General features: G+C 69.7%; 50 protein-coding genes and 8 pseudogenes (2 of these 58 only partly in view). 25 read left to right on the top strand and 33 right to left on the bottom strand.

Features of this window, described 5'->3' with window-relative positions:
- On the bottom strand, positions 1–460 hold the 5' portion of the coding sequence (gene pdxH / locus OG700_RS22690; protein ID WP_405616359.1) for a pyridoxamine 5'-phosphate oxidase. 224 nt of this gene lie to the left of the window's left edge; 460 of the gene's 684 nt are visible here — the first part of the coding sequence; its start codon is at positions 458–460; the stop codon falls past the left edge of the window.
- Positions 461–705: 245 nt separating this feature from the next.
- Here pdxH and OG700_RS22685 point away from each other — a divergent pair, with 245 nt between their 5' ends.
- Positions 706–1,806 (top strand): citrate synthase 2, encoded by a 1,101-nt coding sequence (locus tag OG700_RS22685; protein ID WP_405616357.1) that lies wholly within the window; start codon positions 706–708, stop codon positions 1,804–1,806.
- 256 nt (positions 1,807–2,062) lie between these two features.
- On the opposite strand, the gene OG700_RS22680 is transcribed toward OG700_RS22685, so the two are convergent.
- From OG700_RS22680 to OG700_RS22635, 10 genes and pseudogenes are all read right to left on the bottom strand, one after another.
- Positions 2,063–2,413 carry a hypothetical protein gene (locus tag OG700_RS22680; RefSeq protein WP_405616355.1) on the bottom strand — a complete coding sequence of 117 codons (351 nt, stop codon included), beginning with the start codon at positions 2,411–2,413 and terminating at the stop codon, positions 2,063–2,065.
- Between the two features lie 35 nt (positions 2,414–2,448).
- Positions 2,449–3,036 carry a TetR/AcrR family transcriptional regulator gene (locus OG700_RS22675; RefSeq protein ID WP_405616353.1) on the bottom strand — a complete coding sequence of 196 codons (588 nt, stop codon included), beginning with the start codon at positions 3,034–3,036 and terminating at the stop codon, positions 2,449–2,451.
- Positions 3,024–3,758 (bottom strand): enoyl-CoA hydratase family protein, encoded by a 735-nt coding sequence (locus OG700_RS22670; RefSeq protein ID WP_405616351.1) that lies wholly within the window; start codon positions 3,756–3,758, stop codon positions 3,024–3,026. The genes OG700_RS22675 and OG700_RS22670 overlap by 13 nt, the downstream gene beginning before the upstream one ends.
- A 74-nt stretch (positions 3,759–3,832) precedes the next feature.
- A pseudogene (locus tag OG700_RS22665) lies at positions 3,833–4,432 on the bottom strand (alpha/beta fold hydrolase); the annotation flags it as partial.
- A gap of 93 nt (positions 4,433–4,525) precedes the next feature.
- Positions 4,526–4,882, bottom strand: a pseudogene (locus tag OG700_RS22660) (AMP-binding protein); the annotation flags it as partial.
- A 115-nt stretch (positions 4,883–4,997) separates the two neighbouring features.
- Positions 4,998–5,453, bottom strand: a pseudogene (locus tag OG700_RS22655) (maleylpyruvate isomerase N-terminal domain-containing protein); the annotation flags it as partial.
- A gap of 84 nt (positions 5,454–5,537) precedes the next feature.
- Entirely contained in the window at positions 5,538–6,554 is a 1,017-nt protein-coding gene (locus OG700_RS22650) for an EamA family transporter (protein WP_405616349.1), read from the bottom strand.
- Between the two features lie 248 nt (positions 6,555–6,802).
- Positions 6,803–7,252 (bottom strand): hypothetical protein, encoded by a 450-nt coding sequence (locus tag OG700_RS22645; protein ID WP_405622280.1) that lies wholly within the window; start codon positions 7,250–7,252, stop codon positions 6,803–6,805.
- Positions 7,253–7,361: 109 nt separating this feature from the next.
- Positions 7,362–7,622: pseudogene (locus OG700_RS22640) on the bottom strand (protein-L-isoaspartate O-methyltransferase family protein); the annotation flags it as partial.
- Positions 7,623–8,184: 562 nt separating this feature from the next.
- Positions 8,185–11,127: an FAD-binding and (Fe-S)-binding domain-containing protein gene (locus OG700_RS22635; RefSeq protein WP_405616347.1), complete on the bottom strand. Its 2,943-nt coding sequence runs from the start codon at positions 11,125–11,127 to the stop codon at positions 8,185–8,187.
- A gap of 114 nt (positions 11,128–11,241) precedes the next feature.
- Here OG700_RS22635 and serC point away from each other — a divergent pair, with 114 nt between their 5' ends.
- Together serC and OG700_RS22625 are read left to right on the top strand one after the other, a co-directional pair.
- Positions 11,242–12,360, top strand: a complete 1,119-nt coding sequence (serC, locus tag OG700_RS22630; RefSeq protein ID WP_405616345.1) for a phosphoserine transaminase — start codon at positions 11,242–11,244, stop codon at positions 12,358–12,360.
- Positions 12,361–12,575: 215 nt separating this feature from the next.
- Positions 12,576–13,193 (top strand): Uma2 family endonuclease, encoded by a 618-nt coding sequence (locus tag OG700_RS22625; protein ID WP_405616343.1) that lies wholly within the window; start codon positions 12,576–12,578, stop codon positions 13,191–13,193.
- Positions 13,194–13,196: 3 nt separating this feature from the next.
- On the opposite strand, the gene OG700_RS22620 is transcribed toward OG700_RS22625, so the two are convergent.
- Both OG700_RS22620 and OG700_RS22615 read right to left on the bottom strand, forming a co-directional pair.
- A complete protein-coding gene (locus tag OG700_RS22620; RefSeq protein ID WP_405616341.1) occupies positions 13,197–14,024 on the bottom strand; it encodes an ABC transporter permease in 828 nt (275 codons plus the stop codon).
- A complete protein-coding gene (locus OG700_RS22615; protein WP_405616339.1) occupies positions 14,021–15,046 on the bottom strand; it encodes an ATP-binding cassette domain-containing protein in 1,026 nt (341 codons plus the stop codon). Before OG700_RS22615 ends, OG700_RS22620 begins: the two co-directional genes overlap by 4 nt.
- A gap of 82 nt (positions 15,047–15,128) precedes the next feature.
- Here OG700_RS22615 and OG700_RS22610 point away from each other — a divergent pair, with 82 nt between their 5' ends.
- Positions 15,129–15,887, top strand: coding sequence for a TetR/AcrR family transcriptional regulator (locus OG700_RS22610; RefSeq protein ID WP_405616337.1), 759 nt, complete (start codon positions 15,129–15,131; stop codon positions 15,885–15,887).
- 100 nt (positions 15,888–15,987) lie between these two features.
- On the opposite strand, the gene OG700_RS22605 is transcribed toward OG700_RS22610, so the two are convergent.
- The gene (locus tag OG700_RS22605) at positions 15,988–17,046 is read right to left on the bottom strand and encodes a WD40 repeat domain-containing protein (RefSeq protein ID WP_405616335.1); all 1,059 of its coding nucleotides are present in this window, start codon (positions 17,044–17,046) and stop codon (positions 15,988–15,990) included.
- Between the two features lie 65 nt (positions 17,047–17,111).
- Between OG700_RS22605 and OG700_RS22600 the strand changes: the two genes are divergently transcribed.
- Complete coding sequence (locus tag OG700_RS22600) at positions 17,112–17,828, top strand: GDSL-type esterase/lipase family protein (protein WP_405616333.1); 717 nt, start codon at positions 17,112–17,114, stop codon at positions 17,826–17,828.
- On the opposite strand, the gene OG700_RS22595 is transcribed toward OG700_RS22600, so the two are convergent.
- A complete protein-coding gene (locus OG700_RS22595; RefSeq protein ID WP_405621892.1) occupies positions 17,788–18,267 on the bottom strand; it encodes a carboxymuconolactone decarboxylase family protein in 480 nt (159 codons plus the stop codon). The genes OG700_RS22600 and OG700_RS22595 overlap by 41 nt on opposite strands.
- Positions 18,268–18,358: 91 nt before the next feature.
- Here OG700_RS22595 and OG700_RS22590 point away from each other — a divergent pair.
- Positions 18,359–18,932 (top strand): annotated as a pseudogene (locus tag OG700_RS22590) (MarR family winged helix-turn-helix transcriptional regulator).
- A gap of 4 nt (positions 18,933–18,936) precedes the next feature.
- Here OG700_RS22590 and OG700_RS22585 read toward each other — a convergent pair.
- Entirely contained in the window at positions 18,937–19,089 is a 153-nt protein-coding gene (locus tag OG700_RS22585) for a hypothetical protein (RefSeq protein WP_405616331.1), read from the bottom strand.
- A gap of 70 nt (positions 19,090–19,159) precedes the next feature.
- Between OG700_RS22585 and pip the strand changes: the two genes are divergently transcribed.
- Both pip and OG700_RS22575 read left to right on the top strand, forming a co-directional pair.
- Positions 19,160–20,191, top strand: a complete 1,032-nt coding sequence (gene pip / locus OG700_RS22580) for a prolyl aminopeptidase (RefSeq protein WP_405616329.1) — start codon at positions 19,160–19,162, stop codon at positions 20,189–20,191.
- 42 nt (positions 20,192–20,233) lie between these two features.
- Positions 20,234–21,217 carry an aldo/keto reductase gene (locus OG700_RS22575; protein ID WP_405616328.1) on the top strand — a complete coding sequence of 328 codons (984 nt, stop codon included), beginning with the start codon at positions 20,234–20,236 and terminating at the stop codon, positions 21,215–21,217.
- 177 nt (positions 21,218–21,394) lie between these two features.
- Here the strand turns inward: OG700_RS22575 and thpR are convergent, their stop codons facing one another.
- Entirely contained in the window at positions 21,395–21,979 is a 585-nt protein-coding gene (gene thpR, locus OG700_RS22570) for an RNA 2',3'-cyclic phosphodiesterase (protein WP_405616326.1), read from the bottom strand.
- 98 nt (positions 21,980–22,077) lie between these two features.
- On the opposite strand from thpR, the gene OG700_RS22565 reads away from it, so the two are divergent.
- The gene (locus OG700_RS22565) at positions 22,078–22,680 is read left to right on the top strand and encodes a Uma2 family endonuclease (RefSeq protein WP_405616324.1); all 603 of its coding nucleotides are present in this window, start codon (positions 22,078–22,080) and stop codon (positions 22,678–22,680) included.
- Positions 22,681–22,728: 48 nt separating this feature from the next.
- On the opposite strand, the gene OG700_RS22560 is transcribed toward OG700_RS22565, so the two are convergent.
- On the bottom strand, positions 22,729–24,102 hold the full coding sequence (locus OG700_RS22560) for an MFS transporter (RefSeq protein ID WP_405616322.1): 1,374 nt from the start codon (positions 24,100–24,102) through the stop codon (positions 22,729–22,731).
- Positions 24,103–24,206: 104 nt separating this feature from the next.
- A complete protein-coding gene (locus OG700_RS22555) occupies positions 24,207–24,644 on the bottom strand; it encodes a MarR family winged helix-turn-helix transcriptional regulator (protein ID WP_405616320.1) in 438 nt (145 codons plus the stop codon).
- 164 nt (positions 24,645–24,808) lie between these two features.
- Here OG700_RS22555 and OG700_RS22550 point away from each other — a divergent pair, with 164 nt between their 5' ends.
- Positions 24,809–24,991: a ribbon-helix-helix protein, CopG family gene (locus OG700_RS22550; RefSeq protein WP_405616318.1), complete on the top strand. Its 183-nt coding sequence runs from the start codon at positions 24,809–24,811 to the stop codon at positions 24,989–24,991.
- Between the two features lie 63 nt (positions 24,992–25,054).
- On the opposite strand, the gene OG700_RS22545 is transcribed toward OG700_RS22550, so the two are convergent.
- Positions 25,055–26,467 (bottom strand): NCS2 family permease, encoded by a 1,413-nt coding sequence (locus OG700_RS22545; RefSeq protein ID WP_405621890.1) that lies wholly within the window; start codon positions 26,465–26,467, stop codon positions 25,055–25,057.
- Between the two features lie 236 nt (positions 26,468–26,703).
- Between OG700_RS22545 and OG700_RS22540 the strand changes: the two genes are divergently transcribed.
- Positions 26,704–27,003 (top strand): DUF2530 domain-containing protein, encoded by a 300-nt coding sequence (locus tag OG700_RS22540; protein WP_405616317.1) that lies wholly within the window; start codon positions 26,704–26,706, stop codon positions 27,001–27,003.
- A 98-nt stretch (positions 27,004–27,101) separates the two neighbouring features.
- Positions 27,102–29,555, top strand: coding sequence for an HAD-IC family P-type ATPase (locus tag OG700_RS22535; RefSeq protein ID WP_405616315.1), 2,454 nt, complete (start codon positions 27,102–27,104; stop codon positions 29,553–29,555).
- Positions 29,556–29,933: 378 nt separating this feature from the next.
- On the opposite strand, the gene OG700_RS22530 is transcribed toward OG700_RS22535, so the two are convergent.
- Both OG700_RS22530 and OG700_RS22525 read right to left on the bottom strand, forming a co-directional pair.
- Entirely contained in the window at positions 29,934–30,929 is a 996-nt protein-coding gene (locus tag OG700_RS22530) for a hypothetical protein (RefSeq protein WP_405616313.1), read from the bottom strand.
- Between the two features lie 41 nt (positions 30,930–30,970).
- Entirely contained in the window at positions 30,971–33,034 is a 2,064-nt protein-coding gene (locus tag OG700_RS22525) for a hypothetical protein (RefSeq protein WP_405616310.1), read from the bottom strand.
- Positions 33,035–33,530: 496 nt separating this feature from the next.
- Between OG700_RS22525 and OG700_RS22520 the strand changes: the two genes are divergently transcribed.
- Positions 33,531–33,821 (top strand): hypothetical protein, encoded by a 291-nt coding sequence (locus tag OG700_RS22520; protein ID WP_405616308.1) that lies wholly within the window; start codon positions 33,531–33,533, stop codon positions 33,819–33,821.
- Between the two features lie 62 nt (positions 33,822–33,883).
- Positions 33,884–34,138: pseudogene (locus OG700_RS22515) on the top strand (cation-translocating P-type ATPase); the annotation flags it as partial.
- Between the two features lie 16 nt (positions 34,139–34,154).
- Here the strand turns inward: OG700_RS22515 and OG700_RS22510 are convergent.
- A complete protein-coding gene (locus OG700_RS22510) occupies positions 34,155–35,897 on the bottom strand; it encodes an ABC transporter ATP-binding protein (RefSeq protein ID WP_405616306.1) in 1,743 nt (580 codons plus the stop codon).
- Between the two features lie 73 nt (positions 35,898–35,970).
- Between OG700_RS22510 and OG700_RS22505 the strand changes: the two genes are divergently transcribed.
- Complete coding sequence (locus OG700_RS22505; protein WP_405616304.1) at positions 35,971–36,582, top strand: TetR/AcrR family transcriptional regulator; 612 nt, start codon at positions 35,971–35,973, stop codon at positions 36,580–36,582.
- A gap of 115 nt (positions 36,583–36,697) precedes the next feature.
- Here OG700_RS22505 and OG700_RS22500 read toward each other — a convergent pair whose 3' ends face one another.
- Complete coding sequence (locus tag OG700_RS22500; RefSeq protein WP_405616302.1) at positions 36,698–37,552, bottom strand: DUF5707 domain-containing protein; 855 nt, start codon at positions 37,550–37,552, stop codon at positions 36,698–36,700.
- Between the two features lie 143 nt (positions 37,553–37,695).
- Positions 37,696–40,800, bottom strand: coding sequence for a sacsin N-terminal ATP-binding-like domain-containing protein (locus tag OG700_RS22495; RefSeq protein WP_405616300.1), 3,105 nt, complete (start codon positions 40,798–40,800; stop codon positions 37,696–37,698).
- Positions 40,801–41,193: 393 nt separating this feature from the next.
- On the opposite strand from OG700_RS22495, the gene OG700_RS22490 reads away from it, so the two are divergent.
- Both OG700_RS22490 and OG700_RS22485 read left to right on the top strand, forming a co-directional pair.
- A complete protein-coding gene (locus OG700_RS22490) occupies positions 41,194–41,805 on the top strand; it encodes a dihydrofolate reductase family protein (protein ID WP_405616298.1) in 612 nt (203 codons plus the stop codon).
- Positions 41,806–41,894: 89 nt separating this feature from the next.
- Positions 41,895–42,019, top strand: a pseudogene (locus OG700_RS22485) (antibiotic biosynthesis monooxygenase); the annotation flags it as partial.
- A 41-nt stretch (positions 42,020–42,060) separates the two neighbouring features.
- Here the strand turns inward: OG700_RS22485 and OG700_RS22480 are convergent.
- Both OG700_RS22480 and OG700_RS22475 read right to left on the bottom strand, forming a co-directional pair.
- Positions 42,061–42,834, bottom strand: coding sequence for a hypothetical protein (locus tag OG700_RS22480; RefSeq protein ID WP_405616296.1), 774 nt, complete (start codon positions 42,832–42,834; stop codon positions 42,061–42,063).
- A gap of 132 nt (positions 42,835–42,966) precedes the next feature.
- Entirely contained in the window at positions 42,967–43,614 is a 648-nt protein-coding gene (locus OG700_RS22475) for a GntR family transcriptional regulator (RefSeq protein WP_405616294.1), read from the bottom strand.
- Between the two features lie 267 nt (positions 43,615–43,881).
- Between OG700_RS22475 and OG700_RS22470 the strand changes: the two genes are divergently transcribed.
- Complete coding sequence (locus OG700_RS22470) at positions 43,882–44,103, top strand: hypothetical protein (protein WP_405616292.1); 222 nt, start codon at positions 43,882–43,884, stop codon at positions 44,101–44,103.
- Between the two features lie 15 nt (positions 44,104–44,118).
- Here the strand turns inward: OG700_RS22470 and OG700_RS22465 are convergent, their stop codons facing one another.
- The 3 genes from OG700_RS22465 to OG700_RS22455 form a co-directional block, all read right to left on the bottom strand.
- Positions 44,119–44,643 (bottom strand): hypothetical protein, encoded by a 525-nt coding sequence (locus OG700_RS22465; protein ID WP_405616290.1) that lies wholly within the window; start codon positions 44,641–44,643, stop codon positions 44,119–44,121.
- A 255-nt stretch (positions 44,644–44,898) separates the two neighbouring features.
- Positions 44,899–45,779, bottom strand: a protein-coding gene (locus OG700_RS22460; RefSeq protein WP_405621888.1) for an IS5 family transposase whose coding sequence is annotated in 2 segments (ribosomal slippage) — positions 44,899–45,419 and positions 45,419–45,779 — 882 coding nt in all. Because the reading frame shifts where the segments join, the coding sequence is not laid out codon by codon here.
- 146 nt (positions 45,780–45,925) lie between these two features.
- Complete coding sequence (locus OG700_RS22455) at positions 45,926–46,276, bottom strand: helix-turn-helix domain-containing protein (protein ID WP_018961916.1); 351 nt, start codon at positions 46,274–46,276, stop codon at positions 45,926–45,928.
- Positions 46,277–46,324: 48 nt separating this feature from the next.
- Here OG700_RS22455 and OG700_RS22450 point away from each other — a divergent pair, with 48 nt between their 5' ends.
- The 3 genes and pseudogenes from OG700_RS22450 (at position 46,325) to OG700_RS22440 (ending at position 48,209) form a co-directional block, all read left to right on the top strand.
- Positions 46,325–47,215 (top strand): NAD(P)-dependent oxidoreductase, encoded by an 891-nt coding sequence (locus OG700_RS22450; protein WP_405616288.1) that lies wholly within the window; start codon positions 46,325–46,327, stop codon positions 47,213–47,215.
- A gap of 10 nt (positions 47,216–47,225) precedes the next feature.
- A pseudogene (locus tag OG700_RS22445) lies at positions 47,226–47,481 on the top strand (IS256 family transposase); the annotation flags it as partial.
- 374 nt (positions 47,482–47,855) lie between these two features.
- The gene (locus OG700_RS22440) at positions 47,856–48,209 is read left to right on the top strand and encodes a hypothetical protein (RefSeq protein ID WP_405616286.1); all 354 of its coding nucleotides are present in this window, start codon (positions 47,856–47,858) and stop codon (positions 48,207–48,209) included.
- A gap of 128 nt (positions 48,210–48,337) precedes the next feature.
- Here OG700_RS22440 and OG700_RS22435 read toward each other — a convergent pair whose 3' ends face one another.
- The 3 genes from OG700_RS22435 to OG700_RS22425 all read right to left on the bottom strand — a co-directional run bounded on the left by OG700_RS22435 (position 48,338) and on the right by OG700_RS22425 (position 52,696).
- A complete protein-coding gene (locus tag OG700_RS22435) occupies positions 48,338–49,027 on the bottom strand; it encodes a L,D-transpeptidase (RefSeq protein ID WP_405616284.1) in 690 nt (229 codons plus the stop codon).
- 116 nt (positions 49,028–49,143) lie between these two features.
- The gene (locus OG700_RS22430; protein WP_405616283.1) at positions 49,144–51,636 is read right to left on the bottom strand and encodes a SpaA isopeptide-forming pilin-related protein; all 2,493 of its coding nucleotides are present in this window, start codon (positions 51,634–51,636) and stop codon (positions 49,144–49,146) included.
- A 136-nt stretch (positions 51,637–51,772) separates the two neighbouring features.
- A complete protein-coding gene (locus OG700_RS22425; protein ID WP_405616281.1) occupies positions 51,773–52,696 on the bottom strand; it encodes a DUF3027 domain-containing protein in 924 nt (307 codons plus the stop codon).
- Positions 52,697–53,114: 418 nt separating this feature from the next.
- Between OG700_RS22425 and OG700_RS22420 the strand changes: the two genes are divergently transcribed.
- From OG700_RS22420 to OG700_RS22405, 4 genes are all read left to right on the top strand, one after another.
- Complete coding sequence (locus tag OG700_RS22420; protein WP_405616279.1) at positions 53,115–54,464, top strand: MFS transporter; 1,350 nt, start codon at positions 53,115–53,117, stop codon at positions 54,462–54,464.
- A gap of 27 nt (positions 54,465–54,491) precedes the next feature.
- Positions 54,492–55,001, top strand: a complete 510-nt coding sequence (locus OG700_RS22415; RefSeq protein WP_405616277.1) for a DUF2771 domain-containing protein — start codon at positions 54,492–54,494, stop codon at positions 54,999–55,001.
- A gap of 93 nt (positions 55,002–55,094) precedes the next feature.
- Positions 55,095–55,805, top strand: a complete 711-nt coding sequence (locus tag OG700_RS22410; protein ID WP_405616275.1) for a futalosine hydrolase — start codon at positions 55,095–55,097, stop codon at positions 55,803–55,805.
- Positions 55,802–56,461, top strand: the 5' portion of a protein-coding gene (locus OG700_RS22405) for a 1,4-dihydroxy-6-naphthoate synthase (protein WP_405616273.1). The gene runs 198 nt beyond the window's last position; only the first 660 of its 858 coding nucleotides appear in the window; it begins with the start codon at positions 55,802–55,804; the stop codon falls past the right edge of the window. Before OG700_RS22410 ends, OG700_RS22405 begins: the two co-directional genes overlap by 4 nt.

The following is a 56,461-nucleotide window of genomic DNA, read 5'->3' as shown; positions in this document are numbered from 1 at the left end:
CCGGCGTGGACTGGTCGCTCGCCCAGGCGCCGAGCTGGGAGCCGTGCGGGCGGGTGCGGAAGTACGCCGCGGTCTCCTCGCGGCCGACGCGGGACGCCGTACCGGTGACGACGACCTGGCGGGCCAGCGCGTGCCAGGGGAAGAGGACGCCGACGTACCGGTTGGCCTCGATCTCCCGGCCCTTGCGGGACCCGTAGTTGGTGAAGAAGACGAAGCCCCGCTCGTCGTACTCCTTGAGCAGCACGGTGCGCGACGACGGGCGGCCGTCGGGGGTCGCGGTCGAGACCACCATCGCGTTCGGCTCGTGCAGACCGCCGGCCACCGCGTCCTTGAACCAGCTCGCGAACTGGTCCATCGGCCCGGCTGCGAGGTCGGTCTCCAGGAACGGGGACGAGCGGTAGTGCGCGCGCATCACGGCGGGGTCGGGGGTCTCGGCGGGGTCGGGGGTCTCGTCAGGCATCGGAGTATGAGGCACGCGACCCATCCTCCCGCAAGGCCGAGGCCGGGGCATGGTTGATTCGATGTCCGGGCTGGGCAGGACGGTGAGTAACGGATGACCGTTCCGGGCCGCGAGTCGTACGAGAACGACCGTGGATCCGGACCGTCGCCGACAACTTCTGACACCGGACCGCGGGCCGTAGGCCGTAAGCCGTCACCCGGTTCAGCCGTACGCTTCCGTGTCCGTCACACCAGAGGAGCCGCCTGATGTCCGATTTCGTACCCGGACTCGAAGGAGTCGTCGCTTTCGAGACGGAGATCGCCGAACCGGACAAGGAGGGCGGCGCCCTCCGATACCGGGGCGTCGACATCGAGGATCTGGTCGGCCGGGTGTCCTACGGAAACGTGTGGGGCCTGCTGGTCGACGGCGCCTTCAACCCCGGCCTGCCGCCCGCCGAGCCGTTCCCCATCCCCGTCCACTCCGGCGACGTCCGCGTCGACGTGCAGTCGGCGCTCGCGATGCTCGCCCCCGTCTGGGGCCTCAAACCGCTCCTGGACACCGACGAGGTGACGGCGCGCGACGAGCTGGCGCGGGCCGCCGTCATGGCCCTGTCGTACGTGGCGCAGTCGGCGCGCGGCCAGGGGCTGCCGATGGTGCCGCAGAGCGAGATCGACAAGGCGGAGTCGGTGGTCGAGCGCTTCATGATCCGCTGGCGCGGGGAGCCCGACCCCCGGCATGTGAAGGCGGTCGACGCGTACTGGACGTCGGCGGCCGAACACGGCATGAACGCCTCGACGTTCACGGCCCGCGTCATCGCCTCCACCGGCGCGGACGTCGCCGCGGCCCTCTCGGGGGCCGTCGGCGCCATGTCCGGGCCGCTGCACGGCGGCGCCCCGTCGCGGGTCCTCGGCATGATCGAGGAGATCGAGCGCCTCGGCGACGCGACGGCGTATGTGAAACAGGCGCTCGACAAGGGCGAGCGGCTGATGGGCTTCGGCCACCGCGTGTACCGGGCGGAGGACCCGCGCGCCCGCGTACTGCGGCGTACGGCCAAGGAGTTGGACGCGCCGCGCTACGAGGTCGCCGAGGCACTGGAGAAGGCGGCCCTGGCGGAACTGCACGCGCGCCGCCCGGACCGGGTGCTGGCGACGAACGTGGAGTTCTGGGCGGCGATCATGCTGGACTTCGCGGAGGTGCCGGCGCACATGTTCACGTCGATGTTCACCTGCGCCCGCACGGCCGGCTGGTCGGCCCACATCCTGGAGCAGAAGCGGACGGGGCGGCTGGTGCGGCCCTCGGCGCGGTACGTGGGGCCGGGGACGCGGGACCCGCGCGAGATCGAGGGGTACGACGCCATCGCGTCCTGACGGGACCGGTACGTGCCGCTGTCCTTGACCGCCGGACGGGCTCAACCCGGCCCGTCCGGCGACGCCCTCTGGTTCGCCTCCAGGGCGTGGTGCGAAAGTAGCGCCGTCCGCCCGAAGGGCGGGGCCGACGGCGTCTGGTGCGTGCGATCGCAAGGCGGAGGATCGTTCTCGTACTGGGCGTACTTGGATGATTCCGACAACGCGGCGAGTGCGCGTGCCAGGCGTCGTCGGCCAGGCGGGACTTTCGAAACACGCCCTAGTTCTCGTACGCGTCCGTCACGCAGTCCACGTAGCAGCGGTTGCGCTCGAACCGCTCGCGCAGGGCGCCCGCCGCCGATTCACGGGAGACGGCTCCGTGCCCGAAGTGCTCGGCCGCCACGGTCAGCACGTCGTCCACCCGGACGATCGCCGGTTCGTCGGCCGCCGCCGCGTGGCGGGCCGCCGCGATCGCCATGTCGGCGGAGCGGCGCAGATCACGCGGCAGCCGCCGGTACTTGACATCCTGCGCGCGGACCCGCAGATACGGCTTGCGCACCTGCCCCTGCCAGATCGCCCCGGCCGCCATGAGTACGGCACCCACCGCGACGACCACGAACACGCCCTCCACCGCCCGCCCCCCCCTCCACCGGCCCGGCATCCCCGTCAGCCCAGCACCTTGTCCACGATCCTCGCCCATTGCGCGACCACCCTGTTCCGCCGCTGTGTGTCGTCCGTCAGCAGCGTGGCCAGGCCCAGGCCGCGCGCCATGTCCAGCAGGCCCTGGACCGTCTCGCGCACGCCGGGCACGGACTCGTCGGCGCCCAGGAGTTCGACGGTCGTACGGTGCGCCTCGCGGCCGACCCGTGCTTCGAGTTCGGCGACGCGGGGCCGCAGTTGCTCCTCGTCGGACGCGGCGACCCACAGATGCAGCGCGGCCCGGAACAGCGGCCCGGTGTAGAGCGCGACGACCGCCTCGACCACCTCGCGGCGGCGGGTCGGCCCGGCGGGCGCGAGGGCGCGCAGGGCCGTGGAGCGCTCCTCGGCGACATACTCGACGGCCGCCGTGAACAGGTCCTCGCGGGTGGGGAAGTGGTGCTGCGCCGCGCCGCGCGACACCCCGGCGCGTTCGGCGACGGCGGAGACGGTGGAGCCCGCCCAGCCGTGTTCGGCGAGGCAGGAGACGGCGGCCTCCAGCAGCCGCCGCCGGGTGGCGCGGCTGCGGTCCTGCTTGGGCGCGGCTAGCGCACCCACGCCGCGTCCCGCCGTTCGAGGAACGCCGACATGCCCTCGCGGGCCTCGGCCGTGGCGAAGAGGGACGCCGAGCGCTGGACAAGATCCTCCGCGTACCGGTCGAAGGTCTCCAACACCCCTGCGGTGAGCAGCTTCTTGGATTCGGCCAGGCCCTGCGGGGAGCCCCTGCGCAGGGCGTCCAGGAGCGGGGCGAGCGCCGTGTCCACGTCGTCGGCGGCCTGCGTGACGAGCCCGTCCGTGACGGCCTCGGCCGCGTCGAAGGTCTCGCCGGTGAGGTAGTGGCGGGCGGCGGCGCGCGGTGTCATCCGAGGCAGCAGGGGCATCGAGATGACGGCGGGCGCGACACCGATCCGTACCTCCGTGAAGGCGAAGTCCGAGTCGGTGGAGGCGATCACGATGTCGCAGGCCCCGAGCAGCCCGAGACCACCGGCCCGGACATGGCCGGTGACGCGGGCCACGATGGGCTTGGGGTGCTCCACGATCTGCCGCAACAGCCCGACGAAGGTGTACGGGTTCGGCGGCTCCTTCAGATCGGCGCCCGCGCAGAAGGTGGTGCCGGTGTGGCTGAGGACCACGGCGCGTACGGACGGGTCCTTGGCACACCCGGTGAGCGCGTCCGCCAACTCGCCGACGAGCCGCGCCGACAGAGCGTTGCGCTTGGCCGGCGCGTCCATGGTCAAGGTGGTGATGCCGCGCTCGTGCGCGGTCGCGACGAGCGTCACGTGGTCTCCGTCTTTCCTTGCGCGGTCCCTTGTGGTGCGCGAGGTTCAGAGGGTGGCAGCGCGCGCCGCATCAATCAAGCGAGCGCGTCCAGGGCTGCCGCGACCGGGGTGGGATCCAGCGGGCCGACGTGCGACGCCCCGGGGAAATCGCGCACGCGGAAGGTGTTGCCTGGCGTGAACGCGTCGGCCTCCGCGATCATCCGGTCCTGGAGTGCGGTGGCGATCGTGCGGTCCTTGCCGAAGCGCAGGTAGGTGCGGGGAACGCGTCCCCAGTGGGCGGCCCGGCCGACCGCCCGGCCCGCGTGAGCGGTGACGGGCTCGTCGGTCTGCATGCCGGCGAGTATCCGGCGGTAGTCCGCGTCGGGGTGGTCCGCGCAGATCATCTCCTTCAGGAGGGCGAGTTCATGGCTGTCTCCTGTACGGAAGTTGAGTCGTAGGACACCGACCCGGTCCGGGTCCCCCACCGTCGGCTCGACGGGGCTGACGGCGTTCGCGTTCTCGGGCGCCGCCGTGCGGGCGTCCGCCGTGGACAGGGCACGGCTGGGGCAGAACGCCGCCATGTAGCAGATGTGGTGCAGCAGATGCGGGACGGCGTCGGCGACACGGCTGACCGATACGCCGCCCAGGCTGTGCCCGACCAGCACCACCGGGCCGTTGCGTGCCGCCCGCGCAACGCGGACCGCCGGGTGGCACCTGTTCGTTCTCCATTCGTCGCATTCACCATGAGCACGACGCTACAAACGGCCCACTCGGCCGACCAGCGGTCCGACGATCCAGCGGGCCGAGGAGTCGTGGAGCTGTTTCGCGAACTCCTCGGCGGTGGACAGCGGATGGACGGTGGTGACGGACGCGCCGGCGCGCGTGGCGCCGTAGAACACCACCGGATACGCGACGGTGTTGGGGCTGTACAGGGCCAGGACGTCGCCCTTGCGCAGGCCCGCCGCGGTGAGTCCGGCGGCGGTACGGCGGTGGAAGGCGTCCAGTTGGGCGTAGGTGACGGTGGTGTCGTCCGTACCGTCCACGAGGGCGACGGCGTCGCCGAATTCGGCGGCGCGGCCGAGGACGGCCTCGTGGATGGGCCGGTCGACCACTTCGACGTTCGCGTACTCGCTGTGAAAGATCATGACGACAGCCCCTTCGACGCGTCGACGGACAGAATGGCGCGCCTCAGTACGACTTGGGGAGACCCAGGGACTGGTGGGAGACGTAGTTCAGGATCATTTCGCGGCTGACGGGCGCGATCAGCCGCGCGGTCGCCATCGACGGCGCGCTCATCGGCGGCCCGTACCAGGGGAAACGCGCACCGGCGGGTACGGAGCGCAGCGCCCGCCGGAGCCGTTCGCGGCCCTCGCGCCAGCGGGCGAGGAGCAGGCCGGGCGGCAGTACGGCGCCGGCCTCGGCGCCCTCGTCCACGAAGGAGTCGGGGGCGGCGAGCGCCTTCGCGGCCTCGTCGGCGAAGGCCGCCTCGTCGGTCACGGCGAGGAGGGACGCCGTGTCGGTCCAGGTCAGATGGGCGATCTGGTGGGCGACGGTCCAGCCGGCCGCCGGGGTCGCGAGCGACCAGCTCGTATCGTCCAACTCGGCGACGAGCCGGTCGGCTTCCGCACTCTCGTCGCGCAGATCGTCGAGGATCGGCGCGACGGGGTCGGGCGCGGCGGGGTCGGGCGCGGCGGGGTCGGACACGGGCACGGGCATGCGCTCCGATCGGCTCTCGGGACACAGCGTGGTGCGTGCCCCGGAGCATGGCAGCGCCCGGAGAAACAAGCAAGCGTGCTTGCTTTACTCCTTCACGCTCACCTCGACGGCCAGTTTCTTGCGCTTGCCCACCTGCGTCCGCACCGCGCCCATGCTCGCCGCGATGACCAGCGCGATCGCCAGCGCGTCGGTGAAGGAGAGATCCTGGTGCAGCACGAGGAAGCCGGCCATGGCCGCGAGGGCCGGTTCCCCGCTCATCAGGATCGCGAACGTCGACGAGGGCAGCCGCCGCAGGGCGGCCAGTTCCAGCGTGTACGGCAGTACGGACGACATCAGCGCCACCGCGAGTCCGAGCCCGATCGTGGACGGCACCAGCAGCTTCGAACCGGCGTCCATGATGCCCAGCGGCAGCGTGAGCAGCGCGCCGAAGGCCATGGCCAGCGCGAGCCCGTCGGCCTGCGGGAAGCGCTGCCCGGTCCGGGCGCTGAAGACGATGTACGCCGCCCACATCGACCCCGCCGCCAGCGCGAACGCGGCGCCCACCGGGTCGAGCCGGTCGAAGCCGCCACCGCTGAGCAGCAGCACACCGCCGAGCGCGAGCCCGGCCCACAGGAGGTTCCCGAGCTTGCGGGAGGCGATCACGGAGAGGGTGAGCGGCCCCAGAACCTCCAGGGTCACGGCCGCGCCCAGCGGGATGCGGTCGGCGGCCTGGTAGAAGAGGAGGTTCATGGCCGCCAGCACGGCACCGAAGACGAGCACCGTGCCCCAGTCGGCGCGCGAGTGACCACGGACCTTGGGCCGGCAGACGACGAGCAGCACGATCGCGGCGAGCACGAGCCGCATCGTCACCACACCGACGACACCGGTACGCGGCATCAGCAGCACGGCGATGGACGCCCCGAACTGCACGGAGAGCATCCCCCCGACGACAAGCGCGACGGGCCCGAGCGTCCGCCGCGGCGCCTTGCCCTCCCGGAGACCGCCGCCTCCCGGACCGCCCCCATCGACGGCCCCCACGCCCCCCGGGGCCTCCGGGGTCGTGACAACGCCACTCACGGCTGCGGTACGCGGCTCATCCACCGGAAACCTCCTTCGGGCCATCTAGGGCAACACAATGAACTACGGGATCCAACATACTGCACCCAAAAACAAGGCCGCCCACGCGGTCCGCCTCTCACCGTGACATGAACAGCCCCCCAAGGGCGACCAAGATTCCACCCACCGGCCGCGCAACACCTCCCACGAGGCGTCGGCCCCCTCCTCGGCCACCTCGCATGAGGGAAACGTCACCTCACGCCTCCGGCTGGAGGGCCGTCACCCGACCTCGCGAAGAAACCCGGCGCCTTCCGCTACCGACCGACCCCCGCGACCGCCCACCGGTGCCCGGTGTCCGGATCGTCGCTCCACACGTACTGGCTGTCCGGAGTGCGCGTCATACCGAAGTCGTAGAGGTCCGGCCGACCGTGCCGCTCCCAGCGGGCGACGGCCGACTCGATCTCCTTGAGAAGGCGCCGCGGCCCACCCTGAAACGCGGCGCCCGGCCCGTCCCCCGACGCGGTCAGGGTCGCCCACGAGGTGCGGCCGTCGTGCACCCAGGCCACCGCCCCGTCCCGGTCTCCGAGGATGACCTCCACGTCCGGCAGGATCACCCGCAGCGCGAACAGCAGGTGCGGATCGGCCAGTTGGGCCAGGCCCAGGGTGTGGGAGCCCTCGTCGCCGGCGGGGGCGTGGCCGCGTACTTCCTGCCAGCCGAGCCGGGCCGACGTGCCGCGGGCGGGCATGAACAGGGCGAGCCCCACGCATCCACCCGGTGGCGGACCGCCCGTCGGCCGCGACGGTGAGTGCGACATGCCCCATGCGGCCCCACGGGGTGACGATCCGCCCACCGGGCCGGGTCTGGGCCACCCACTCCCACGGGACGGTGTCGACCGCGTACGTCGACTCGACCCTGTCGTACGGGCCTCCCGGCGCGTGCCCGCGCCGCCCGTCCCCGGTGACCACGGTGACCCCCGACCCCTCCGCCGCCAGGCGGGTGCGCGCCGTTGCCGCGAGGCCGGGATCGGTCTCCACACTGGTCACCCGCCCCGGTCCGGCGCGGCGGGCGAGGAGCGCGGCGTTCCAACCGGTGCCGGTACCCAGTTCCAGCACCCGGTGGCCGGGGTCAGGCATCAGGGAGTCGAGCATGTCCACCACGACGGACTGACAGGACAGGCTGGAGGTGGCCCGTCCGTCTCGCACCTGGGTGATGGCGGGGTCGCTGGGGCCGCCGTAGACCTCGGCCGCCCACCGCTCGGGCTCTGCCGCGCGGTTCACGGCGACGTACGCGTCACCGTCCCAGCGCCACAGCGTGTCCGGTGCGAACGAGTGCCGCGGAACGGCGTCCACCGCTTCCCGCACCCACGGCGAGTCCTCCGGCCAGCCGCCCCGCTCCTCCATCGCCTCGGCCAGCGCGACCCGCCGCTGCTCGAACACCAAGCCCTACTTCCGTCGGTTGCCACTGGGCGGCGGAGGCTTGGGCACCTCACTGTCCCCGTTACCGGGCGGCGGTTTGCCCTGCGAAGGATCCGGCTCGGGCTTGCGGTGATCACCCATGGAGAGATCCTTTTTGAAAGTAGTCGATCAACTACAGATTGCTATGATTCCGGCTGGCGGGTCAAGCGATCCAGAACGACCGGCATCCAACTCTGGTGGCACTGGCCCGCAGACCCGGGCGCATTCGGCAGCGCATCCGTCAGCGGCCCAAGTCCCGTCCACCCGAACCATCATGGCCCGTCTCCTCCGCCAGCGCCTCCGCCAAGACCTCCGCCAGATGCCGTGCCCCGCCCCCGGCGAGCTGGTCCAGTTGCGTACGGCACGAGTAGCCGTCCGCCAGGAGTTCCGTGCCCTCGGCCGCCGCCCGGACCGCCGGGAGGAGTTGGTCCTCCGCGCAGGCCACCGAGACGCCGTAGTGGCCCTTCTCGAAGCCGAAGTTGCCCGCCAGGCCACAGCAGCCGCCGCTCAACTCGCCCGTCAGGCCCGCCCGTTCACGCAGGCGGCGGTCCGCCGTGTCGCCGAGGACCGCGTGTTGGTGGCAGTGGGTCTGGCCCGCGACCGGGCGGTCGACGCGTGGGGGGATCCAGTTGGGGGCGCACTCCTCCAGTGCCTGTGCGAACGTCCTTACGGACGCGGCCAGTCGGGCGGCGCGTGGGTCGTCCGCGAGGAGTTCCGGGAGGTCCGTCCTGAGCGCGGCGGCGCAGCTCGGCTCCAGGACGAGTACCGGCAGGTCCATGTCGAGCATCGGTTCCATCCGGTCCAGGGTGCGGCGCATGACGGCGCGCGCCTGGTCGAGCTGGCCGGTGGAGACGTACGTCAGGCCGCAGCAGACCTTGCCGGGCGGCAGGACGGCGCCGACACCGGCCGCGTCCAGGACCCGCACCGCCGCCTTCCCCACGGACGGGGAGAGGTGTTCGGTGAAGGTGTCCGGCCACAGGATCACGAGCCGGCTCGTGCCGAAGATCTCCGTGCCCCGCCGCCGCCTCTCCCGCCGCATCCACCGCGTGAACGTCCGCGGCGCCAGGCGCGGGATCGAGCGTTCGGGGTCGATCCCGCCCATCCGTTTGGCCAGCGCGGCGGCCCCCGGCAGCCGTACCGCCGCGTTCAGCAACCCCGCGAACGGCGCCGCCGCCCGGAGCCAGCGAGGCAGCCGCCCCATCGCGTAGTGCGCGGCGGGCCGCCGCCGGCCCGCGTAGTGGTGGTACAGGAATTCCGCCTTGTACGTGGCCATGTCGACGCCCACCGGGCAGTCGCTGCGGCAGCCCTTGCAGGACAGGCAGAGGTCGAGCGCGTCCTTGACCTCGGTCGAGCGCCAGCCGTCCGTCACGACCTCACCGGCGAGCATCTCGTGCAGCAGCCGGGCGCGCCCGCGTGTGGAGTGTTGTTCGTCGCCGGTCGCGCGGAACGACGGGCACATCACCCCGGCGCCCGAACTCGGCCCTTCCACGCGGCATTTGGCGACGCCGACACAGCGCCGTACGGCCGCCGAGAAGTCCCCGCCGACGACCCCGTCCGCCTCGCCGTCGTGCGGATAGGCGAAGGCGACGTCGATCCGCTCGCGTGGCAGGACCTCGAAGCGCAGGTTCTCGTCGAGCCGGTCGGGCCGGGCGATCGAACCGGGGTTCATACCGCCCGCCGGGTCCCACACGTCCTTGAACTGCCCGAAGAGACCGGTCAGTTCGTCCCCGTACATCGTCGGCAGCAGCTCCGAGCGCGCCAGCCCGTCGCCGTGCTCGCCGGACAGCGAGCCGCCGTGCGCGACGACGAGCGCCGCGACGTCCTCGGAGAAGCGCCGGAAGACGCGCACCCCTTCGGTGCTCAACAGGTCGAAGTCGATACGGACATGGATGCAGCCGTCGCCGAAGTGCCCGTACGGCGTGCCCCGTAGCCCGTGCTGGGCGAGCAGCGCGCGGAAGTCCCGCAGATACGCCCCCAGTCGGGCGGGCGGTACGGCGCAGTCCTCCCAGCCCGGCCACGCCTCGCCGCCGTCCGCGTTGCGGGTCGCGGTGCCCGACGCCTCCTCCCGCACCCGCCACAGCGCGCGGATCCCGGCCGGGTCGGCCACGACCGTACCGTCCAGGGCGTCGGCGGCCCGCAGGATCCGCTCGGCGTGCGCACGCGCCTCGGCGACGGTGGCGCCGCCGGTCTCCACGAAGAGCCAGGCGCCGCCGCGCGGCAGTTCGTGCGGGCCGGGGACGAGGTCGTCGGCCATGCCCTCGACGGTCAGCGGGTGGTACGGCAGCAGCCCGGCCGCCGCCTCGGCCGCCGCGCTCTCGTCCGGGTAGCCGAGGACCGCGAGCACCCGCGCGGGCGGCGAGTCCACCAGCCGTACGACGGCTTCCGTGACCACGCCCAGCGTGCCCTCGCTGCCGCAGAACGCGCGGGCGAGGTCGGTGCCGTTCTCGGGGAGCAGCGCGTCGATCGCGTAACCGGAGATGCGGCGCGGGAGGCCCGTGGGGTAACCGGTGCGCAGGAGGGCGAGGTTGCCCTCGACGAGGGGGCGCAGACCGGCGGGGGCGCCGTCCCACCCCTTGCCGAGGCGCCGAGAGGCGCCCCCGTACGTCGTGACCGACAGCTCGTGGACGTTGTCGGCGGTCGTCCCCCACGCGACCGAGTGCGACCCGCACGAGTTGTTGCCGATCATGCCGCCGAGGGTGCAGCGGCTGTGTGTGGAGGGGTCGGGCCCGAAGGTCAGACCGTGCGGTTTGACGGTGTCGCGCAGCCGGTCGAGGACGACGCCGGGCTGCACGACGGCGGTACGCGCCTCGGGGTCGACCGACACGATCGAGCGAAAATATCGGGTGAGATCGAGGACGACGCCGACGCCGGTGGCGTTCCCGGCGATGGAGGTGCCGCCGCCGCGTGGCACGACGGGTACGCCGTGCGTACGGCAGACGTCGAGGGCCGCGGCGACGTCGGCCGCGTCGCGGGGCGCGACGACGCCCACCGGGACGCGCCGGTAGTTGGAGGCGTCCATGGTGACCAGGGCGCGGGCGGCGGCGCCGAAGTCGACGTCACCTCGGACGGCGCCGGCCAGGTCTCTCGCCAGCGCGCCGGTCGCCGACTCACCGGTCACCGACGCGCCGGTCGCCGACGACGCCTTCGCGGGAGCCCCGCCCTGCCGCTCCTTGTACTCAGCCATTCCCCCAGGATGCCCCGCCGGCCGTGTCCCACCACCTCCCACCGCCTCCCCACCACATCTCACGACGTGAACCGCTCCCCTGACGGCCGGCGGAAAACGTCTAGGCTGCCGCCCGTGGCCGATATTCAGATTCCCGCTGACATCAAGCCCGCCGACGGTCGTTTCGGCGCTGGCCCCTCCAAGGTGCGTACGGAGGCGGTCGACGCCCTGGCCGCCACCGGTACCTCTCTCCTCGGCACGTCCCACCGCCAGGCCCCGGTGAAGAACCTGGTCGGCGCGGTGCGCGACGGTGTGCGTGAGCTGTTCCAGCTCCCCGAGGGCTACGAGGTGATCCTGGGCAACGGCGGCTCCACCGCCTTCTGGGACATCGCGACGCACGGTGTGATCGAGAACAAGTCGCAGCATCTGACGTTCGGCGAGTTCTCGTCGAAGTTCGCGAAGGCGGCGAAGCTCGCCCCGTGGCTGGCCGAGCCGAGCGTCATCTCCTCCCAGCCGGGCACCCACCCGGACCCGGCGGCCGAGGCGGGCGTGGACGTCTACGCGCTCACGCACAACGAGACCTCCACGGGTGTCGCCGCGCCGGTCAAGCGCGTCGCGGGCGCCGACGAGGGCGCGCTCGTCGTGGTCGACGCCACGTCCGGCGCGGGCGGCCTGCCGGTCGACATCGCCGAGACCGACATCTACTACTTCGCCCCGCAGAAGTCCTTCGCCTCCGACGGCGGCCTGTGGATCGGGGTCTTCTCGCCGGCCGCGCTGGAGCGCGCCGCGCGGGTCCACGCCTCGGGCCGGCACATCCCGGAGTTCTTCTCGCTGCCGACCGCGATCGACAACTCGCTGAAGAACCAGACGTACAACACCCCGGCGCTCGCCACGCTCTTCCTGCTGAACGAGCAGCTGACCTGGCTGAACACCCAGGGCGGCCTCGACTGGTCGACCGCCCGCACGGCCACGTCGGCGCGCACGCTGTACGGCTGGGCGGAGTCGTCCAAGTTCGCGACCCCGTTCGTGCTCGACCCTGCGCACCGCTCGCAGGTCATCGGCACGATCGACTTCTCGGACGAGGTCGACGCGGCGGCGGTCGCCAAGGTGCTGCGTGCCAACGGCATCGTGGACACGGAGCCGTACCGCAAGCTGGGCCGCAACCAGCTGCGGGTGGCGATGTTCCCGGCGATCGACCCGGCGGACGTCGAGGCGCTGACGGCGTGCGTCGACTACGTGATCGACAAGCTCTGACGGACGCGTTGACGCACGCGTTGACGCACGCATCGACGCACGCGTAACCCGTCGTACGCCCCGGCCTGGTCGGCACCGACCGGGCCGGGGCGTACGTGTCTCACGGGATCGACCGGCGGCGTCATCACTCCTACGCGTGAAGGATCACGCTCACGACGTACCGGGCTGTCCCGGCATACGATGATGGTCTCGACACCAGCCATCAGGAGGCCCGCATGTCTGCCGCAGCAGCCGAGCACCCCTGTGACAGCCCACCGGAAAGCCAGCTCGAAGCCGCCGACCACCTCATGGAGCAGCTTCCCGGCTACCGCGTCGAGATCATCGGAGGCGTCATCGCCGTGACCCCGCCCCCGGACGGCAACCACGCGTCGGTGCTCACCGACGTCATGATCCCCTTCCTGGCCGTTGGCGTGCACGGTCAGGAATCGAGAGTCCTACAGAACGTGGGTCTGTGGCTGCCGGGCGGCCCGGAGGACTTCGCCATCCCGGACCTGGCCGTCGTCGACGCCGACTTCGAAGAGCACCTGATCCAGTTCAACTGCTACGACCCCGTCGTCTTTCGTCTGGTCCTCGAAGTCACCTCCAGCAACTACCAGCAGGACCTGCGGAACAAGGTCACCGCTTACGCCGAGGCCAGAATCCCGATCTACGTGATCGTGGACCGTAAACACAATCGGCTGCACGTTCTGACCGAACCCGTCGCCGGCGACTACACCAGTCACCGCATCCACGCGCCCGGCGAGCAGATCCTCCTCCCCGACTCCATCGGCGCCGAGGTGAAGCTCGACGTCTCCGCCCTGCTCAAGGCCGGGGAGCCCAGGAAAGCCACCTGACGTTCACCGGCTCAGCCGCTGGAACCTCCGTACCGCCAGTGGTACGAACACCAGCGTGATCGCCACCGGCCAGGCCACCGACAGCAGCAGCGCGTGTTCTTCCGGCCAACTGCCGCCGCTCGCCACCGGGTTGCCGAACAGTTCGCGGATCGCCGTCACCGTCGCGGACACCGGGTTCCACGCCGCGACCACGCCCAGCCAGTCCGGCATCAGGGACGGGGCCACGAAGACGCTGGAGATCATCGTCACCGGGAAGGCGACGGCGAAGAGACTGCCCGCCTGTTCGGGACCGGGGACCACCAGGCCGAGCCAGACTCCCATCCAGATCAGCGAGAAGCGCAGCAGCAGGAGCAGGCCGAAGCCCGCCAGGGACGCGAGCAGGCCGCCGTCCGCGCGCCAGCCGATCGCCAGGGCCGTGAGCGCGAGGATCGCCAGTTCCGCGCCCGCTGTGATCAGGTCCACGACGCCCCGCCCGGTGACCACCGCGGACGGCGCCATCGGCATCGACCGGAAGCGGTCGTGCACGCCCTTGCTGGAGTCGGTGACGAAAGCGGTCGCCGTGTTCATGAAGCCGAAGGCCATCGTCATGGTGAACATGCCCGGCATCAGGAACTCCCGGTAGTCACCGCCGCCCGGCACCTTCATGGCGCTGCCGAAGACATAGCCGTAGAGCAGCACGGAGACCAGTGGAAAGCCCAACGTCCAGAGGATGAAGGTGGGTTGGCGCTGGTAGTGGGTCAGGCTGCGGCGTACGAGATTCCAGCAGTCGACCGCCGCCCAGTAGGTCCGGCCGCGCGTGCCCTGCGGTGCGAGACTGACGTTCGTGGTCATGCCGCCACCCCGGTCTTCGTTTCCGACTTCGTTTCCGACTTCGCTTTCGTCGTCTTCTTCGTCACGTCGGCCGGGGGCTCTTCCGTACGGTGCCCCGTCAGCCGCAGGAACACGTCGTCCAGGCTCGGCCTGCGCAGGCCGATGTCCTCCACCGCGATCCCCCGGTCCCGCAACTCCCGCGCGACCTCGGTCAGCGCGGTCACCCGGTCGGTGACCGGCGCGTGCACCCGGCGTGCCTCGGTGTCCGTCCCGGGCGCCGATCCCGCGACGCGTGCGATCACCTCGGTCACCGCCGGGAGTTCACGTTCCTCGTACACGACGACCTCGATCAGGTCACCGCCCACGGTGTTCTTCAGCCCGTCCGGGGTGTCGTCGGCGATGGCCCGCCCCCGGTCGATGACCGTGATGTGCGAGGCGAGCTTGTCGGCCTCGTCCAGATACTGCGTGGTGAGCAGCACCGTCGTACCGCCCGCCACCAGCGCCCGCACCGCGTCCCAGACCTCGCCGCGCCCGCGCGGGTCGAGCCCGGTGGTCGGCTCGTCGAGGAAGAGGACCCGCGGGACGAGGATCATCGACGCGGCGAGGTCGAGCCGGCGCCGCATGCCGCCGCTGTACCCCTTCACGCCCTTGCCGGCCGCGTCCACCAGGTCGAACTGCTCCAGCAGTTCCCCGGCGCGCAGGGCGGCCCGCCGTCCGCCGAGGTGGAAGAGGCGGCCGAACATCTCCAGGTTCTGCCGGCCGGTGAGCATCTCGTCCACCGCCGCGTACTGCCCGGTGAGCCCGATCAGGCCGCGGACGGTGCGCGGGTCGCTGCGGACGTCGACCCCGGCGACCGTCGCGCGCCCGCCGTCGAGCGTGAGCAGGGTGGCGAGGGCACGGACGGCGGTGGTCTTGCCCGCGCCGTTCGGGCCGAGGAGTCCGTGCACGGTCCCGGTGCGTACGGCGAGGTCGAAGCCGTCGAGGGCGTACGTGTCCCCGTACCGCTTGCGGATCGCTTCGGCATGTACGGCGTATTCGGTCACTGCCCCTCCAAAGAACTGAGTACGGTGTACCCAAGGAGCGTACACGGTACCCAATTAATGTCCAGGAGATTAGGCTGAGGCCATGGCGACAACGGAAAGCAGCGGCAGCGGCAATGTGTCCCGCAGCATGGAACTCCTCTGGGGCACCGGCGAGCGTGCGACCCGCGGCCCCAAACCGGGGCTCACGCTCGACCGGATCGTCACGGCCGCCGTCGAGATCGCGGACGCCGAAGGGCTCGCGGCGGTCTCGATGCGCAGACTCTCCACGGAGCTGGGCGCGGGAACGATGTCGCTCTACCGCCATGTCCCGGGCCGGGCCGAACTGGTGGACCTGATGCTGGACCGCGTCCAGGGGGACAACGTCGGCCGCCCGGAGCCGGCGGACGCCCCCGGCTGGCGAAAGACCGTCGAGACGGCGGCCCGCGAGGAACTCGCCCTCTACCAGGCCCACCCCTGGCTGCTCTCCGTCAACCAGACCAGGCCCGTCCTCGGCCCGGGCGCCGTCGGCGGCATGGAGACGCTACTGGGCGGGATCAAGGACATGGGGCTGACCGACCAGGAACTGGTATCCGTGCTCATCATGGTCAGCGGTTACGTCTCCGGGGTCGCCCGCACCCAGGTGCACGCCGTCGAGGTCCGGCAGGCGACGGGCATCAGCGACTACGAGTTCTGGGAGGCGCAGGAGCCGTACCTGTCGAAGGTGATGACCAGCGGGCGCTATCCGGTGATGGCCACGCTCTCGGCAGACGCGTTCGGCTCCGACTTCGACCACTTCGAGTTCGGCCTCCAGCGGCTGCTCGACGGCCTGGAGGTGCTGGTCGCACAGCGCACGGGCGCGTAACCGGTCCGGACCCGGTGAACCCCGCTGGTCACCGCCCTTGGGTACTGTCCGGCCGCACCAGACGCCCCGGGCTGATCCCCGAAAATCCGCCGGACAGGACCTAGTCGCTCCGCCGCCGGCGCTTGAACCCGAAGAACAGCACGGCCGCGCCGACCAGCACCACCGCGCCGATCGTGACGTTCCCGCCGTCACCCCCGCCGTCACCCCCGCCGTCACCCCCGGCGCCGCCGCCGCCGTCGCCGGCCACGTCACCCCCCGCGCTGCTGCCGCCCCCCGACGACGAGCCGCCGCCGCCCTCGATGTCGACGCGGTTGACCTCGCTGCGCGTCCCCTCCGTGCCGAACATCAGGGCCGACCCGTCCAGGGTGTACGTCACCGACTCGGCCTGGCCCTGGATCGGGGCCCGGACCCGGTGGTCCGCGCCCGGGCGGCCGTTCTTCCACGCGTAGCCACGGGCGCTGAGGTACGAGCGCAGCACCAGTTCCTTGCCGTCCGGCGAGAACGCGCCGTCGGTCACCCACGGCACCTCGCCGACGCGCGTGAAGGTGTTCGTGGCACCGGTGGTCAGCTTCGCCGGTCCCTCGTAGAGGCCGCCGCCGGCCTCGTTCTTCGAGGCGATGTAGACGCGGCCGGTGGTGGGATGGACCATCAGCGCCTCGGCGTCGCGCGGGCCGTCCGCGTACTTCACGTCGTACTGCGTCGCGTCGACCGTCGCGTCCGCGAGCCGTTTCGGCTCCGGGAAGCGGTAGATCCAGACGTGGTCCCAACTGCCGTTGAGGTTGTCACCGATGTCACCGACGTAGATGTCACCGTCGGCGCCGACGGAGATCGCCTCCATGTCACGGGGCTCCCCGACCCCGCGCATGGTGATCGTCGCGACGGTCTCGCCGGTCCGGGAGTCGACGCCGTAGATGAGGGGCTTGTCCTGGTCGTTGTGCGTCCAGTAGACGCCGGGGTGCGCGCGGCTGGCGGCGAGCCCGCTGGACTCGGTGATGCGCGGGTCCAGGATCCGGAAGCTCCGGTCGGGGTCGGCGGCGGGCGCGGCAGGCGCGGCGGGCGCGGCCGTCGCCACCGGGGCGGAGAGGGTGGACAGGGCGAGCAGCGCCGCCGCGACAGCGGCGCCGGCGAGACGCGGAGACGGACGCAGGACCTTGACCATGGCCCAAGACTGCCACCTCACGGGCCGGGCGCGGTCGTCCGCCGGTGATCGGGGATGATGATCCGATGCGTTTCATGTTCGTCGGCGACTCGATGACCATCGGCCGCGCCGGCGACTTCACCTGGCGCTACCGGATGTGGCAGCACCTGAACGCGTCGTACGGCGGCCCGTACGCGATCGTCGGCCCGCGTACCGGTCTGTACGACGCCCACGCCGACGCCCCGGTGTCGCACGCGTACGGCGCCCCCGACTTCCCCGCGAAGGCGTGGCCGCACCTCGCGGGCTGGGGCGAGGGCTGGCAGCACATGGCGCCGGTGATCCGCGGGGCGGTCGCCGCGCACCGCGCGGACGTGCTGCTCGTCTCGCTGGGCCTGATAGACCTCGGCTTCTACACGGACAGCGAGCAAACGGCCGTCTATGTAAGGGAGTTCATGGCCGAGGCACGGGCGGCCAACCCGCGCGTCCGGGTCGTTCTGCTGCCCGTCATACCCAACACCCGCGCGGACACCGACCCGGCGTTCGCCGCCGAGATCGACCGCTTCAACGACCTGCTGGCCAAGGCGGTCGCCGAACTGGACTGCCCGACCTCCCCGTTGCTGCCGGCCGCGCGCCCGGCGTCGTACGACCTCCACCGCGACACCTACGACGGGACCCACCCGGGTCCTTCGGGCGAGCATCTGCTCGCCGGGGCGTTCGCCGACGCGATGCACCGGGCGTGGCGGCTGGGTGCGCCATATGCCGTCACATCGCGGCGAGTTGGGGATCGAGCGGTGCGCGGGTGAGGCGGTTGGCGAGGGTGGAGAGGGTGTACGTGCCGATGCCCAGGACGACTTCGAGGGCGTTGCGTGCCGTGTAGCCGTGCGCGAGGAACGCGTCGAGCTCGGCGTCGTCCACCGCTCCGGCGGTCGCGAGGACGGCGAGGGTGAACTGCCGTACGGCTTCGAGCTGTTGGTCCACCAAGGCGCGCTGCTCGGTCAGTGCGGCGATCAACTCCGCGTCGGCGCCCAGCTTCCGCAGCCTGCCGCTGTGCATGGCCACGCAGATGTGGCACTCGTTGCGGGTGACGACGGTCATCACTACGACCTCGCGCGCCACCGGGTCGAGCGTCGTGTCGTCGAAGAGGGCGGTGAGCTTCTGGAACCCTTCGAGCAACTGGGGCGAGGCGGCGAGCCGCGCCATGGCGGACGGCAGAAACCCCAGATGGCCGGCGGTGGCCTCCATGGCGCGGCGGGAGCCGGGGGGTGCGGTGTCGGGGGTGTGATCGGCGAAGGTGGCGTTGGCTCGCACGGGAGCCCTCCCTAGAATGGACAACGTGGTTGACGAAAAAAAGGTAAACCAGGTTGTCGATTTCCGCAACGCGAATGGTCCGGGCGGCCGTGGCTGAGCGCGCGGGCTCCGAGCGCGCGGACTCCGAGCGTCCGGGCGACGCGCCCGGATACGAGCTGCCGCTGCTCCTCTTCGCCGGATTCCGGTCCCTGATCGACCAGTTGCACGCGGAACTGGCCCGCCAGGGCCACCCGGACCTCCGGCCCGCGCACGGCTTCGCCATGCAGGCGATCGGCACCGGTGGCGCCACCGCCGCCACCGTCGGCCGCCGCCTGGGCGTCTCGAAGCAGGCCGCGGGCAAGACGGCCGACCGCCTGGAGACCCTGGGCTACGCGGAACGCACCGAGGACCCCACGGACGCCCGCCGCAAACTGATCCGCCTCACCCCGCACGGCCTGGACGCGCTCGCCCGCTCGGCGCGGATCTTCGACGAACTGCGCGCCCGGTGGGCGGCGACCCTCGGCCCCGACCGGCTGCGCGCCCTGGAGACGGACCTGCGGGCGGTCACCCCGCCGGACGAGTTCGGTCTGGACGCGGGCGACTGGCTCGGCGGCCAGTGAGCCGTCACTCCGGCCCGAGCGCCCGCCCGAGCGCCCGCCCGCACCCGCCGCAGGACACCGACTCGGGGTCGTCGTTCAGCCGGCCGCACTCCTCGCAGACCAGTTCCAGCATGCAGGGCGGCTCACCGCCCTCGTCGTCCGCGCCACCCGAAGACATCGCCGCACGCCCCTCCCCCACTCGTCCTCGCCTCAAGCCTAAGCACCCCACCCCCGAAGGAGAGCACCTCGTGGACCGCGAACCCGATGAGCGGTATCCGCCGATCGAGCCCTACGACCACGGCACGCTCGACGTCGGCGACGGCAACCTCGTCCACTGGGAGGTCTGCGGCAATCCGGACGGCAAGCCCGCGCTCGTCGTGCACGGCGGCCCCGGCTCCGGGTGCGATCCTCGCGTACGGCGGTACTTCGACCCCGCCCGCTACCGCGTCGTCCTCTTCGACCAGCGCAACTGCGGACGCAGCACCCCGCACGCGAGCCACCCCGCCGCCGACCTGCGGCACAACACCACCGGCCATCTCCTCGCCGACATGGAGCGGTTGCGCACGCACCTCGGTATCGACAAGTGGCTGCTGTTCGGCGGCTCCTGGGGCTCGACGCTGATCCTCGCGTACGCCGAGCGGCACCCCGAGCACGTCTCGGAGATCGTCATCCCCAGTGTCACCACCACCCGCCGCTCCGAGATCGACTGGCTCTACCGGGGCGCCGGCCAGATCTTCCCCGAGGCGTGGGCACGCTTCCGGGCCGGCGCGGCGAACGCGCCGAGCGCGGGCAACCCGGACGACACCCCCGTCCTCCTCGCCGCTTACGCGCGCCTCACCGAGAGCCCGGACCCCGCCGTACGGGACAGGGCCACCGCCGACTGGTGCGCCTGGGAGGACGCGGTGCTCTCGGGGGAACCGCACGGCTCCCCCGACCCGTACAGCGGTCGGCCCGCCGCCGGCCGCCAGGCATTCGTGCGGATCTGCGCGCACTACTTCTCGCACGGCGCCTGGCTGGAGGAGGGCGCGCTGCTGCGCGACGCGGGACGGCTGGCGGGGATTCCGGGGGTGCTGATCCACGGCAGGTACGACCTGTCCGGCCCACTCGGCACCGCCTGGGACCTGGCCGCCGCCTGGCCCGGCGCCCGACTGGTCGTCGTGGAGGACGCCGGCCACAAGGGCAGCGCGACGATGCGCCGCGAGGTACTGGCCGCGCTCGACGCGTTCGCGGCGCCGGGCGGACCGGGTGACCCCGGCACGGACGCCCGGCGCACCCATTGAGCCCTTGCTTCGAGCGCGCTCGAAGGCGTTGGCTGTGGAGTCATGAAGTACACGCAGCTCGGACGCACCGGACTCAAAGTCAGCCGACTCGTCCTCGGCACCATGAACTTCGGCCCCCACACCAACGAGGCCGACAGCCACGCCATCATGGACGACGCGCTCGGCGCCGGCATCAACTTCTTCGACACCGCCAACGTCTACGGCTGGGGCGAGAACAAGGGCCGTACGGAGGAAATCCTCGGCACCTGGTTCGCCCAGGGCGGCGGCCGCCGCGACAAGGTCGTGCTCGCCACCAAGGTGTACGGGCACATGGCCGCCGACGGCGACGCGTGGCCCAACCACGACAAGCTGTCCGCCCTCAACATCCGCCGCGCGGTCGACGCCAGCCTCAAGCGGCTCCAGACCGACCACATCGACCTGTACCAGTTCCACCACATCGACCGAGACACCCCGGTCGAGGAGATCTGGCAGGCGATCGACACCCTGATCCAGCAGGGCAAGATCCTCTACGCCGGTTCGTCCAACTTCCCCGGCTGGAAGATCGCCCAGACCAACGAGACGGCGCACCGGCTCGGCTCGTACGGCCTGGTCAGCGAGCAGTGCCTGTACAACCTCGCCGAGCGCCGCGCCGAGATGGAGGTCATCCCGGCCGCGCGGGAGTACGGCCTCGGGGTCATCCCCTGGTCGCCGCTCCATGGCGGGCTCCTCGGCGGCGCGATCCGCAAGGAGCGCGAGGGCGCCACCGGCAAGCGTTCGGGCGACCGGCTCAAGGACACGAAGATCCGTGAGCAGGTGCAGGCGTACGAGGACCTGCTCGCCAAGCACGGCATCGAGCCGGGCGAGGCCGCTCTGGCCTGGCTGCTGACGCGGCCCGGCGTGACGGGCCCGATCGTCGGCCCGCGTACCGCCGAGCAGCTGGAGTCCGCGCTGCGCGGGGTCGAGCAGGAGCTGTCGGACGAGGTGCTGGCGTCGCTGGAGGAGATCTTCCCGGGCCCGGGGCCTTCGCCGGAGGCGTTCGCCTGGTAGTCGCCAGGTAGTCGCCAGGTAGTCGCCAGGTAGTCGCCAGGCACAGGGGGCGCGGCTCTCGGGCCGCGCTCTCCCGTCTGCTAACCGAACGCCGCCGCCACAGCGACGATCACGAACATCAGCACCAGCGCGGCGGCCATGATCCGGTTCCGGGTTTTGGGGTCCACACGTCCGAGGTTATCGGCCGTGGCCGGCGGGCCTCGCGGTGGGGCAGCGCACCAGCGTCTCGTACCGAGGCTGCTCGCCCGGCACCCCGGCCACGGGCAGCCGGCTCCGTACGAGGACCACCTCCCCGACCTCCCACGGCGTGCCCTCGAAGCCGTCGAGCACGGCGGCGTACGGGGCCAGGTCGGTATCGGTCCGCGTACGGGCCAGCGTGAGATGCGGCCGGTAGGCGCGGTGCTCCTCCATCGGCAGCCCGGTCCGGCGCGCGGCGGCGTCGGCGCGTTCGGCGAGCCGCCGCAGCTGCGCGATGCCCCCGGCGGCGCCGGCCCACAGCGCGCGCCCACCGAAGTGCCCGCCGCCGCGCAGCCGCAGCGAGAACGCTTCCGTACGGTGCGCCGCGCGCTCCAGCCGCTCGGTCAGCTCGGGCAGCCGCCAGTCGTCGACCTCGCCCATGAAGGCGAGCGTGAAGTGCCACCCATCCTGCCCGGTCCACCGCATCCCGTCCGCCCCGGGTAGCCGGCGCAGCCGCTGGTCGACGGCGGCGGCGAGTTCGTCGACGGCATGGGCGGGCGGCAGTACGGCGGCGAAGAGACGCATGGCGGTCAGTCTGGCAGCCCGGCGTGACCAGGTCACCGTGGTTATCGTTGTACTGCGCGGCTGCCGAAGTTCGTACGGCAGCGGGGAGGAGCGCCACGATGACCGTCGTAGAGACCGACAGGATCGCCATGGCCGACGAGAGCGACAGAAAAGACAAGCTGACTCTGGACAGGATGTTCGAGTGGCTTGAGCAGTTGCCCGTCCCCGAGGGATACAAGGCCGAGATCGTCGGGGGGAACGTCTTCATGTCGCCACAACGGGACACCCATTGGGAAATCATCCTGGATCTGGTCGAGCAGCTACGCGCTTCCGGGTATGCGCGCAGCCGGGTCAAGTCCGATGTCCGCTTCGACTTTCCCGGGCATCTCAACGGCTTCGCCTGCGATGTCGTCGCGCTGTCCGGCGAGGCCGTCAAGAACGCGAAGGGCCTCTGGGACTACGAGGACATCGAGTTGGTGGCCGAGGTGATCTCCAAATCCACCGCCCTCAACGACTACGGCCCGAAGAAAGCCGCCTACGCGACCGCCGGCGTTCCCGTCTATCTCGTCGTCGATCCGTACGTCGGCCGCTGCCGCGTCTTCACCGAACCGAAGAACGACGAGTACACCGTCGATCGGACCGTCGACTTCGGTGAGGAGATCAAGCTCAAGGACACCGTGGTCGGACTGACTCTCAAGACCGACGAGTTCCCGCGCGGCTGACCCAACCGCGCCCGCTCCCCCTGGCCGTCCGGGCGAGCGGGCGCCCCTTCACGCAGCCGTCGCCGTCGCCAGCTCCCGCTCCCGCTCCCGCTGTACGAACGTCACGTGCGGGTGCCCCCGGCGCAGGTCGATCTTGACGCGCAGGCCGCCCACCCGGGCGAGCATCACGCCCACGCCCACCGCCGCCAGTGTGGCGACCACGCCGCCCGAGGCGAAGCCGACCCTGGCGCCGTACGTGTCGGTGACCCAGCCGATGAGCGGGGCGCCCAGTGGCGTACCGCCCGTGAAGACCATCATGAACAGGGCCATCACCCGGCCGCGCATGGCCGGGTCCGTGGTCATCTGGATGCTGGAGTTGGCGGTGACGTTGACCGTCAGGCCGAACATGCCGACCGGCACGAGCAGCGCCGCGAAGAGCCAGAACGTCGGCGCGAACGCGGTCACGATCTCCAGCACACCGAAGAGGATCGCCGCCGCCACCAGCAGCCGCATCCGGGAGCTGCCCCGGCGGGCGGCGAGCAGGGCGCCGATCAGGGAGCCGACCGCCATCAGGGTGTTGAGCAGGCCGTACGTACCGGCGTCGGCGTGGTAGACGTCGTCCGCGAAGGCGGAGAGCACGATCGGGAAGTTGAAGCCGAAGGTGCCGATGAATCCGACGAGCACGATCGGCCAGATCAGCTCGGGTCTTCCGGCGACGTAACGCAGCCCTTCCCGCAGTTGGCCCTTGCCACGCTGGGTGCGTTCGACCTTCAGCAGCTCGGAGTTGCGCATCAGCAGCAGGGCCGCGATCGGGGCGATGAACGACAGTCCGTTGAGCAGGAAGGCGTAGCCGCTGCCGACGGCGGTGATCAGCACACCGGCGACGGCCGGGCCGACGAGGCGGGCGGACTGGAAGTTGGCCGAGTTCAGGCTGACGGCGTTGCGCAGCTGGTCCGGGCCGACCATCTCGTGCACGAACGACTGGCGGGCCGGGTTGTCGACCACCGTGACGAGGCCGAGCACGAAGGCCGTGGCGTACACATGCCACACCTGGACCTGGCCACTGAGGGTGAGGACGGCGAGTGCGAGGCCGGTGAGTCCCATGGCGGCCTGGGTGCCGAGCAGCAGGGTGCGCTTGTTGCACCGGTCGGCTATGACACCGCCGTACAGGCCGAAGAGCAGCATCGGCAGGAATTGGAGGGCCGTGGTGATACCGACGGCCGTGGATGATCCGGTGAGGGTGAGCACCAGCCAGTCCTGGGCGATGCGCTGCATCCAGGTGCCGGTGTTCGACACGACCTGTCCGGTGGCGAAGAGCCGGTAGTTACGGATCTTCAGCGAACTGAACATGCTCGCGCGGGGCTCGGGGGGCTGTGCGGTCCGTTCAACGGGGTCGGGGGTGTGCGGTGCGGGGGCGGAGTCTGCTCCGGATCCCGTACTCAAAGTGGGTTCGCCTCCTCGGCGTGGACGGCGTGCTGGTGCGGATGCGTGGTTGCTTCCAGGGGTGTGCGGGTGGAAAGGGCAGGGCTACTGGCGGCTACGGATGGCTACAGGTGCGCGAGTTTCTCCAGCACCGGCGCGGCGGCGCGGAGCTTGGACCACTCGTCCTCGTCCAGCCCCTCCGCCACGGCGGTCAGCCACGCGTTCCGCTTGCGTCGGCTCTCTTCGAGCATGGCCTCGGCGCGCTCGGTCGACGTGACCACCTTCTGCCGGCGGTCGTCGGGGTGCGGATCGAGCCGGACCAGTCCCTTGGCTTCGAGCAGGGCCACGATGCGCGTCATCGACGGCGGCTGTACGTGCTCCTTGCGGGCCAGCTCGCCGGGGGTGGCCGAGCCGCAGCGGGCGAGGGTGCCGAGCACCGACATCTCGGTCGGGCTCAGGGACTCGTCGACGCGCTGGTGCTTGAGTCGCCGCCCCAGTCGCATGACGGCCGAGCGGAGTGCGTTCACGGCGATCGCGTCGTCGCCGTGGGATAGGTCAGGCATGGTGCTTAGCGTAACTCATTACCTAAGCTAAGGAAAATGGATGACGCCTCCCCCCGCCAGGTCGCACAGATCCCACACATCGAGCACATGCAGCTCACTCGAACGAGTGAGACAACAGCGGAAAGTAGCCCACGGGCCCGCGTCCGCCCCCGACCCTGGTCGGCATGGGATCGACAGTGCTCAGCCTGCGGATAGACGGTGAGCTGCTCGACCGGCTTCGGCAGCATGCCGCCAGACGCGGCATGAGCGTCCAGGACTACGTGGTCGGGACGCTCATGCGCGACGATTTCGACGAACGCTTCAAGGCGTCCGTCGACGAGACGGAGAGGTTCTACGGCGCCGCGTAACACCCCATGCGACGCGGGCGGATCGGGTCTGATCAGGTCAGGTCAGGTGAGATCAGATCAGGGTCAGGTCAGACCCAGCGCCGGCATCGCGTAGTAGAAGACGAACACGGCCGACACGGCGTACATCGCCACCGGCACCTCGCGGCCCCGCCCCGCCGCCAGCCGCAGCAGGCTGAAGGAGATGAAGCCGATGCCGATGCCGTTGGTGATCGAGTACGTGAACGGCATCATCACCATCGCCAGGAACGCGGGTACGGCGACGGTGAAGTCGCTCCAGTCGATGTCCTTGACCGACCCGGCGAGGATCAGGAAGCCGACCGCCAGCAGCGCGGGCGTCGCCGCCTGGGACGGGACCATCGTCGCGATCGGCGTGAGGAACAGCGCCAGCGAGAAGAGCGTGCCCGTCACGACGGACGCCAGTCCGGTCCTCGCCCCTTCGCCGACACCCGCCGTGGACTCCACGAAGCAGGTGCTGGCGGAGGACGAGGTCGCGCCGCCGGCCGCGACGGCGATGCCGTCCACGAACAGCACCCGGTTGATACCGGGCAGCCGGCCCTTCTCGTCCATCAGCTTCGCCTCGTCGCCGACGCCGAGGATCGTGCCCATCGCGTCGAAGAACGTGGACAGCAGCACGGTGAAGACGAAGAGGCACCCGGTGAGGATGCCGACCTTCTCGAAGCCGCCGAAGAGACTCAGCTCGCCGACCAGCCCGAAGTCCGGCGTGTCCACGGGGCTGCCCGGCCACTTCGGGGTGGTCAGACCCCAGCTCGGCACGTTGGCGACCGCCTCGACGACGAGCGCGACGAGCGTCATCGTCACGATCGAGATCAGGATCGCGCCGGACACCTTCCGCACGATCAGCGCCATCGTCAGCAGCGCGCCGAGCACGAAGACCAGTACGGGCCAGCCGTTGAGGTGGCCGTCCAGGCCGAGCTGGAGCGGCACGGTGGTCTCGCGCTTGTCCGGGACACGGGACACGAAGCCGGAGTCGACCAGGCCGATCAGCATGATGAAGAGGCCGATACCGATGGCGATGCCCTTGCGCAGGCTGGTCGGTACGGCGTTCATCACCCGTTCCCGCAGCCCGGTCGCGACCAGCAGCATCACCAGGAAACCGGCCAGGACGACCATGCCCATCGCGTCGGGCCAGCTCATCCGCGGGGCGAGCTGGAGCGCGACGATCGAGTTGACGCCGAGCCCGGCGGCGAGCGCGATCGGCACATTGCCGATGACGCCCATCAGGAGGGTGGAGAAGGCCGCGGTCAGCACGGTGGCGGTGACCAGCTGGCCGCTGTTGAGGTAGTTGTCGTGCATGTCCTTCGCGCTGCCGAGGATGATCGGGTTCAGCACGATGATGTAGGCCATCGCGAAGAAGGTGGCGAAGCCTCCGCGCACCTCGCGGGCGACGGTGGAACCGCGCTCCGAGATCTTGAAGAAGCGGTCGATGGCGACCGGGGCGGGGACCTTGTCCTGCACGGGCATGCGCAACCTCAGTCGTCAGTCGTCAAGGCGTCGTGATCGGTGGGCGTTCGAACGAATGGAATCGGCCATGCGGAATGGGCCATTCGTAAAACCGTTTCAGTATGAACAGATGGGCCGGTGATCGCTATCTCCGCGCGTAGAGCCCTGCGTGGAGCCGTACCCGGAGCCGTACCCGAGCCCTACGTTCCCGCCCCACCGCTACTCGACGGACCGCCGCATAGACTGACGCCATGGCCAAATGGACCCCGACGCATGAGGCACCCGAGCCCCTGGAGGGGCCGGTCGTCCCGACCATCGTCGGCGGCACCGTCATCTGGTTCGTCCTCTTCCTCGTGCAGCTCCCCTTCTACGGCTGGTTCGACGACCACGGGCACCTGTGGTGGGTGTGGACCTGTCTGGCCGGTGCCGGGCTCGGGCTGATCGGCATCTGGTACGTCCGCAGGCGCGAGGCCGCGATCAAGCGCGCGGCCACGGAACCGGCCGCGGAACCGGCCGCGGGCGCTGGCCCCCCCGAGGACCCCACGCCGTAGTGCCGTGGGACGACTTGTGCCCACGCCTCTCGTCCCTCGGTCGGATCTTCGGGCTCCTCGGCGGGTGAACGCCCCGGTACGGCCGTAACGTCGACCCCATGACTCAGCGGGCGAAGATCGACACCGGCGGCGAGCCACGCGGCCCCTCCATCGACGCGGGCGCGGAACTCGACCCCGTCCACCCGATGGAGCTGCCCGCGTCGGCCGCCCACGTCACCGGGCTGAGTGCCGCGCAGGTCGCCGAGCGGGTCGCGCGGGGCGAGGTCAACGACGTTCCCGTCCGCAGCAGCCGCTCCACCGTCGAGATCGTCCGCGCCAACGTCTTCACCCGGTTCAACGCGCTCATCGGTGTGCTCTGGGCGATCGTGCTGTTCGTCGCGCCGATCCAGGACAGCCTCTTCGGGTTCGTCATCATCGCGAACACCGGCATCGGCATCATCCAGGAGCTGCGCGCCAAGCGGACGCTCGACGGTCTGGCCGTCATCGGCGAGGCCAAGCCGGTCGTACGGCGGGACGGTGTCGCGGCCGGGATCTCCACCTCCGAGATCGTCCTCGGCGACATCGTCGAACTCGGCCCCGGCGACAAGGTCGTCGTGGACGGCGAGATCGTCGAGGCCGACAATCTGGAGGTCGACGAGTCGCTGCTCACCGGTGAGGCCGACCCGGTACTCAAGCGCCCCGGCGACACGGTGATGTCGGGCAGCTTCGTGGTCGCGGGCGGCGGCGCGTTCCGGGCGACGAAGGTGGGGCGGGAGGCGTACGCGGCCCAACTCGCCGAGGAGGCCTCGCGGTTCACCCTCGTCCAGTCCGAACTGCGCACCGGCATCAGCACGATCCTCAAGTACGTGACCTGGATGATGGTCCCGACGGCGATTGGCCTGATCATCAGTCAGCTCGTCGTCAAGGACACCAACGTCAAGGGCTCCATCGCCCGGACCATCGGCGGCATCGTCCCGATGATCCCGGAGGGCCTGGTCCTGCTGACCTCGGTCGCCTTCGCGATCGGCGTCATCCGGCTCGGCCGCAAGCAGTGCCTCGTCCAGGAGTTGCCGGCGATCGAGGGGCTGGCCCGCGTCGACGTCGTCTGCCTCGACAAGACGGGCACGCTCACCGAGGGCGGCATGGACATCACCGAACTCCGGCCGCTGGGCGGCGCGGACGAGGCGTACGTACGCACGGTGCTCGGCGCCCTCGGCGCGTCCGATCCCCGGCCCAACGCCAGCCTCCAGGCGATCATCGACGCGTATCCGGACGACTCGGGGTGGCGCGCCACGGCGGCGCTGCCGTTCTCGTCGGCCCGCAAGTACAGCGGCGCGACGTTCGAGCGGGAGGGCGGACCCACGAGCTGGCTGCTCGGCGCGCCCGACATCCTGCTGCCCGCCGGTGATCCCACCCTCGACGGGATCGACACCCTCAACGAGCAGGGCCTGCGGGTGCTCCTGCTGACCCGCGTCGACGGCGCCGTCACGCTCGACGCCCCCGACGTGACGGCCGGCGCGGTCCCGACGGCCCTCGTCGTACTGGAACAGCGGCTGCGCCCCGACGCCGCCGAGACCCTCACGTACTTCGCCGACCAGGACGTGGCGGCGAAGGTGATCTCCGGCGACAACGCGGTCTCGGTCGGCGCGGTGGCCGCGAAGCTCGGGCTGCCGGGCGCGGAGCGCACGGTGGACGCGCGCCAACTCCCGGACGACCGCGACGAGATGGCGCGGGCGCTCGACTCGGCCGCAGTCTTCGGCCGGGTCAGCCCGCAGCAGAAGCGGGAGATGGTGGGCGCGTTGCAGTCGCACGGCCACACGGTCGCGATGACCGGCGACGGGGTGAACGACGTCCTCGCGCTGAAGGACGCCGACATCGGCGTCGCGATGGGGTCGGGGTCGGAGGCGACGCGGGCGGTCGCCCAGATCGTGCTCCTCAACAACAGCTTCGCCACGCTGCCTTCGGTGGTGGCCGAGGGCCGCCGCGTCATCGGCAACATCACACGCGTCGCGACACTGTTCCTGACGAAGACGGTCTACTCGGTGCTGCTGGCCATCCTGGTGGTGTGCACGCAGGTGGAGTACCCGTTCCTGCCCCGGCATCTGACGCTGATCTCCACACTGACGATCGGCGTCCCGGCGTTCTTCCTGGCCCTGGCACCCAACAAGGAGCGCGCCAAGCCCAATTTCGTCCGCAGGGTGATGCGTTACTCGATCCCCAGCGGCGTCATCGCCGCCGCCACGACGTTCACGACCTACCTCCTGGCCCGCGCGCACTACAGCGGCCCGGGCTCCCTGTCCGCCGAGACGAGCGCGGCGACGCTGACGCTGTTCCTGATCTCGATGTGGGTACTGGCGATCATCGCCCGCCCGTACACCTGGTGGCGCGTGGGCCTGGTGGTGGCGATGGCCTTCTGCTTCCTGGTGGTCCTGGTCGTCCCGACGCTCCAGGACTTCTTCGCGCTGAAGCTGGTGGGCACGACGATGCCGTGGACGGCGGTGACGATCGCGGCCGTGGGCGGGGTACTGCTGGAAGTGGCGTGGCGGGTGGTGGACCGGAGGTTCACGGTGTAGGCGGACGGGGAAGCCGGCCGGTGAGGCCCACAGCAGCCGCCCGAAGGGATCGGCGAAAGACCTGCACCTCTCCCGTGCTTCTTGTGTTTCCCAGCGTGGAGGGGCCGGTCTGCGGCGATGCGGCCGCAACTGCTGAGTCAGGAAGCGAAGGGTGGGGCTGGGCACGTCGACGCCGGACGGGTGGACAAGCATGCGAAGCCTCTGGTGGAGATGGTTCTCTTGGTCGAAAACCCATTTACCAGGGGCTTCACTACATTGTCAGCCGAACTGCCAAATCCCGTCGGCAGGTTGAAAAATGCTTCAGTGAGTCCACGAGAACCTGACCTTCCAGTCAGCTGACACTCAGCAAATTGGCGAGCCGCAGGTAACGGTTCTTGCTCACGGGGCCGGCGGAACGAAGTTAGACAAGTCCGTAAACGGAACGAGCCCCTCCAGCGTATTGAGGGTAAAAACCTTCCCACACGTTACCGCAAGGAGATCCCTCATATCTTGTTTACGAACCCCAAAACCTCGGCCATCAATGCATGCGATCAGCTGCCAAGGCTCTTTCCCTTCTCGAATTGCGCCATCTCTCATTTGCCCCAGACGCAGAATCCTGGATACCTTGTCTCGGGCGGTTCCATCGTCCCCAGTAATTTTGGCCTCAATAACAATTCGAGGAGAGAACTCATCGGGGATGATAAAATCAGGTGCCTGGTCAAACCCTCGAACGCGTTCCGCGCGCTTCGTCTTCCTGAAGGGAATCCGATGGCCTGTCAGGAGAGACTCGATTGCGCTTTCCATGACGTCTCCGACACTCTCCGAGACGGCATCACGGTGGCCAGCGAAGGGACGTCCAAGGTATCGCTCATAGAGCAACACCGCGTATGGGACGTGATTCTCAGCACTGTAAGAGATACTAGGAATACCTTCCCGAGTATCAATTTTGTCGAGGCGATTAATGGCGCCGTCAGGTACCTCTTCAACCCCACGTTGAAGTACAGTACAGGCAGCTTCAAGCATTGCTTGAACGCGTTTCGTGACAAGTCGCGAACAACCCGCAAAATAACTAGGATCCTTCTTAGCGGCACCATCGAAACGACGGGCCACCCCAATAGGGATTCTTTCATCGGTCCACTCTCGGGTAAGGTCACTCCATTCCGGTGGAGTAACTCCCAAGATCGCGCGAAGGGCCAGAAAAGCGCGCGAATCCTCGACTATTGCACGCCAGCAAGAATCAACATCAAAGGTCACAAATCCGCGGGTGGACATTCGAAGCGCCTCATACCCTGAACGAAACTCTTCATACTCTACGAAGGAAGTTCCTCTGGGCATGTTCATAAATTGGCTAGTTAGATCGCCGAATGTGACCGCGACTAGTTCTTCAAGAGCCACTCCCGTAGGGAGCTGTTCGAGTTGGTAAGGCCGCACAGTGTTCACTGAACCCCCAAATTTCCGCTCAGGATAAGATCAACAGTCGCCCGCACCAAGTTCATTCGCTCATCCACGGATGCACTAGAATTCCACTCCGCCGTTGCGAGTACACGGACGGCTTCTCCAGCCACGTGCCCAGCTCGCAAGCAGGCAACGTCGCCAGCCGTACATTCATACCCGACCTCCTTCATGCTTGCAACGTCTCGACCCACTGCATCTGAAACGGATTTCTGAGGAATCGGAACGGACAAGACGGAAGCCACAAACTCTCTCTTCCTGCACACAAAGATTGAGTCGAGAATTGAGGAGTTGGTTCCTGCGATGTGCAGAGAGGCGGCCATCTCTGCCGGCGCGGGCAGGACCGCTGTGCATGTGAATCCGGCATCCAACATCGCAACAACCAGTGGCACATACGCCGAAGCGTCGTTGTGATGATAGGTGAAAGCGAATGGGGCATCCCGCTTCATTGCCCTGGACATCTGGACGAATACCTCACTCAGTCCACTAGTGAAATTATCGAGCCCACGCCCCATAGTGCGGTTACCAGTCAGCTCAAATTCCGTCCGCGTTGATTCGCGACGAAAAGACTCAACATCCTCAGCAAGGATTTTGCGCAACCAGATAAAGCAGAAGTCCATCAGCTCTGCATACTGAACATTGTCGAAGTACGGTGGGTCTGTGAAAACAGCGTCCAGACTTCCCTCCTGCAACTCTAGAACTTGAGAGGGAGAGCAATTTAGCCAAGCGGACCTGTCAGCAGGATGTGGTTCCTCTGATACCAGCGTCGCCTCGATGGACTCCCCTCGCGTCGGCACAATTTTCTTGGCTCCGCGATTCTTCAGCGTCTCATAAGGCGCCTGCGCATACTTCTTCGCCTTTGCGAATTTTTCCACAAAATGAATGAACGATCCAGATCCGACTCCTGGAATTCCGGGAATATTATTCTCGCACGCAACAAGCCCGACCGGATAACCGTGTACTGAGAAAATGTCTTGGCATTTCAATGCATAGGTGTCGTAGCGACAGAGGAGATTCTGATAACGCAAAAAATCGCTGAAAACTGTTGCCAGAGCATGCCTCATTCGCTGGCTTTCAATTTTCCCGATGATATCAGCCAGGATGCTAAGGCCAAGCTGCTGTCGGCTGCTAAACAGCTCTCGATATTGCCCATATCCCCACCTATGCAGACGATTCGTTTCGTCACCCTTGGGAATTGAATCCTCGGGAATCAGACTTGAAACCCTTGAACTTTCTTGACGATCCTCGGCATGTTTAAGCTTCAGGTGGTCATTCGAGTCCGGGCTCTTGAACTGACGGCCAGGCCGGCTTGAGTAACAATGGGAGCACCGATACTCAATCGCGAAAAGACGATGCTGTGGGGGGGAGTCAAGCTCCTTCAAGTGAGCAAACTCGTGCCCGCATTCCAGGCAAACCGCCTTGCCGCGCCGCGTGTTCCCCCGAGCTAGGCCGAGCCCACACTTGGAGCACGCTTTTGTGTCATCCTTTTCGAATTCCTGCAAGATGTCGCAGGCGGGGCAAGTAAATACCTCTTTCGGATGGCGAACAGATTCAGCCACCCGATAGCCAGGGAACAAAGATACTTGACCATTACATTTTGGGCATTTGCAAGTCTTGACCCAGATGAAATATTTGACATCCGCTTCGCTATCGCAGAATTTGCAGGCCGTCTTGTAGAATTCTCCAATTCGAGAATTCAGCTCGTCAAAGACCTGTAGACCGGCCTTCCGGAATTCCTCGATGTTAATCGGGTCCACGGCCTGCCGCACCAGCCAGTAAGCCATCGGACTAACGTCACAGCCCACAACGCTCGCGCCCACACGCAAAGACTCAAAAATTGTCGTTCCGCCACCCATAAATGGATCGGCAACTAGCCCATCGAAGCTATTTCCCTCCCAGTACGCTTCCTGAAGATCTTTCCCTGCAAATTCAGAAAGAATCAAACTGCGAAACACGCTTCCTGGGCGTCGAGCGAACCATTTATGGATGCTGATGATCGGTCGATACGTTTGCTGGACTTGCTTCTCTCGCATCGCGAGCGCAGCCACGAAGGGGGCGTCGAATCGACGTTCTAGGTTGAATGGGCCTTCGCCCTCTGCAGGTGTTGGCTCAGGGGTCACAGCATCAGCAAAGGAGAGTTGCATCCCCCTAGCATGTCATGCATCGGGCCACTGCCTGTCCCCACGTCGGACTCCTGAGATTGAGCTGGTGAAGTCATAGGGGCTGTCGGTTGGTGCCTGCCTGCGGTATCACCGGAGGATGAGCTATCCACAGGGTGGTGGGTTGACCGACGAACGGCGGGACAGGTGCGAGAAGTTGCGGCTTCAGGCAGCACATCGATCGCCAGGGATCTGCGGGTCAGTGTCCGCTCGGTCCAGCGATGGCGTCACGCGTGGGCGGCGGGCGGCGGGCGATCTCTGCGGTCGCAGGTGCCCGCATCACTGCCGAGATTGAGCGAGGACGAAGCCAGCCTCTCCATGATGCCACCGCGGGTGAAGACCTGGTCCCAGCGCGGCCGGACCCCGGTGGTGCGCCGAGACCCAAGTGGCGTGGCACCGTGGCGACGGCCGGTTCAAGACGCCGGACGGAGAGCCGGACGAGGTCGCGGCTGTGGCCGCTGTCGACTCGGCTTACCTCGCCACACGGGCCGCATTCAACGTGATCGACCTCGAAGGCGTTGGCCCTGCCAAAGAGGCCCGTGCTCTCGTGGAGCGCGTTTCGGCCCTGCATTGGGGCGACGGCCAGGACCCACGCTGGTACGACTGCAAGAAGGCCCGCGAAGAGTTCCTGGCCGCTGCCGCCGGCTACCTCAAGGGCATGCTCGACGAAGACTGACTGTTCCTGGACACCACCGACATCTCTCGCAGGAGCCGCCGACCGCGCGGTTCCCCGCCACCACGATCGGCATCCCGGCGTTCTTCCTGGCGCTGGCACCGAACAAGGAGCGCGCCAGGCCCAACTTCGTCCGCAGGGTGATGCGTTACTCGATCCCCAGCGGCATCATCGCCGCCGCCGCGACGTTCACGACGTATCTTCTGGCCCGCGCGCACGACAGCGGCCCGGGCGCGCTGTCCGCCGAGACGAGCGCGGCGACGCTGACACTGTTCCTGATCTCGATGTGGGTACTGGCCATCATCGCCCGCCCGTACACCTCGCCCGGCGCCCTCGTCAGGCGGTCGTCGGGACCTCGTCCGCCATGCGCAGGGCCGCGACCAGTTCGCGGTAGAGCAGGTCCCGCGCGAGCAGTTCCTCGTGGGTGCCCCGGGCGCGGATCCGGCCCGACTCCATGACCACGATCGTGTCCGCGTCGACCACGGTGGACAGCCGGTGCGCGATGGTCACCACCGTGCCCTCGCGCGCCCGCCGCCGGACGCACTCGTGCACCGCCGCCTCGGTGAGCGCGTCGAGTTGAGCCGTCGCCTCGTCGAGGAGCAGTACGTCGGGGCGGCGCAGCAACGCCCGCGCCAGTGCGATCCGCTGCCGCTCGCCGCCCGACACGGCGGCCGCCGACAGCTCCGTGTCCAGGCCCTCCGGCAGCGCCGCCACCTTCTGGGCGAGCTTCACGTCGGCGAGCACCTGGTGCATCTCGTCCTCTCCGGCGTCGGGGCGGGAGTGGACCAGGTTGTCCCGCAGGGTGCCGGGCACGACCGGGGTGTCCTGCTCCACGTAGGCGAGGCGGGAGCGGACCGCGGCGTAGCCGTGCCGTTCGTACGGGACGCCGTCCAGGAGCAGTTCGCCCTCCTGGGGCTCCAGGAAACGCAGGAGGAGGGAGAAGAGGGTGGTCTTGCCCGCTCCGGACGGCCCGACGACGGCCACGTGCCCCTGGCGCGGCAGCTCCAGGTCGAGCCCGCGCACGGCCGGTTCCTGATCCGGCCCGTACGCCGCGGTGACCCCGCGCACCTGGATCACCGGCCCGCTCGTACGCCTGTCGGGCACCGCGGTCCGCGGCTCGTCGTCCTCGATCGGCAACTGCTCCACCGACTTGATCCGCTCGGCGGCGGCGATGCCGGACTGGAGCGCGGTGAGGTTCTGCGACAGTTCGGTGACCGGCTCCATGAGGCCGAAGGCGTACAGCAGGAAGGCGATCAGGCTGGAGACCTCCAGCCGGCCCTCGCCGACCCGCCAGGCGCCGACCGCGAGGATGAGGATGACCGCGAGCTGGACGCCGGTCCAGGCGACGGTCCACGCCGTGGCCTCCAGGCGGACGGCCCGGATGCCGTGGCGCGCCGCGGCGCGTGCGTCCTTCGCGATCAGCTCCCCCTGCCGGTCCTCGGCGCCGCTCGCCTTGACGGTGCGGATCGCCCGCAGGGTGCCCTCCAGGACGGCGCCGACCCGGCCGACGTGTTCCTGCGCCCGCTCCTGTGCCTTGGCGATGGCGGGCATCAGAACGGCGAAGAGGACGATCACGATCAGGACCGCCGCGACGGTCGTGCCGAGCAGCACCGGGTCGAGTACGGCCATCAGGACCAGTGTGCCGACCAGCATGACCACGCTGTTGATCAGCCCGGTCACGCTGGACGAGGCCGCCTCGCGCAGCAGCAGCGTGTCGGACACCGTCCGTGTGACGAGTTCGCCCGTCGGCCGCTTGGCGATCGCGGGCACCGCGGCGCGGAGGAACCGCCGCACCATCGACTCCCGGGCCGCCAGGACCACGCGCTCGCCGACCGTCCCGATGAGGATCCACTCGGCGCAGTAGAGCACCGCCCCGACGAGGAGCAGGCCCAGCAGGATGAGCACGGGGCCGCGCAGCGAGGCACCGTCCCCGAGCGCGTCCAGGACCTGCTTGGTCACCATCGGCGTGGCAAGGCCCATCGCGGACGCGGCGAGGGCCAGGAGCAGGCCACCGCCGAGCGCCCGTCGGTGCGGGCGGGCGAAGGACCACAGGATCCGCAGGCTGTCTGGATTGAACATACTTCAGAGTGGAACATGAATGTTCCATAACGGTCAAACAATTTCCCTTACGGAACCGCGCTACGGTACGGCCATGAACACCGTCGCGAACAGCAGCACGGGCACCGGGAGCAGGCCCGGGGGCGGGAGCGGGTCCGGGGGCGCCCGTGGCCGCACCAGACGCGCCATCCTCGACGCCGCCACCTCCGTGCTGGCCAAGAACTCCGGGGCCTCTCTCGGCGACGTGGCCACCGCGGCGGGCGTCGGCCGCACGACCGTGCACCGCTACTTCCCGGAACGCTCCGACCTGGTGCGCGCCCTCGGCGCCGACGTCCTGGAGAAGGTCGCCGCCGCCACGGAGCGGGCCCGCGTGGAGAGCGGCGCCGCGCTCGACGCCCTTGAGCGGCTGTGTCAGGAACTGTTCGAACTCGGGGACGCGTTGAGCCTCGTCTTCGACGACTCGCTGTCGGCGGCGTGGAACTGGGAGGGCTGGGAGGAGGACACCGACGCCGATCGCGCCCTGGTCCGGCTCGTCGAACGCGGCCAGGCGAAGGGCGAGTTCGACACGGAGCTGGACGCGCAGTGGATCGCCGAGGTGCTGTGGGCGCTGCTCTACGCCGCCTGGGAGCGCAGCCGCCAGGGCTCCACGAAACACGAGGCGCTGACCCTGTGCCTGCGGACGCTGCGCAAGGCGGCCACGCCGTAGGCCCTCAACTCGCGCAGAGACGGCGAAGGACCCCGCGCATGGTGTGCGCGGGGTCCTTCGTACGAACAACCGGTCGAGCCGTGAAGCTCAGGTCGGTCAGGTCGGTCGGATCAGGTCACTTCACGTCGACGAAGTCGCCGGCCGCGATGACCGCCGGGGTGGTGGTCGTGCCGCCGAAGTTCCAGCGCCAGAAGCCGTCCACCGTGGCCTTGGTGGTGGTCTTCAGGGCGCCGGTGGTGGAGGTCTTGACCGTCTTGACCGTGCTGTAGGTGCTGCTGGTCTTCTTACGGAACTGGAGCTTCACGGACTGGGTGGCGTAGCCCTTGTAGGTGCCCGTCTCCCAGTTGGCACGGGACAGCTTGCCCGTGGCCGTGATCGTCTTGCCCTTCTTCACCGGCTCGGGAGCGGCGTTGACGGTCACCTTGGACAGCCGCTGGAGGCTCGTCTTGGCGAACTTGTCACTCTGCTTGCTGTAGGAGTCGTTCGAGAGCACCCACGCGCCGACGTTCCAGGTCTTGGCGTCGCTGTTGATGAGCCACAGCGGGTCGATCTCGATGTTCTGCGTGCAGGTGGAGGTGGTGGCGCTCGCCGCCACGCAGTTGAAGGCGTCGACCGCCCCGAAGCCGAAGGAGTCCGGGTCGTCCACGCTGGAGCCGGTCCAGATGATCGCGTCGGCGTCGGCGATGCCGGACGGGTGCGACGCGGTGATCGAGACCTTGACCTTCTTGGCCGCGGTGGTGCCGACGACGATGGGCTTGCCACCGTTCACGACGGCCTTGCTGATGACCGGTTCCTCGGCTGCCGCCCGGGCGTTGCCCTTCGGCGCGGCGGCGGAGCCCTGGTGGGTGGCGGAGCCGTAGGACGGCACGCCGGGACGGTCGCCCGCAGGAGCGGCCTGGGCGGCCGGCACGGCGAGGGCGGAGAGAGCCAGGGCACCGGTCGCGACGGCAACAGTGGCACGGATTCGCATGCAATTCCCCATTTGTCAGTGAGCCCATTGGCTCACCTGTACAGACGAGAGTCAGGAGGGAATGGTTGTACACAAGGTGCGACTTTCGTGAAGATCACACCTCGTGTCTGGACACACACCCAGCCGAACCACCGGGCACACCCTCAGTCGAACCAGCGGTCCCGCGCCAGCTCCTGCGTACGCGACGCGTCCTCCAGCAGCGCGGCCACCTCGAAGCGGCGCGGCCACTGCCCCGCCGCCCACGCCAGCCCGGCGGCGACGCCCTCCACCGTGGCCGCGTGGACCGTGCCGTCGGGCGTGCGCCGCCAGTCCAACTCCACGCCGCCCGCCAGCAGTTGCTCGTGCTCCAGATAGGTGTCCGGCGTGCCGGCGCCGAGCAGTACGCGGACGGACTCGGGGACCTCGTACTCCTCGCCCTCCGTCGCCACCTCCGCCGTGACGCGCTCGGAGAGCCGGCCGACCTGCAACAGCTCCGCGAGGTCGGCGGCGCGCGCCGGGGCCACCGGCAGCAGCGGCAGTCCGGCGGCCAGCGGCAGCAGGTCGGGCGCGTCGGCGATCACGGCATCCGCCGCGTCCACGATCCGCACCTCGCCGTCCACGACCGCGCGCAACTCGTCCGGCAGCGTGACCTGTTCGGGGTCGAGGTCGGCGACCGCCGTGTAGAGGGCGTGCAGTTGACGGGCCGTCACCTCGCGGTCCGGGTCGGCCAGCCGGGTCAACAGCTCGGCCGCGCCGCCCGGTTCGTCGAGCAGGGCGGCGACCGATGTCCGTACGCCCAGGGCGCGCAGCACCTGCGCGTCCTCGAAGCCGGAGGCGTCCACGGAGTCGTAGAGCCCGGCCAGCAGCGGATCGCCGCCCGCCGCGCGCAGTCCGGCCGGCCGGCGCCCGTCGAGCACGGGGTGGTCGCGCAGCCACCAGGCGGTGTACGAGCGCACGCTCTCGGTCGTGCCGTCGGGCAGCAGGACGCGTACGGGCGCGGTGAGCGCGTCCCGCAGCGGAGGCTGGGCCAGCAGCGCGAGGGCCTGCGGCCAGGCGTCGTCGTCCACGAGGTCAAGATCGCGTACGGCCACGATCTCGGTGGCGACCGGCGGTACGGGCGTCTCGGGCAGCCGGTCCAGGACGTCCTCGCACCAGACGTCGACGGCGTCGAGCAGACCGGCGTCGTCCGGTTCGGCGAAGTCGCCTTCGCGCGGCTCCAGTTCGTCGGGGTCCAGGACGACGTCCGTGGCGCGTACGAGGGTGAAGCCGGCCAGCACCCCGCAGGCGGCGAGCGGCTGTTCGCCCCAGCGTTCGGCCAGGTCCGCGTCGCACAGGGCGAGTTCGTCCTCGCGCATGACGGCGGCGAACGGGCTGCCGGGCAGGACGAGTTCACCGGCGGGGGCGAGTTCGCCGTCCTCGTCGGGCAGGGCGAGCGCGGCCAGCCACGGCTCGTCACCGGCGTCCAGGTCCGCGTCCCGTACCAGGGCGAGGACCGTCTCGGCCAACTCATCGGCGTCCAGGCCCTGTTCCTGATCCCAGATCTCCCCCGAGTCCAGCGAGGCGGCGACCGCCGCCCGTACCTCCGGGGTCGTCAGTACGGCGCGCGGCGTCGCGGGCAGGGCGCCCAGCTTCTCCAGCAGTGGGTGGGCGGCGTCGGGGTGCGCCACCTTCAGGCCGAGCCTGGCCAGGTCGGCGGGCGTGTCGGCGAGCGGCAGCAGCACCCGCCGGGGACCGACGGCCGTACGCCCGCCGGCGAGCGGCACCGGCAGTCCGGTCAGCCGGTCCGGGTCGACGCCGGCCAGCGACTCGTACAGCCGCCGCCACCAGTCGGGGGCGCGCTCGGCGCCGCCGATGCGCTCGATGGCGTCGCCGAGCGGCAGCCGGCCCACCGTCAGGGACCGCAGCTCCGTGCGCCGTTCGAGCCCGGCGGGCAGCAACGTGGGCAGTACTTCGGCCAGTACGCGTACGGTGTCGTCGCCCGCGCCCTCCACCACCTCCGCCTCGAAGGGCCGCAGCGCGGTCAACTCCTCGCTGGGAGCGGCCGGTTCGAGGAAGGCGACGCGCGGCAGCCGGGTCAGGATCGCGGCCCGCAGCAGCCCGTCCAGCTCGCCCTTGCCGAGCGGCCCCGGCACCAGGTCGATGGTGCCGGTGGACACCGGCCGCCACTCGCCGAGCAGTTCGGCGTACGCGTCGGCGGCCCGCTCCACGAGGAAGTCGGTGAGCGGTCCGGGCGCGGGGTGCCGCCGGGTGGTGTCCAGCGGCAGCGAGGCGATCAACAGGGCCGGTACGCCCAGGGGTTCGTCGGTCGGCGTGGGGGCGTGCACGACGGGCGCGGTACGGGGCCGGGCCGGGGCGCCCTCGTCGTCCACGGGGACGGCCCAGGTGACCGACCAGTGGGGCCGCAGACGTTCCTCGACGGGGCGGCCTTCGAGCAGCGCGGGGTCAGTGGCCCCGTGCCGGCTGACGACCCGCCAGCGCCGCACACCGCCCGCCCGGCTGTCCTCCACATGCACGTAAGGCCCGTGCACGCCGCGCCTCAACACCCGCTCGCCGTCCGGGGTTTCGACGACGATCTCTTCAAGCCCCGGCAGGGTCAGCAGCAGCGCGTCGTCGACGGCGGCGAGCAGCCGCTCCACCAGATCGAGCGCGGCCGAGTCCCGCAGGGGCAGGATGACCACGGTGTCGTACCCCTCGGGGGCACTGCCCTCGGCGGGCAACGGCAGCCGCAGCAACGGCACATGGCCGTCACGGCGGCGCAGCTCGTCGCCGAGTCCGGGGCTCGCCTGCGCGGTCTCCTGGGCCAGCTCGCGCGCCTCGGCGAGCGACCAGCGGACACCACCGTGCCGGCCGACGACGGCCGGTTCGTCGCTGACGGCGATGACGGCGGCGAAGCCGACGCCGTAGCGCCCGACGGCGGACTCGTGCCCCTCGCGCTTGGCGGAGGCGCGGAGCGTACTGAGTGATTCAACACCGGCCGCGTCGAGGTGCGCGCCGGTGTTGGCGGCCACGAGCACGGCGGGACCCTCCGCCGTGGCCGGCCGCAGGGTGAGCCGGAGCCGGCCGGGGCCGCCCGCGCGGGCGGCGGCGTCGGCGGCGTTCTGCGCCAGCTCGACGATCAGGCGGTCCCGGTAGCCGCCGAGCGCGAGATCCTCCTCGGCGTTGGCGTCCTCCCGGAAGCGGGCGGGACCTGCCCCCCAGGAGGCCAGTACCGCACGCCGCAGTCGAGCCGTTCCGAACGGGTCGGCCCCCTCGGTCGTCGTGACGCTCACCCTGTGACTCCACTCTGTCCGCGTACCGGCCCCGTATCGGTAAGTGTGCGGGCCTGAACGTACCGCGCGGCACACCTCCGGCGGGGTGCGGGGCCATATCGCCGCCGGACAAGGCCCTGGCAGGGGCCCGGTCGGCCGACGCGGGACATCGACCCCGGCCTGGGTGTCGACCGCGCGCAGTGTGAGGCCCCGCGAGCCTTCGCGGGCGAGGACCTCGATCGCGCCATCCAGGAGGGCGGTCCTTCGTGCCGGGTTTTGACGCATGGCATTTTCCTTCGAAAGACCGATGGAGATCGCTGGAGATCGCTGGAGATCACTGATACCACTCCATGTGTAGTACTATGCCCTTACCACTTCACCCAGAGTGCATCGGTGACGTCATCAGGAGATCGCATGCGAAAGCTCGTGTACTACATCGCCGTCAGCCTCGACGGATGCATCGCGGACCCCGACGGGTCCGACCCCACCAGCGGGCCGGGCGCCTTCTGGCCCATCGGCGAGGACTATGTGCGGCACATCGCCGCCGAATATCCGGAGACGCTGCCCGGCCCCGCGCGGGACGCGTTCGGGATCAGCGGGGAAGGCACCCACTTCGACACCGTCCTTGAGGGACGCCGGGCATATCAGAACGGCGTGGACGCCGGAATCGACAACGCCTACCCGCACTTGAGGCACCTCGTCTTCTCCCGAACCCTCACCGAGCCGGCGCCCGATCCCGCCATCGAGATCATCTCCACGGACCCCGTGGCCAAGGTGCGCGAGCTCAAGCAGGAGGACGGCAAGGACATCTGGCTGTGCGGGGGCGGCGCTCTGGCCGGGGCGCTCTACTCGGAGATCGACCAACTGATCGTCAAGCTGGCGCCGATGACGGTTGGCTCGGGAACGCCGCTTTTCGGACAGAAGACCCCGTTCGACCCGGCGTTCTTCACCCTGACCGACAGCAAGATCCTGGGGAGCGGCACCATCTTCCTCACGTACGCGAAGAAGCGAGACGTGAAGCCGTGAAGCCGTGAAGCCGCAAGAAGTTCCCGGCGGATCAACCAACCGCGCCGATCCGGTTAGGAGACGCGACAGTTGATCGGGTGTTCCCGCGGATCGACCACGCGCGGACTCCTGGCGGGCTGGGCATCACCGTCGGGCACTTCCCTTCCGGGACGCCGACGCTCTCACGAAGTGGCAGACCAACGCGGAGCATCGCGCAGCGCAAAGGCTCCACCGCCAGGCTCCACCGCGCCCTGGCTGCCGCTCGGCGCAGCGCCGTCACACTCCGCCTGCGGCTCGGGGCCGTAGACGGTGATACATCAGCCCCGCCACGCACAGCACCACAGGGATTCCGACGGCGGGCACGGTCCACCACGCGATGCCGTTCCACACGGCCAAGAGCCCCACCCCGAAGCAGGTGACGGTGGTGGTGATGAGCAGCCGCTTGCCGTACGGCTTCCAGGTGAACGGGTCGTAGCCGCGCGGCCTGACAAGGCGTACCGCGCCGAACACGAACCCCTGAGCCGCGACGAGCCCGGCGAGCATGCCGAGGGCGGCGTTCATCTGGAGTTCGTCACGGGGCGCGTCGGCGCTGTTCTGCCGGACCCCGTCCATGCTGAGCGACATGATGTCGCGGCGCCAGACAGCGGCGGTGACCCGATCGCCGGGCTTCAGCACCTCCAGGAGCGGCCCCGGGTCACCGAAGTCCACGACGCCCCGCCAGGAGTCCTCGTCCTTCAGGGTCGCCTCGTAGGTGGAGGTCTTCCCGGATTTGATGACCGTCTTCACGACGGTGAACTGCCAGGTGCTCACACAGTCGCGCTCAGCCGCCCCCGTCGCACGGGCGGGACACGGCTCGGCCGCCTGATGGTCCCGGTAGCGCTCCCCGTCGGAGGGCAGCCACACGGCGAACGCGAGGTAGCAGAGCACGGCCGGTACCAGGGACAGCAGAATCAACAGCACCCCCACACCCCGCACCCGCCCCGGCCGCCCGCCACCACCCTTGCCCGGCGGTCGGCCCTTGCTGTCAGTGCTCGCTTGCGCTGTTGTCATCGTCTACCCCCACCGCCCCAGCTTCCCTCTTCCGGAGACAGGAACGCACCTGGGTCGCACGGCAATGGTGAGGGGGTGTTCACTTCCGTATCCTGGCAGTCCCGGCACGGAAGAGGGGTCCGTCGCCCCAGGTCAGGAGAGCGCCAAGGGGTGCCCCGGTGCGTAGACGCCCTCCCCCACTCCGATCACCGTGTCCCCGGTGACATAGACGCTGCGCATGACGAGCAGGGCATGGTCGGCGTCCAGACCGAGATCGGCGCGGTCCTGCGGAGTGCTGATTCGGGCGTCCACGACCTTGGAGGCGACCGTCACCGGCTGCCCCGAGCGCTGCTGGTAGAGCGCCTGCCACGACGGATCACACGCTTCCGGCTCATCCACCTCCGGCACGACCTCGGCGACATCGAGGCGAACCCAGGACTGGGACGCCTGCAAGACGACTTCGCCCCGGTTGACCGTTCGTGCGCGGTTCACGCACTCGCCCTCACCCAGAATGCTCGCGACCCACGAGGGCGCCTCCACCCGGATGCTGTGCTTGTGGTGGATCGTCTCGTCAGCCTGGGTGATCCCGTCCAGGATGCGGCGCGTACCGGAGATGAGCGCGCGCCGGTCCATGACGAAGACGCCCTTGCCCTGCTGCGAATGGACGTAGCCCTCCGCCTTGAGCAGTCCGATGGCGCGGTAGACGGCGTTGTCGGACAGGTTGAACTGCTGCATCAGGAAGCGCGTCGGGGGGATTGTCCGGTACGGCTTGACCTTGCAGATGTCAGCTCTAAGCTGCATCTGATCTTGCAGTGGTCCATGTGACCTTGCATCAAGGGGTGGGGTTGCCGGAAGTGGTGCATGCGTGGGAGGTCTTGCCGGGTGTCGGACGACATGAGGATGACAGTGGGTTCCGACAGCTGATGTCAGTGGTTCTGCCATGAGGTGTGTCAGTAGGTGCTGACGTCGTCGGCGTCGGTGAGGCGGAGTCCGTAGCGGACGTCGTCGGCCAGGACGGCGGTGCCGTCGTCGGCGCGGACCAGGAGCCCCGCAGGACTGGAGCGAGCGATGACGCTATGGCGTCAGGTCCTGGGCGCGCTGAACGACCCGCAGGCCACCGGCCGAGAGAAGGTCCTCGCCAAAGGCGCCGCCGAGCTCGCACGCACCCGCAGCGCCGACCCGGCCCCAGACGCGGACGACGTCATCCGTATCGCCATGACCGCGTTCGCGGTGCTGCTTGACCCCAGCACCGCGGCGGCCGCGCTGAATGAGCGACGGCAGCAGGGATGAAGTGACGCGCTGTGGCTACCAGCCAGCCGCCTGAAGTACATGTGTGGCGATGTCCTGAACCGATCGGCGGTCTGTCGGGATACGGACCGTGCCCGGTGGAGCCGCCTCGTCCAGGAGCCGCGCTTTCTGCAGGCTCCGCTCGATGTGCGCGGGTAGCTGGGATCCGATTTCACGTTGGGCGAGCCGCTGCCGCACCGTGGCTTCTTCAGCTGTGAGCAGGACGCAGGTGACTCTGCTTGTCTGGCCGCCCATGGCCCGGCGGATCATCGGCTCTTCCAGGATGCTCACCGTGTTGGTGTAGAGCAGTCGATGATGGCCGAGTGCTGCGTAGTTCGACCAGACGGCGGCGATGTTCCGTTCGGTGATCGCGGTTCGGTGAGGATCACCTGCGGGGGCGGGATGGATCTGGTCCATGTAGTCCCCCTCGATCGAGCAGTGCGCCGTGCTCTTCTCCTGAAGTGCTGACGACGCCTCCCAGGCGACAGTCGTTTTTCCGACTCCGGCACCGCCACCGATGAGCAACAGTTCGTAAGCAGTCATGGCGTGTCAGCCTGGCAGAGTCCGGACCGCCAGATCCAACTGATTTGCGTAACCGCATCCCGACGCCCGAACGACAACCGCCCGACGCCGGGCGGAAGTCGAGGTCGTCGCCCACACGAGTCCCGCCGTGGGCGTCAGGACGTGTGCGCGTGTCGAGCTGGCCAACGCATCGCGGGGCGGAAAGTCACTGACACATCAGCTGTCGGTGCCCACTGACATTCGCATGTCGCCCGACACTAGGGCCTGTCCAGCGGATCATGAACGCAGCCAGAGTCGGATCGAGGCAACGGTGACAGTGCCGTGGAAGATGTAAGCGCATTTGTCGAACCTGGTGGCCACGGCCCGGGAGTTCTTGAGGCCGTTGATCATGCGCTCAACTTCGTTCCTCCTCTTGTAGATCGTCTTGTCGAAGCCGGTGGGCCGGCCGCCCTTGCTACCGCTGCTCTGCCGGTTGGCCCGCTGGTTCCTCGGCTCGGGAATGGTGTGCTTGATCTGGCGTCGCCGCAGGTAGCGGCGGTTGCGTCGGGAGGAGTACGCCTTGTCTCCGCCGAGATGATCCGGCCGGGTGCGGGGGCGCACGCCGTCGAGACGGCCGACCCAGATGCGTTCCATGACGGGGATGAGCTGCGGTGCGTCGCCCCACTGGCCCGGCGTGATCAGCACGGCCAATGGGCGGCGCCCGCCCTCCCCGGCAAGGTGGATCTTGCTCGTCAAGCCGCCCCGGGAGCGTCCCAGTGGCTCGTCGGGGCGGTGCTGCCGGGGCCTGGCTCTTTTCCCGGGACCCGAGGTGGCTTCTTGCGGGCTCCAGCGGAGTGTTGGTGTGCCCGGCAGGAGGCGGAGTCCACGCTCACCATCGACCAGTCGATGCGGCCCTCGGCGTCGGCGTCGGCCAGGACGGTCGCGAAGAGCCTGTCCCAGGTGCCGTCCGCCGACCAGCGTCTGTGCCGCTCGTACACGGTCTTCCACTTGCTGAAACGCGCAGGCAGATCCCTCCACGGCACCCCCGTGCGGTTGCGATACAGGTACCCGTTAATGACCCTGCGGTGGCTTACCCAACGGCCGCCCCGGCAACTGGACTTCGGAAGATGCGGCTTCAGCCGGACCCATTCCGCATTCGTGAGATCTCCCCGCCCCATGAACATGCCAACGATCAAGGGTCGAGTAGGTCACTAGTACCCACCTTTTTGTGGGTACTAGGCGTCGACCGCCGACCGGGTGATCCTGATGGAGGGCGGCCGGACGGCCACCGGATCCGGCCGGGACGGGGGTGATTTGCGATGTGTCAGGGAGCGGAACGGGCGTCGCTGAGCCTCTGCAGGCGCCGATGGCCCCAGTCCGAGACAGGAGCCAGCGCCTCGGACAGTTCCCGTCCGAACTCGGTCAAGGAGTAGAAAGTCTTCAGCGGAAGCGTGTCGTGCACCTGCCGGAGTACCAGACCGTCGGCCTCCATCTCGCGCAGCGCCTGGGTCAGCACCTTCTCACTGAGGCCGGGCAGCCGTCGGCGCAGTTCGCCAGGTCGGTGCGGACCGGATTCCAGCAGCCACAGCAGAGTGGTCTTCCACTTCCCGTCAATCACCGCGATCGCGGCGGTCACTCCGCAGACGTCCAGGTCCTGAGCGCGACTGCGTGTCATTTCCACCCCTTCCACTACAAACTCGAGATACATCCACGGAGTTGAGTCATGCCCGTACACGCTGAACAGTCTGCCGTCACCGTCCTCGGTCTGGGACCGATGGGCCGAGCCCTCGCGGCTGCCTTCCTGAATGCCGGCCTGCGCACCACGGTCTGGAACCGAACACCGGGCCGGGACCGGAAGTTGGTCGCGCAGGGCGCGGTCAGCGCCCGGTCGGCCGAGGAAGCAGTTGCCGCGAGCGTGCTCACAGTTGTCTGCGTGGTGAATTACGACGCGGTGAACACCATTCTGCGGCGCGAGACGGTCACCGAGGCGATCAAGGGGCGCACAGTGGTCAACCTGACCGCGGACACGCCGGACAGGGCCCGGGACACTGCGGCATGGGCATCCGAACACGGCGTTCGCTACCTGGACGGCGCCATCATGACGCCCACCGTGACCATCGGCACTCCGGCCGCGGTGTTCATCCACAGCGGCCCGCAGGACCTCTACCACGAGCACCAGCCCGTCCTGCAGACGTTGGGCGGCACTCATACCCACCTCGGTGAGGACATCGGGCGGGCGGCGGCCTACGACATCGCGCTGCTCGACATCTTCTGGACCGCCATGGCGGGCTACGTCCACGCCTTGGCGGTGGCGCGAGCGGAAGGGATCACCGCGCGAGAGCTCGCCCCGTTCGCCAAGGGGATCGGGGACATCCTCCCGCCCATCTTCGAAGGGCTCGCGGACGACGTGGACAGCGGGATCTTCTCCGGTGAAGGCAACCCTCTCACCTCGGCAGCGTCGTCCATGGCCCACATCGTTCACACTTCAGAAGCCCACGGCATCGAAGCCGGCGTGATGCGCGTGGCAGAAGGCCTGGCCCGCCGAGCCATCGGACGCGGCCACGGCGCAGACGGGTTCACACGGGTCACCGAACTGCTCGGGCGTCGCTCGTGACCTGATTCAAGATGAGGCCACCAGCGAGCGCAGACGGTTCTCCTCGACGGTCCTGCCGCCGTGGTGTCGGAAGTCCCGATGATCGCCGAGGTGTGCTGCCGCTGCTCCACATGCACGGCCTGTCCTCCGGTGACTTCGTACCCGCGCTGGAGCAGTTCCTCGGCTTGGCGACGCCGGGCTGTCCCCGGCCACAGTCACCCGGCTGACCGCCCAGTGGCCACGCGGCGTTCCAGGACCGCGACCTGTTCGGCACCGACTACGTCTACGACCTCCGGTCCCTCGACCCCGAAGCGTGATCCGCCGGACAGCCCCTAAGCTGCATCTGATCTCGCAGTGGTCCATGTGACCTTGCATCAAGGGGTGGGGTTGCCGGAAGTGGTGCATGCGTTGGAGGTCTTGCTGGGTGGATCTGCTGGTCCGAGCGGGGGCTGCTCCAGCCCGTCGACGAGCTCGATGTGACCCCCGTCCCCCGCTTGGCCGAGCTGAGCATGACCGCCATGCGCAGGGACGCTACGGGGAGAGCCACCGGGCACATCCGCTCGGCGGGGGCCAGGTCGCTTTCGCCGTGGCATGGCACGTCTCTGGCGTACAAAAAGATTCTTGACGCACAATCCCGGGTGAATATCGAAGTGCCCCAGCCATGATCGGCGAGACGCCACCGGAAGTGGGAGCCTCGGTTCTCGACATCGTCGTGGGCAGACTGGCCGAGTACCGCGAACCGGTCGCCGGGCTGTGGCGGCTGCGGTCCTATCTGGGTGCGGACCAGTGGGAAGCGCGCCCCGAGGACGTACGGCGGGCGGAAGAAGTCCACGCGCCCGGCGGCGCCGCCACCCCCACCGCAGGCCAGGAGTGCGAAGAGTGCGACGCCTGGCGGTGGGCCGAGCAACACGCCTTAGACGAGGGCGAATTGAGCGAGGCCGTCGACTGCCGCGTATACCTCGGACGGCACTATTACGCGGCGCACGGCGCCTCAACTACGGCGCGCCCGGGCTAAACAAGCCCGTCCGGCGATTGAGGACACAACACGCAGCCCGCCCGGCGCTTGAGGACACAACCCGCAGCCCGCCCGGCGACCGAGGACGAAACCGGCCACCGGACGGACCCGCTTTCGTGCGTCCGGGTTCAGTCGGCCGTGCCCGGCTTCGTGCCCCAGATGTACAGCGCGTCGTCGACGGCCAGCAGGTCCCACAGGGCCGCCGCGTCCGCGAGGCGGAGGTTTACGCAGCCCGCCGAGCCGCCGCCGTCGAACAGGTCGTCGGGGCGGCCGTGCAGGGCCTGGCCGCCGTTGAAGAACTGGGAGTACGGCATGGGCGCGTCGTCGTAGATCGTGGAGACGTGGTCGATGTCCCGCCAGTAGATGGCCTGCCAACCGGTCCGGGTCTCCTCGTTGTCGCGGCCCGTGCGGATCGGTACAGGGTCGAAGACGACCTTCTTGTCGACCTGGACCCACAGGAGTTGACGTTCGAGGTCGACGCAGGTGACCCGGTAGGAGCGCCGGGGGCAGACACCGGCGGCGTTGGGGTTGGCGCGGGCCTTGACGGCCGTCATCGTGCGGTACGTGACGAGGTTGGCGTAGCCGTCGGCGGGGGTGATCGACTCGGACCGCTGGAAGGTACGGATCGCCGCGCAGTCCTCGGGGGACTGAACACCGTCCACGGTCCGTTTCAGGTACTCCTCCATGGGCCGCTGGTAGGGGCCGGTGGAGGTGGTGCACGTCTCGGCCGCCGGCGGTCCGGGCGTGGCCGTCGCCGTACCGGGCAACGCCGCCACCAGTCCCGCGCTCGCCAGAGCAAGCACCGCGATCCGCCTCATGCCGGCCTCCTCGTCGCATCCCGTCCGTGACCCCACAGCTATCAAGCGTGGCCCGTTCCCGCCCCCGGAGTGCGCCGAACCGGTGAGGCCAGAGCCTCACCGGTTCGGTAGAAGGGTTACTTGCCCTTGCCGGGCTCCCCCCGCTTGTTCGCGATCTTGACCGTCACCGTCTCACCGGCGTTCTGCTCGGTGATCACGTACGGGCCCTTCACCGGGTTCGCCGGCAGGACGTAACCCTCGGGTACGGCCGTTTCCCGCAGGTAGTAGCTCCCGAGCGGCAGGTCGTCGAAGACGCACAGCCCGGCGCGGTCCGTCGAGCAGCCCGGCCCGGTGCGGCTGTCCGGCGGTACGGTGCCGGTCGGGCGGGTCTGGAGACCCGTGATCCCGTTGGACTCGCGCCACAGCTCGAAGACGGCCCCGGCGAGCGGCTTTCCGTTCTTCGCGTCGGTCTTGGCGACCTTGATGGTCGAGTCCTTCTGCGGCACCGGCGATTTGGTGTTCTGGGCGGTGACGGCGACACCGGCGGTGGCGTTCTCGTCGGTGAGCACCAGCGGGCCGAACACCGAGGGTGCGGGCAGCTCGTACCCGGCCGGTGCGGCTGTCTCGCGCCAGTAGTACGTGCCGGTTTCGACGGTCTTGGCGCACTCACCGTTGGCGCCGGTGGTGCAGGAGGCGCCGACCTGGGTGTCCGGGACCGTACCGGTGGTCTGGAGGCCGGCCACGCCGTTGGTCTCCTCCCACAGCTCGAACACGGCACCCGGCAGAACCTCACCGCTCTCCGCGTCCTTCTTGACGACCTTCACCGAACCCGTGACGGGGGTCTCCTGGTTCTCGACGGTGATGGTGACGCCGGCCGGGACCTGCTCGGGCGTCAGCGTCACCGGCCCGTAGACCGTCTGCGGAGGCAGCTCGTAGCCAGGCGGCGCGGCCGTCTCCAGCCAGTAGTACATACCGAGGTTCACCGTCTTCGAGCACTCACCGTTGGCGCCGGTGGTGCAGGAGGCACCGACCTGGGTGTCCGGGGCCGTACCGGTGGTCTGGAGGCCGGCCACGCCGTTGGTCTCCTCCCACAGCTCGAACACGGCACCCGGCAGAACCTCACCGCTCTCCGCGTCCTTCTTGACGACCTTCACCGAACCCGTGACGGGGGTCTCCTGGTTCTCGACGGTGATGGTGACGCCGGCCGGGACCTGCTCGGGCGTCAGCGTCACCGGCCCGTAGACCGTCTGCGGAGGCAGCTCGTAGCCAGGCGGCGCGGCCGTCTCCAGCCAGTAGTACATACCGAGGTTCACCGTCTTCGAGCACTCACCGTTGGCGCCGGTGGTGCAGGAGGCGCCGACCTGGGTGTCCGGGACCGCACCCGTGGTCTGGAGGCCGGCCACGCCGTTGGTCTCCTCCCACAGCTCGAACACGGCACCCGGCAGAACCTCACCGCTCTCCGCGTCCTTCTTGACCACCGTCACCGGGGCCTGGACCACCGGGGCCGCGCAGTCCGGCAGATCGCCGTCGAACGGATAGGAGTGGAACTCCTGGCCGCCGCCCCCGCTCGCCGCGCTGGTGTGGGTGAGCGAACCGGTCGTGAAGAAGCGGCCGTTGACACCCGGCAGGGTGATCGTGGCCTCAGAGGCCGGGTTGCCGATCAGGACGCTGCCCTGGAACTGACCGGTGCCGGCCAGGTTCACCGTCGTGGCGTCCGGGAAGTTCCACAGCAGGCGCGGGCGGAGCTGGTTCAGCGGGTCGGTGTCCGCGATGCCGCCGCTGTACGTGCTGAGCGTGCGGGTGGTCCCGAGGACGTTGACCAGGACCGTGGCGCCCGCGGGAATGTTCCGGAAGACGAGGCCCTGCTGGGCGCCGGTGCTCGTGGTCATGTCGAAGTCGACGTTGAAGACCTGGAGCGCCGAGGTGTTGTCGCCGGTGAAGAGGGTCTGGCCGCCCTGGTTGACGGCGGTGCCGGTGGCGGGCCGCGGTCCGGTGTCGTTGCGCGCGTAGCACTGGCTCGCCGTGGTGAGCTCGCCGCGCAGCGCGCTGTACGGCGCGGCGGCGTCCGGGTCGGCGACGACCGTGCCGGCGATGGTGCCGGTGGCGGTCCCCGCGTGCCGGACGACTCCGCCCTCGGCGAGCAGGCGCTGGCCGGCGGCCACGGAGACGTTGCCGCCCGTGGTGAGGAAGTCCGCGCCGTTCGGCGGGGGGACCCGTGAGCCGACGCCCACGATGCCGACGTTGTAGACCGCGCTGCCCCCGGACCCCTTGTTCTGGTCGAAGTCGCCCAGGACGACGATGCGGCCCTCGGCCTCGGCGGCGCGCCCGCGGACGCGGTAGTCGCCGCCCGCGAAGATGTTGATGCCGTTGTCGCGGCCCGCGATCGGGCCGTTGCCGACCGGCGGGTACGGGTCGGGGCAGTCACCTGGGACGCAGGGGCCGAGACCGCCGGGGAGGGGGGCCGCGACGGCCGGGGTCACGGTGGCGCCGAGGGCGATCACGGGGACCGAGGCGGCGGCGACCACGTAGGCGAGTCCGGTGGCCCACGCACGGGTGTGGTTACGGGGACGGACGGGTTTGCGGGTACGTCTGGCGGGGTCCCTGCCGGACAGCAGGCTGAGGAGTCTCATACGTCGCGTTGTCGCACGTCGGCGAGGGGTGAGCGGTACGGGACACCCACTCCGGGCCGTTTGCAGTACGACAAGCCACCCGACCGGGTCGGCTGCGGTCCTTCCCGGAGCGGGCGGAAGACCCGCCGGACGGACCCTAGGGCGTGTCGTTTCCCGACGGCCCCAAGGGGAACGCGTCCGCGCCCAGTTCGTCCAGTACGTGCGGGGCCGGGCGCGGTGGTGTGGGCATGACGGCCGCCTCGGAGTGGCCGCCGCAGCCGTACGCCAGGGACACCACATGTCCGTCCGCCGGCGAGAACTCGTTCGCGCAGACCCCGAAGGCCTGCCGCAGCGAGCCGGCCAGCGGCAGGAGGAAGCCGCAGGACACGCAGGGTGCGGGCGCCGCCTGGGCCATGGGGGTCTTCGCGCCGTACGCCTCGTCCCAGCGGTCGGCCGCGATGTGCAGCCCGTACCGGGACAGCACTCTGGCCCGGCGCATGCCCAGTTCCTCGGCGACCGCCGCGATCGTGCCGCGGACGCTGACCGGCACGGCTCCGCCGGCGCCGCCGTCGCGGTCCGTCTCCGCGATGCTTTCGATGTCCTCCGCCTCGACCAGGTCCGCCAGTGCCTGCGGGGTCACGGCGTCCGTCACGGCGTCCGTCACGGCGGAGTTCGGCGGGGGCGCGTCCTCGCCGCTGTAGCCGGGCTCCAGGCGCAGATCCTCCGCCTCGGTCGGCAGCAGATCGCCGGGACCCATGTCGCCGGGGCGAAGCCGGTCGCTCCACGGCACCCATTCGGGCGGCTGGAGGGAGTCGGGGCCGGGCAGCAGCACCGTTTCGTCAAGGGTGACGAACTTGGAGCGGGACGCGCGGGCGACGGTCACCGCCCAGCGCCAGCCGCGGTAGGCCATGTCCTTGCATTCGAACAGATGTGTGACGACGCGGTCACCTTCGGACACCGCCGACACATGCTCGCCGACGACACCGGGCGCGGCAGCCTCCTCGGCTGCCGCCCTCGCGAGGTCTACCGCCTCGGCACACAGACGGTCGGGGGTTCGGCTTCGAGTCGTCGCAGCACTCACAGGTCTCGCTTCTCTCCTACGCCGTTTCACGGGTGCGCCGGCCGATTCACGATGCACGGGCCGAGGGCGGAGCGGACCAGAGGGCCGCATCGACGTCCACGCCCGACGTCTCTCGGGCACACCTACCGTCAACCATTCTGCGGGATGACGAAGAGGCGCGCGGCCGAGAACATCCGCCGGTGGCGCGCTACGCACGCTACCCCCTCCACCGCCCGGCGCCCACCTGTGCGCCCCCTTTCCCGTAGTTCGGGCAGCCCGCAGGGGGTGCGACGGCGCGACAAAGGGGCGGGAACCGGCGGTGGAGAGGGCGTCGGAGCGGCCGTGAAATCTCGGCAAAGTAATGAGAAGAACAGCTGAAGTCAGCGCGTCAGAGACGTCGGGGGCGTTCCCCCGCCCGAAGTGGGGGCAGTATGACGGGGTGGCAGCCGTCAGGTCGTCCGAAGAGTCCGGACCGTTCCGCAGGGCGGCCCGGAAGGTCGGACGCGCCCTGCACCTGCCGTTCACCAGCACCGCCAGGGGGATCCGCCGGGCCACGCACGCGCAGGGCGCGGGCGAGTCCGGCCTCGGCAGACTGATCGAGCTGCACGCCGTGAACGGCGCGGGTGACGTCATGATCACCGTCGCCCTCGCGTCGACGGTCTTCTTCTCCGTACCGACCGACGAGGCCCGTGGCCGCGTCGCGCTCTACCTCGCCGTCACCATGGCCCCCTTCACGCTCCTGGCCCCGGTGATCGGCCCCCTCCTCGACCGCCTGCCGCACGGCCGCCGGGCCGCGATGGCCGGCGCCATGCTGACCAGGGCGCTGCTCGCGCTGACCATGTCGGGCGCGGTGGCGACGGGCGGCCTTGAGCTGTATCCGGCCGCGCTGGGCGTGCTCGTGGCGTCGAAGGCGTACGGGGTCGTCCGCAGCGCCGTCGTGCCGCGGCTGCTGCCACCACGCTTCTCGCTGGTCCGGGCCAACTCCCGGGTGACGCTCGCGGGGCTGCTCGCGACGGGTGCGGCGGCCCCGATCGGGGCCGGCCTCCAGCAGATCGGGCCGCAATGGCCCCTGTACGGCGCGTTCCTGATCTTCGTCGCGGGCACGTTCCTGGCGTTCACGATGCCACCGAAGGTGGACTCCGCGAAGGGCGAGCGCAAGGCGCGGCTGGTGACGCGGGCCGGCGAGAAGCGGCCGAGTCTGCGAACGGTCGCCCCGTCCGTCTTCCACGGCCTCCAGGCGAACGCGGCGCACCGCGCGCTCTCCGGCTTCCTGATCTTCTTCCTGGCGTTCCTGCTGCGTCAGCATCCGATGGCGGGGCAGAGCGCCGCCGTCTCGCTGGCCATCGTGGGGGTCGCCGCCGGCGCGGGCAACGCGATCGGTACGGCGGTGGGCGCCTGGCTCAAGGCCCGCGCACCCGAGTTGATCATCGCGACGGTGCTGGGGCTGGCGCTCACGGCGGCGATCCTGGCCGCGGTGTTCTTCGGCGGCCTGATGACAGCGGTGCTCGGCGCGGTGGCCGGTTTCACGATGGCCCTGTCGAAGCTGTCGCTGGACGCGGTGATCCAGCGGGACGTCCCGGAGGAGGTCCGTACGTCCGCCTTCGCACGCGCCGAGACGCTGCTCCAGATGTCCTGGGTGGTGGGGGGCGCGATCGGGATCGCGCTGCCGCTCAACGGCGTGCTCGGCATGTCGGTGGCCGCCGCTCTGGTGGCGACCGGAGCGCTCTTCTCCGTACGGGGGCTGCTCGGCGCGGCCAGGCACGGCGCGCCGCACCCGCGCGTCGCCTGAGCGCGGCCGGGCGATAGCCTTCCGCCCATGACCGTTGCGTTTATCTCTGCCAGGGCCCGCCGGACCGGTGTCGCGCTCGGCGCCGTGTCCGCGGGCCTGCTCGCCCTCTCGGCCTGCGACAAGCCGACACCGATCGCGACGGTGACGGTCGGGACGGATTCCGTGCACTCCGAGGCGGCCTGCTACGACGACGGCAAGCCGCTGAAGGAGTCCGTGGCCACGAAGTGCCTCGCGGACACGGCCGGGGCCAAGGTGATCACGGTCGCACCCGACGATCTGATCCACTTCGGTGTCGACCCGGCGATCGCGGACAACGAGTGGTCGTTCTTCATCGGCGACGAGGCGGTGGAGCTGACGGCGTCCACGGACACCTACCGCACCTTCCCGGGCTCCTCGTTCTTCCCCGAGCGGCCCGGCTCGGAGGCGGTCAAGTCCGTGAATCTGGCCATCGTGGAGACGGCCAGGAAGCCGGGCAAGGACCTTCAGGAGCGGTCGAAGATCGGGGTCTGGCACTTCGAGTTGAAGAAGAAGTCCTGAAGTCCTGCAAGTCCTGCAAGTCCTGACGCTGGCGGTGCCATCGGTATCGCCGGGCTTCCCGGCGTTGGACTTCCCGGCGAGGGAGGGGCGTTCGTGCGTGTACTGGTCGTGACGGCCGTGCCGGCCGAGGCCGACGCGGTCTCCGGCGGACTGGGTGAGGCCACGGCCACGCGGCAGGGCCTGCCGGGCGGTTACGTCCTGGCCCGCCACCCGCGTGCCGATGTGCTGGCCGCCGGGGTCGGCCCCGCCGCCGCGGCTGCCGGTACGGCGACGGCGCTCGCCTCAGCCGCCATCTCCGCCACCCCCTCCCCCTCCCCGTACGACCTGGTCGTCTCCGCCGGCATCGGCGGCGGGTTCCAACCGCTCGCCCCCGTCGGCTCGTTGGTGGTGGCCGACGCGATCGTCGCCGCCGACCTGGGCGCCGAGACGCCCGGCGGTTTCCTCCCGGTGGACGAGCTGGGCTTCGGCCGCACCCGCCACCACCCGCCCCCGGAGCTGGCCGCCCGGATCGCCCGCCTGCTGGACGCCGTCCACGCGCCGGTCCTGACCGTCTCCACCGTGACCGGATCGGCGTCCCGTACAGGCGAACTGACCGCGCGTCATCCGCGCGCCGCCGCCGAGGCCATGGAGGGTTTCGGGGTGGCGGAGGCCGCCGCGGCGTACGCCCTGCCGGTGATCGAGATCCGCGCGGTCTCCAACGCCGTTGGCCCGCGCGACCGTTCGGCCTGGCGCATCGGCCCGGCGCTGGACGCGCTGCGGTACGCCTTCCAGCAACTCAGCCCCGTCTTCGAGGAGTCGCCATGAGGCACGCCGCCTCCCCGCCCCTGCGCATCGCGTACTCGCCCTGCCCGAACGACACGTTCGTCTTCGACGCGTGGGCGCACGGCCGGGTGCCCGGGGCGCCCGAGCTGGACGTGACGTTCGCGGACATCGACATCACCAACGGCATGGCGGAGCGCGGCGAGTTGGACGTGCTGAAGGTGTCGTACGCCGTCCTGCCGTGGGTCCTCGACGAGTACACGCTGCTGCCCTGCGGCGGCGCGCTCGGCCGCGGCAACGGTCCGCTGGTCCTGACCCGCGAGCCGGCCGCCGACCTGACCGGCCGGACCGTCGCCGTACCCTCCGAACGGTCCACCGCCTACCTGCTGTTCAGGCTGTGGGCGGCGGAGGTCGTGCCGGGCGGGGTGGGCCGGATCGTGGTCATGCCCTTCCACGAGATCATGCCCGCGGTGCGCGACGGCGAGGTCGACGCGGGGCTCGTCATCCACGAGGCGCGCTTCACCTACCAGGACTACGGGCTGCACCGCCTCGCCGACATGGGCGAGCACTGGGAGTCCACGACGGGCCTGCCGATCCCGCTGGGCGCGATCATCGCGAAGCGGAATCTGGGCGCGGAGACGCTCCAGCTGCTGGCGGACTCGGCGCGTACGTCGGTCCGGATGGCGTGGGACGACCCGGCG

This window comes from Streptomyces sp. NBC_01508 (genome assembly GCF_045040315.1).
GTDB lineage: Bacteria > Actinomycetota > Actinomycetes > Streptomycetales > Streptomycetaceae > Streptomyces.
This window is presented reverse-complemented; position numbering and strand designations above follow the sequence as displayed.

What these genes read in the sequence shown, in the direction of transcription:
- OG700_RS22465 (WP_405616290.1), bottom strand. Translation starts at nt 44,643, where the DNA reads ATGACTGCTTACGAACTGTTGCTCATCGGTGGCGGTGCCGGAGTCGGA.
- OG700_RS22635 (WP_405616347.1), bottom strand. Translation starts at nt 11,127, where the DNA reads ATGGCTGAGTACAAGGAGCGGCAGGGCGGGGCTCCCGCGAAGGCGTCG.
- OG700_RS22575 (WP_405616328.1), top strand. Translation starts at nt 20,234, where the DNA reads ATGAAGTACACGCAGCTCGGACGCACCGGACTCAAAGTCAGCCGACTC.
- OG700_RS22610 (WP_405616337.1), top strand. Translation starts at nt 15,129, where the DNA reads ATGGCGACAACGGAAAGCAGCGGCAGCGGCAATGTGTCCCGCAGCATG.
- OG700_RS22505 (WP_405616304.1), top strand. Translation starts at nt 35,971, where the DNA reads ATGAACACCGTCGCGAACAGCAGCACGGGCACCGGGAGCAGGCCCGGG.
- OG700_RS22650 (WP_405616349.1), bottom strand. Translation starts at nt 6,554, where the DNA reads ATGGCCCGAAGGAGGTTTCCGGTGGATGAGCCGCGTACCGCAGCCGTG.
- OG700_RS22430 (WP_405616283.1), bottom strand. Translation starts at nt 51,636, where the DNA reads ATGAGACTCCTCAGCCTGCTGTCCGGCAGGGACCCCGCCAGACGTACC.
- OG700_RS22605 (WP_405616335.1), bottom strand. Translation starts at nt 17,046, where the DNA reads ATGGTCAAGGTCCTGCGTCCGTCTCCGCGTCTCGCCGGCGCCGCTGTC.
- OG700_RS22440 (WP_405616286.1), top strand. Translation starts at nt 47,856, where the DNA reads ATGATCGGCGAGACGCCACCGGAAGTGGGAGCCTCGGTTCTCGACATC.
- OG700_RS22625 (WP_405616343.1), top strand. Translation starts at nt 12,576, where the DNA reads ATGTCTGCCGCAGCAGCCGAGCACCCCTGTGACAGCCCACCGGAAAGC.
- OG700_RS22585 (WP_405616331.1), bottom strand. Translation starts at nt 19,089, where the DNA reads ATGTCTTCGGGTGGCGCGGACGACGAGGGCGGTGAGCCGCCCTGCATG.
- OG700_RS22595 (WP_405621892.1), bottom strand. Translation starts at nt 18,267, where the DNA reads ATGGAGGCCACCGCCGGCCATCTGGGGTTTCTGCCGTCCGCCATGGCG.
- OG700_RS22620 (WP_405616341.1), bottom strand. Translation starts at nt 14,024, where the DNA reads ATGACCACGAACGTCAGTCTCGCACCGCAGGGCACGCGCGGCCGGACC.
- OG700_RS22535 (WP_405616315.1), top strand. Translation starts at nt 27,102, where the DNA reads ATGACTCAGCGGGCGAAGATCGACACCGGCGGCGAGCCACGCGGCCCC.
- OG700_RS22470 (WP_405616292.1), top strand. Translation starts at nt 43,882, where the DNA reads ATGACGCTATGGCGTCAGGTCCTGGGCGCGCTGAACGACCCGCAGGCC.
- OG700_RS22540 (WP_405616317.1), top strand. Translation starts at nt 26,704, where the DNA reads ATGGCCAAATGGACCCCGACGCATGAGGCACCCGAGCCCCTGGAGGGG.
- OG700_RS22475 (WP_405616294.1), bottom strand. Translation starts at nt 43,614, where the DNA reads ATGCAGCTTAGAGCTGACATCTGCAAGGTCAAGCCGTACCGGACAATC.
- OG700_RS22555 (WP_405616320.1), bottom strand. Translation starts at nt 24,644, where the DNA reads ATGCCTGACCTATCCCACGGCGACGACGCGATCGCCGTGAACGCACTC.
- OG700_RS22455 (WP_018961916.1), bottom strand. Translation starts at nt 46,276, where the DNA reads ATGACACGCAGTCGCGCTCAGGACCTGGACGTCTGCGGAGTGACCGCC.
- OG700_RS22510 (WP_405616306.1), bottom strand. Translation starts at nt 35,897, where the DNA reads ATGTTCAATCCAGACAGCCTGCGGATCCTGTGGTCCTTCGCCCGCCCG.
- OG700_RS22565 (WP_405616324.1), top strand. Translation starts at nt 22,078, where the DNA reads ATGACCGTCGTAGAGACCGACAGGATCGCCATGGCCGACGAGAGCGAC.
- OG700_RS22685 (WP_405616357.1), top strand. Translation starts at nt 706, where the DNA reads ATGTCCGATTTCGTACCCGGACTCGAAGGAGTCGTCGCTTTCGAGACG.
- OG700_RS22600 (WP_405616333.1), top strand. Translation starts at nt 17,112, where the DNA reads ATGCGTTTCATGTTCGTCGGCGACTCGATGACCATCGGCCGCGCCGGC.
- OG700_RS22435 (WP_405616284.1), bottom strand. Translation starts at nt 49,027, where the DNA reads ATGAGGCGGATCGCGGTGCTTGCTCTGGCGAGCGCGGGACTGGTGGCG.
- thpR (WP_405616326.1), bottom strand. Translation starts at nt 21,979, where the DNA reads ATGCGTCTCTTCGCCGCCGTACTGCCGCCCGCCCATGCCGTCGACGAA.
- OG700_RS22480 (WP_405616296.1), bottom strand. Translation starts at nt 42,834, where the DNA reads ATGACAACAGCGCAAGCGAGCACTGACAGCAAGGGCCGACCGCCGGGC.
- OG700_RS22490 (WP_405616298.1), top strand. Translation starts at nt 41,194, where the DNA reads ATGCGAAAGCTCGTGTACTACATCGCCGTCAGCCTCGACGGATGCATC.
- OG700_RS22550 (WP_405616318.1), top strand. Translation starts at nt 24,809, where the DNA reads ATGGGATCGACAGTGCTCAGCCTGCGGATAGACGGTGAGCTGCTCGAC.
- OG700_RS22500 (WP_405616302.1), bottom strand. Translation starts at nt 37,552, where the DNA reads ATGCGAATCCGTGCCACTGTTGCCGTCGCGACCGGTGCCCTGGCTCTC.
- OG700_RS22415 (WP_405616277.1), top strand. Translation starts at nt 54,492, where the DNA reads ATGACCGTTGCGTTTATCTCTGCCAGGGCCCGCCGGACCGGTGTCGCG.
- OG700_RS22450 (WP_405616288.1), top strand. Translation starts at nt 46,325, where the DNA reads ATGCCCGTACACGCTGAACAGTCTGCCGTCACCGTCCTCGGTCTGGGA.